This window comes from Acinetobacter sp. Brlt_5, from assembly GCF_051949055.1.
GTDB classification, from domain to species: Bacteria; Pseudomonadota; Gammaproteobacteria; order Pseudomonadales; family Moraxellaceae; genus Acinetobacter; species Acinetobacter indicus.
The window spans coordinates 115343-173013 of the sequence record NZ_JAYJLP010000002.1 but is presented as its reverse complement, the minus strand read 5'-3'; the positions used below and the strand labels follow the sequence as shown (position 1 = coordinate 173013).

The window sequence follows — 57671 nt, the reverse complement described above, 5'->3', positions numbered from 1 at the left end:
TGTCCGCCTTGATAACGTACTACCGCAGCCGCTTGATCTGTGAGCAGGTCGACGATTTTACCTTTACCTTCGTCGCCCCATTGGGTACCAAGTACCACAACATTCTTGCCCATAATAGCCTCATTACATCATGCTGTTAAAATTGAAAACCAGGCGCATGTGACATGAACACATGCGCTGGCGATTAAATTTTTTCGACCGTCCACTCACCGTTACGATTCACCAGCTGGTGAGTTGCATACGGTACAGAGCTTAAATCATCCTGACCCAATAACTGAATTACACTTAAGCCCTGGGTACGGGTGGCCTGAATTGCAGCCAATAAATCTGCCTGATTGCCCTTTGGTGCAACCACCACCGATTTGGCTTCGAAACGACCGGCGCTGAGCGCATATAAGTCGCAAGAGAAACCGGTTGCCGGACGGGCACGACCAAAATGCTGGCCAATACCATCATAACGGCCGCCTTGAGCCAGTGGTGCTGCACGGTTTGGTGCATAAACGGCATACATTAAACCGGTATGGTAGTGATACGAACGCAGTTCTACCACATCAATCCCGATATGCAGATTTGGCCAGCGTGCCTGAATTTCTGCCTGGGTGGTTTTTACCGCATCAAAGGCATGTTTGAATTCCACATTGGCCAGCACATCGGTGCTTAAATGGGCTTCCAGTGCATCCAGATCACTGGCAAAACGGCCGAGCGCATAGAAATCTGAACCAAAGGCTAAATCCTGGGTAAAGTCCGCCAGTTCTGGCAAGGCTTTACGCTGATATAAATCGGACAGTTGACGCTCAGTGGCTTTGTTCAGACCAGCTTTTTGTACCAGACTGCGGAATAGCCCCACATGACCTAAATCCAGATGGATACCATCGGCCAGACCGGCTTCCTGAATCAGGCTGATCATCAGGTCAACCATTTCCACATCAGCATCAATGCTGTCGGAACCGAACAGTTCGGCACCCAGCTGCAAAGGCGCACGGGTGGTATTAAAGCCCTGTGGCTTGGTATGCAAAACCGTACCAGCGTAGCAATAACGCGCCACACCATCTACCGGATGCACATGCGCATCAATACGCGCCACCTGTGGTGTCATATCGGCACGCACGCCAAGCAGACGACCAGACAGCTGGTCAATCACCTTGAACGTGGCCAGGTCTAAATCTTGATTCGATTCTGAAAGAGAAGAGAGAGATTCGATATATTCAATAAATGGCGTGTACACCAACTGATAACCTCGAGATGCGAGGAAATCCAGTGAATTACGGCGCAATGTTTCGATGACTTGCGCTTGTTCTGGTAATACATCAGCTACACCATCAGGTAATAACCATGTCTCTGAAATGGGCATGTTGTAAACCTAAATTCTTGTCTGCGCGGAACAAATCCGCATAAAAAAATCGGGAGCACACCCGATTTCTCCTAGTTTAGCACGATCAAATGGGCTGTGCATCGCAAATTTGATAATTTTCTCTGTCTGATCAATTCCATTACAATCCTGCCCGACTGGAGCTGTCGTTTCGAGAGTAAAAGCTGTTTTTACTGAAGAAGATAAAGGAGCTGGACACATCCCAAACTTATCATCTTTTTTTCAGCGCAGATGGAAATCACCTTCACTCTGCCCTGCGTCCATCTGCTTAAAAAAGTCTTATTTGACTTTATTCGGATCCAGCACCTGAGTAATTAAATTCACCAGCTCAACATTCTGGGTTTCCAGCTGATGAATGCGCTGCGCTGATTTATCCAGTGCTTCCTGCTGCACGTGCATTTTCTTGGCCAGATCCTGCATGATCTCTAAAGTCTTTTTCAGATTTTCTTCCAGACTGATGACTTTGTTTTCGAGCTGATAATTATCGCTTTGGCGATTCAAATGATCATGCTGGTTTTTAAACTGCAGCCAGATCAGAAAAATCACCGCCACGGCCAACAGTAAAATAAATCCCCAAAGTAGAATAAACATCATGTGTAGTGCTCGACTTATTTGTTTTGTTTTATCTTAACGAAAAATATAGCAAAAAGGCGAAAAATCGCCTCCGGCCTGTCAATACCGGGCTGTTATCGCATTTCGCCCGGTTAGACCACCATCGTACAGGCCAAACTTAGGCAAAGATTCGGACAGATAGAAATTAATGCGCCTGATGGGCAAAAGATTCACATAAATCTAGTAACCGGTTGGCATAACCCCATTCATTGTCATACCAGGCAAAAACTTTGGCCTGATGCCCGACCACCATGGTCTGGGTAAGATCGACAATTAAAGAATACGGCGAATGGTTAAAGTCACTCGATACCAGCGGCTCATCGGTGACCTGCATAATTTCGGCATAATCCTGCTGCGCGGCTTTCACCAGCACCTCATTCAGCTTATGTACGGTAATGGGTGACTGGGAAATAAAGCTGACATCAATGGCGGCGACATTAATGGTGGGCACCCGAATCGAATAGCCATCAATGCGATTTTCCATTTTAGGCATCACCTGTTTTAAGGCGCCTAAAGCACTTGAGGTGGTTGGAATAATATTCTGACCGGATGCACGTGCACGGCGTAAATCACGGTGCGCATGATCCAGCACCGACTGATCAGCCGTGACAGCATGAATTTCAGTCATCAGCGCGGTTTCAATACCAAAAGCATCATCCACAATTTTAACCAACGGCACCAAGGCCTGAGTGGTACAGGAAACACTGGAAATAATCTGGTCTGAGGCTTTGACCTCATGATGATTGACCCCGTAAACAATGGCGGCATCAACCGTGTCAAACGGTGCTGCGCCAATAATCACCCGTTTGGCACCGGCATGAATATGCTGGGTTGCGGCTTCACGCGAACGGAACAGGCCGGTACATTCCAGCACCACATCAATATTTAACTGCTGCCATGGCAACTGTGCCGGCTGTGGCTGGCTCAGCACCTGAACTTTTAGCTTGGCCTGCCCCGAGTGTATGCACAGATAAATCTGTTCCTGTTCCAGCTGGATTTCTACCTGCCCCGGAAAACGGCCATGGGTTGAATCGTATTTAAACAGATGTAGTAGCGTGGCAACATCGGCAACGTCATTAATCGCGACAATATCAAAATGAAATTCTTTAGGATTTTCAAACCAGGCACGCAGTACATTTCGCCCAATTCGCCCAAAGCCATTAATCGCCACTCGTTGCATCCGTATTCCTTCAAACTGCACATCAATCTTGTCTGTGCTTATGTTAAAGGATTTCCGCCAGACACGGCGAATAATTCCTGCCAAACTCAGCAATTAATTTAAACCTGTCCAATATTTAAGCAGTTGGCAGCACTATTTTCTGCTTGATAAAAATTAGCAGGATGCACGGTAACTGGCTAAACCGCAGCAATGACAACAGCTTGTGATTTCACAGCAGATTAGATGACTTTGAGGTTTGGGTTTTCGCCGCAGATTTGTCATCAAAACACTTTAAAATCATTGGTGAGTGTGGCTTTTTCCGTTATAATTTGGCGTTTTTAAATTTTAAGCCCGTATAACAGCAGAGAAAATCTTGTCAGACTGTTATGCTTTTAGCCAAATCGAGAATTATGGAGTGACTTGGTTGTGAGTACTCGTTTTATGACATCAGCTGAAATTCGTGAAGCATTTTTGCGTTACTTTGAATCGCAAGGGCATACACGTGTCGCGTCGAGTTCTCTGGTTCCCGCCAACGACCCAACGTTGCTGTTCACCAATGCTGGTATGAACCAGTTTAAAGATTGTTTCTTAGGTCTGGAAAAGCGCGATTATGTCCGTGCCGTATCTTCACAAAAATGTGTACGTGCCGGTGGTAAACACAACGACTTAGATAACGTCGGTTATACCGCGCGTCACCACACCTTCTTTGAAATGTTGGGTAACTTCTCTTTTGGTGATTACTTCAAGCGTGATGCGATCAAGTTTGCTTGGGAATTCCTGACCGGTGATGAATGGTTAGCCCTGCCAAAAGACAAACTGTATGCCACGGTTTACCACACCGATGACGAAGCATTCGACATCTGGAACAAGGAAATCGGTTTAGCACCAGAACGTATTATCCGTATTGGCGACAACAAAGGCGAGAAATACGCATCTGACAACTTCTGGGCTATGGGTGATACCGGTCCATGTGGTCCATGTTCTGAAATTTTCTTTGACCACGGCGATCATATCTGGGGTGGCCTGCCAGGCACGCCTGAAGAAGATGGCGACCGTTTCATTGAAATCTGGAACAACGTTTTCATGCAGTTCAACCGCACAGCGGATGGCGTATTGCACCCGCTTCCTGCTCCTTCAGTAGATACCGGTATGGGCTTGGAGCGTATTTCTGCCGTATTACAGCACGTCAACTCCAACTACGAAACTGACCTGTTCCAGCATCTTTTAAAAGCGGCAGCTGAAATTATTGGTTTAGATACCACTGCACTTGAAGCGGAAGCCAAAGAAAAAGGCACACCGGTACAATATCCAGCTTCACTTAAAGTGGTGGCTGACCATGCCCGTTCTTGCTGCTTCCTGATTGCAGATGGCGTAACCCCCTCTAACGAAGGTCGTGGTTATGTACTGCGTCGTATTATCCGTCGTGCCGTGCGTCATGGCAACAAACTCGGTGCAACCGGTTCATTCTTCCACAAAATGCTGCAACCGCTGATTGAAGTCATGGGTGCGGCGTATCCTGAACTGGAAGCTCAAAAAGCACGTATCGAAGCGCAATTACTGAAAGAAGAAGAACAATTCGCCAAAACACTTGAGCAAGGTCTGAAACTGCTTGAAGGCGAACTGGCGAACCTGAAAGGTTCTGTGATTCCAGGTGAAGTCGTGTTCAAACTGTATGATACTTACGGTTTCCCGACTGACTTAACTGCAGATATTGCCCGTGAACGTGACTTAACCATTGACGAAGCAGGCTTTGAAGTTGAAATGGCAGCACAGCGTCAACGTGCACGTGATGCCGGTAAATTCGCCATCGACTACAACTCTGTTGTGAAAGTTGAAGGTGAAACCCAGTTTGATGGTTACGATGCCACCGCGGGTCAAGGCCAAATCATTGCCATCTATAAAGATGGTGAACAGGTTGACGAAGTCGCTGAAGGTGATGAAGCACTGATCGTACTGAACCAAACGCCATTCTATGCAGAAAGCGGTGGTCAGATCGGTGATACCGGTATTTTCAAAAACGACACCGGTATTTTTGAAGTGCAAGACACCAAAAAATCGGGCGGCGCTTTTGTACACCAGGGTATTGTAACCATGGGTAGCCTGAAAGCAGCACAAAACGTGGAAGCAATTGTCAAAGCGGACATTCGTGCTGCAACTGCACGCAACCACTCGGCGACTCACCTGCTGCACGCTGCGCTGCGTCAAATTCTGGGCTCACACGTACAGCAAAAAGGCTCACTGGTTGCATCAGACGTATTACGTTTTGACTTTGCCAACGACCAGCCGGTTTCATTTGAACAGCTGCAAGAAATTGAGCGTCTGGTGAATGCTGAAGTGATTGCCAACACACCAGTAACAACTGAGTTACTCGATATCGAATCGGCCAAAGCCAAAGGCGCGATGATGCTGTTCGGTGAAAAATACGGTGATGAAGTTCGCGTACTGTCTATGGGTTCAGTAATTGAAGAGAAAAACTTCTCGATTGAACTGTGTGGCGGTATTCACGTGAAACGCACCGGTGACATCGGTCTGTTCAAAATAACCTCTGAAGGTGGTGTGGCTGCAGGCGTGCGTCGTATTGAAGCGGTGACAGGCACCAAAGCGATTGAAGCTGCGCAAAAAGCTGATCGTGACATCAACACCATTAATGCGCTGTTAAAAGCACAGAAAGAGCAAACCATTGAGAAGGTTGAAGCAATTGTTGAAACAGCATCTAGCCTGCAAAAACAGATTGAACAGCTGAATCAGAAACTGGCCAGCCTGCAAGCGGGTGAACTTTTAAGTCAAGTTCAGACCATTGCTGGCCGCGCAACACTTATTACCACTGTTCAGGGTATGGATGCCAAAGCACTGCGCAACCTGCATGACGGTGTGAAATCAAAATTAGACAACGCAGTGATTGTCCTTGCCGGTGTAGAGGGTGACAAAGTGAGCCTGATTGCATCCGTTGCAAAAGACTTTACCGCGTCTATTAAAGCAGGTGACATCATCAAACACTTGGCCTCTGAGCTTGGTGGTAAAGGTGGTGGTAAACCTGACTTAGCACAAGGTGGCGCGCCACTAAACGAGAAGTTTGCCTCAGTCATGGCTGATTTAACTGCCTGGCTGGAAGCAAAATAACTTCACTTTTGTGTAACTGACCCTGGCGGCAATCAGGGTCATGGCTTATATGGAACAACTATGGCATTAATCGTTCAAAAATATGGCGGTACTTCTATGGGTACGCCCGAGCGCATTTTAAATGTTGCTCGTCGCGTAAAGCGCTGGCATGACCATGGCCACAAGGTGGTCGTTGTTGTATCAGCAATGAGTGGCGAAACCAATCGCCTGCTCGCTCTCGCGAAAGCCATTACCGACACCCCTGACCCACGTGAACTTGACCAGATGGTATCTACGGGTGAGCAGGTAACGATTTCCATGTTAGCTATGGCGCTCAATTCTATTGGCGTAGAAGCTAAATCTCTAACCGGTCGCCAAGTCGGAATTAAAACTGACAGCGCGTTCACCAAAGCCCGTATTGAAGCGATTGACACCGATGTCATGACCGGTCATTTAGATGCCGGCCGTGTGATTGTGGTTGCAGGCTTCCAGGGTGTAGACGAGCAAGGCAATACCACAACTTTAGGCCGCGGTGGTTCAGATACAACCGGTGTTGCGTTAGCCGCAGCATTAAAAGCAGATGAATGCCAGATCTACACCGATGTTGATGGTGTATACACCACTGACCCGCGTGTTGCGCCAAAAGCAAAAAAAGTGGATCGTATTTCCTTTGAAGAAATGCTGGAAATGGCATCTTTAGGCTCAAAAGTCCTGCAAATCCGTTCTGTAGAATTTGCTGGCAAATATCAGGTGCCTTTACGCGTACTATCTAGCTTCGATAACGACAACGATGGTGCATTTGACGAAGAGTTTAAAAACAACGTCGGAACTCTTATTACTACTGAATTGGAAGACAACATGGAACAGCCAATTATCTCAGGTATCGCGTTTAACCGTGACGAAGCTAAACTGACTATTCTCGGTGTGCCAGATGAGCCAGGTATTGCCTCTAAAATCTTGGCCCCAATTGGCGCTGCCAACATTGAAGTGGATATGATTATCCAGAACGTTGAAGAAGATGGCACCACTGATTTCACCTTTACCGTAAACCGTGGTGAACTGGCCAAAGCCAAAGCGATTCTTGAAGCGACTGCACAGGAAATTGGTGCGCGCGAAGTTGCAACCCGTGATGACATCGTAAAAGTGTCAATTGTTGGCGTGGGTATGCGTTCACATGCTGGCGTAGCGAGCAAAATGTTCACCGCACTTGCAGATGAAGGCATCAACATTCTGATGATCTCGACCTCTGAAATCAAAATTTCAGTGATTATTGAAGAAAACTATTTAGAGCTTGCAGTTCGTTCACTGCACACGGCGTTCGGTTTAGACCGCGAGTCAGGTGAATCAAGCGCGCGTGCTTAATCTGTAGTCAGCAATTATTGCAATTGTCAGACAATATTGCGAAAAACTACAAAAAATCAGAGCCACTATAGTATTTTTTATAGTGGCTCTGTTATATTGAAATAATGAGAATTAGAAATCTTAACAGAATTGTATCCGACAAGGTTTTGTCAGGGAGAGTTCTGATAAAATTTCGCTTGAAATATTTTGTGCTTTTCAAAACTTTCAAATCAATGCAGGTTTAGCATTTTGCAAGGAGATAAACATGCTGATTCTGACCCGACGTGTCGGAGAAACATTAATGATTGGGGATCAAGTCAGTGTTACTGTACTTGGTGTCAAAGGCAACCAGGTGCGTATTGGTGTGAATGCGCCAAAAGAAGTGTCTGTTCATCGTGAAGAAATTTATCAACGTATTCAACATGAACGTGCCATGCATGAGCATTTGCAACATCTCGATCAGGATTATCAGCCTTCTTATGAAGATGATAATTACCCACAAAATAACTTTAACCGTTAAGACTTAAAGTTATCTTGTTATAAAGCGGCTCTACGGCCGCTTTAAGTTTTTTTAGCGCTTCAAAATTATTGCTGTTCCAGCAAAGCCAGCGCTTTACGTACTGGTCCGAAACTACGGCGATGCTCTGTAGTCACGCCATGCAAAGCTATTGCTTCAAAATGCGCTTTGGTCGGATAGCCCTTATGTTTGGCAAAACCAAACTGTGGAAACTTCTGGTCCAGTTCCAGCATCTGCCGGTCACGGGTGACTTTGGCCAGAATACTGGCTGCGGAAATTTCGGCGTGCAAGGCATCCCCACCCACCACCGCTTCACATGGCATGATTAGTCCTTGTGGAATTTTATTGCCATCGACCAGGACCTGATCGGGCTGGACCTGCAAGGCTTCAACCGCACGGCGCATAGCCAGCAATGAGGCCTGTAAAATATTCAGCTCGTCAATTTCAGCCGGACTGGCTTCAGCAATGGCCCAAGCAAGGGCTTTTTCCTGAATCTCAATGAATAACTTTTCACGTTTCTTTTCACTCAGTTTCTTGGAATCATTCAAGCCCGCAATCGGATTATTCGGATCCAGAATGACCGCCGCAGCCACCACAGTTCCCACCAGAGGCCCGCGCCCTGCTTCATCTACACCAGCAATTTTCATCGACATTATTACCTTCAATAAAATAGGCTGAACCTGTCAGCCTATTTCTTTCATCTTGCGCTTATTGTACTGCTTCTTGCACACAAGCATGAATGGTTTTTGATACAACATTGCTCACAATGGTGGCACGCGCTGCCGGGTCAATCGCTGCTGTCGCCAAGTCTACCGCAGTCACATTTTGTGGTGCTTTTTCGCTGACACAACCACAGATTTCAGTCTGGATATTTTGCTTTTGGGTGCTGGTCATGACTTTGGTGGCCGTTTGCCATGCCGGAATGTTGTTTAGCTCGGTCACACATTTGGCATTAATCGCAATTTTCAGTGCTGCGCCGCCCAATTGCTGGGTCGTTGTTGCCGCTGTAGGCTGAGTGGTGCCTGTAGATGCACATGCGCTTAACAGTAATGCCAGCGGTGCTAAAACATAAGCCAACTTTTTCATGTATTTTCCTTCAGTTTTGCGTCATTTTACCGGCCTATTTTAAGGGCTTTAGCGCGGATTCGGTTTATCTTTTTGACCGCAATGCACAAATAAATGGCAAATTTAAGCATTATCCAGGGCAACTGCCTGCTTCATATCCGCAAATACCGTTGGACAGGCCGATTGCACCCGGTTCCAGCTTGGAATAAAAGACTGCTGGTTCGGATAATTCATAAACTGCTCCCCTGCCTCGACAATACTCTGAGCAAATAATTCCACCACATTTTCTTCGCTGTGCCGGTCATAGTTCAGGCCATTGGTGGTGGCATCATAATAATAGTGATCAATCAGATCCAGCGCATTACGATAATAGGCCGCGCGGATAATCCGAATATTGTCCAGACTGACCTGCACCCCCAGCGCCGCCAGCTTACGGAAAAATGCCAGTGCGATATCCCGGCTCATCCGTTTTAGGCCACCATCCCCATTGGCGGTGGTGACTTCCTGATGTTTATGTTCATAATCATCGGCAATATCGACCTGACAGATGCGCTTGGTGGAATAGTTGCGGTAAATTTCCGAGAGCACGCCAATTTCCAGGCCCCAATCGCCCGACACCTTCAGGTCACGCAGTGCTTCGACATGAATTGCCATCTCTCCAGACAAGGGATAACGAAAGGCTGAAAGATAAAGCAGATAATCCAGCGGTCCGAAGACTTTTTTCAGCGCCTGCAATAAAGGTGACACCAGCAGACGTGATACCCGACCATTCATTTTCCGGTCAGCCACCCTCGCATAATAACCTTTAGAAAACTGGAAACTGAATTGTGGATGTACCATCGGATAAATCAGCCGGGCCAGCATGTCACGTTTATAGGTACGAATATCGCAATCGTGCATGGCCACCACCTGACTCTTGCCTTCGGCCATGGCATAACCGGCACAATACCAGACATTACGACCTTTGCCACGCTGCAAAGGCGCGACATTTAACTGATTTAACTGCTGATGCAGCTGCTGCAAACGCGGTCCATCATTCCATAAAATCACATGGTTTTGCGGCAACACCGAGAAGAATTCCCGCGCATGAGCAAACTGCTCCGCATTGGCCTGATCCAGACCAATAATAATCTGCTGGATATAATCGGCGCCTTTTAATTCCTCGACAATCTGGGTTAAGGCCGGATGCTCAAGCTCGGAATATAAGGAAGGTAAAATTAAGGTGACCGGTTTGGACTTGGTAAATTCGCGAAGTTCCTGTTCGTATTCATGTAGATGGCGCTGTTTTAAATCATGTATTGTTGTAATCATGCCTTCTTGTGCAAAATCGACCATCTTCCTCTCCAGTTTATTGTTGTAAAAAGTGCTGTAATCCTTCTGCCCAACCCGCTGGTGCCTGCTGCCGGGTGAAGTACACAGAATCGTGTTCTAATGCCAATGCTGCTTTATACGGCCGTTTGACCACCACGGCATGCTGACAGGCTTTCAGCATATCGAGATCATTTTCACTGTCCCCCAGCCCAATACACACCATTTGCGCCGGATAAAACTGTTTCAGCCAGTTCACTGCCAGTGATTTATCACAGTCACGGCTTAAAATATGGCTAAAGCGTCCACCATGAACCATATGCAAATTACTGGCCAGATGTTGTGCAAGCAGCGCTTCATCTTCGGCCCGGCTATCCGGTTTCCAGATAATGACTTCGCTATACGGACGTTCTAAAGCCCGGGCTGCATCGTTCAGCGCCAAACCGGTCAATGCTGCAATCTGCGCAGCATCACAGTCACTAAAGCATTGAAAATTTAAGCCATAGTCTGTTTTTAACTGCTGGAGCTGTGCAGCAATGTCGGTATTGGATAAGGGACTTTGATAGTCATGCTGCGCATTAAAATAGATATATGCCCCATTTTCAGCCACAAAAGGCATGCCACTTAAACCGAGCTGTTGCTGCAAATGGCGGATTTCCGCTGCAGTTTTACTGCTACATAAAATAACCGGAGAATCCGGAATTAAACGCTGGATCAGCTCTGTGTTCTGCCCATAGCTGTAATTATCATGATTTAATAAAGTCCCATCTAAATCTGTAAAAATTATAAATTTTGGCATCTGTACTTATATTGGCTTTATCTGTGTAGAATCCTATAAGATTCTCAGCTTAATATTGCTTTAACTTACTTTTTTAAAACAAGAAAGTAACAGGCCTACATGAAGTAGGCCTATTTTTTTCATCATTTTATGAAGCTAGATGCGCTTATAGCGCCTGGATTTTTTCAATCCAGGCCTGTTTCTGCGCTGCTGGCAGGAACGAGGCTTCAAAGGAGTTAATCGCCAGTTGTTTTAGCTCATCTGCACTTAAATCTAACGCTTCGGTAATGGCAATAAAGTTGTCATTCATATAGCCGCCGAAATAAGACGGGTCATCCGAGTTAACCGTCACCTTCACGCCCTGCTGTAACAAACGGCGGATATTGTGCTGCTGCATATCCTGCACAACGCACAGTTTTAAATTACTGAGCGGGCACACCGTAAGCGGCATTTCATCCTGAATCAGACGCTGCATCAGTGCAGGATCTTCTTCAGAACGCACGCCGTGGTCAATACGATTCACTTTCAGTAAGTCCAGTGCTTCCCAGATATATTCTGGTGGACCTTCTTCACCGGCATGCGCCACCACCAAGAAACCGTATTCACGGGCTTTGGCAAAAACGCGGGCAAATTTAGCAGGTGGATGCCCGACTTCGCTAGAATCCAGACCGACTGCAATAATCTGCTCTTTATATGGCAGTGCCTGTTCCAGCGTTGCAAATGCTGCTTCTTCGCTAAGATGACGCAAGAAACACATGATTAAACGGGAACTGATGCCAAGTTTGCTTTGTGCATCATCACAGGCACGTTGTAAACCGTTAATCACCGTTGCAAAGGCAATCCCACGGTCGGTATGGGTTTGTGGATCGAAGAATATTTCGGTATGTACCACCTGATCTTCTGCACACTTTTCAAAATAGGCCCAGGCCAGATCATAAAAGTCCTGCTCATGTACCAGCACATTGGCACCGGCATAATAGATGTCTAAAAACGACTGCAGGTTATGAAAGTTATAGGCTTCTTTTACTTCCTCGACTGACTGATATGGAATGGCAATATTGTTACGCTGCGCGATGGCAAACATCAGTTCTGGCTCAAACGTCCCTTCAATATGGACATGCAACTCTGCCTTGGGTAAGGCGCGAATCAGCTCAAATTGATTCATCTCTCATCCTCATGAAAATAAAAAAGGGTGCAAACCGAGTTTACACCCTCAAAATGGTTGCTGGGGATTAACCGCCAAATAACGCAAATTTTAATGCCCACAATACTGCAATAATCCACACCATATACGGCACAGATGAAGCTTTACCGGTCAACAGCTTAATCAGCGCATAGCTAATAAAGCCCATGGCAATACCGTCTGCAATCGAGTAGGTAAATGGCATAAATACGATGGTCAGGAAGGCTGGAACCGCTTCGGTAATATCTTCCCAGTCAATATGTACAATGCCCTGAATCATCAGCACACCCACAAATAACAAGGCAGGTGCAGTAGCAAAGCCCGGTACCGATTGGGCCAGTGGCGCCAGGAATAAACACAGTACAAACAGCACCGCGACCACTACTGCAGTCAGACCAGTACGACCACCCGCTGCAACACCAGCAGACGATTCAATATACGGTGTGGTTGAAGAGGTACCTAGTGCTGCACCCGCCACAATGGCAGATGAATCGGCAAATAAGGCTTTTTTCAAACGTGGCAATTTACCATCTTTGAGCAGGCCTGCACGGTGTGAAACGCCGACCAGGGTACCGGTTGAGTCAAACAGATCGACCAGGAAGAAAACGAAAATCACTCCAATCAGGCTGGCAGTAAACAGACCTTCAAAGTCCATTTGCATGAATGTTGGCGCGATAGACGGGATTTCACCGACCACACCTTTAAATTCGCTTAAGCCCAAAGCCGTAGAAATAGCCGTTAACACCAGAATACTGATGATAATTGCACCGCGCACCTTGAACTGGTGCATCACCACAATCATCAGGAAGCCAAATAAGGCCAGCAACACTGAAGGCTGTTTCAAGTCGCCCAGACCCACCAAAGTCGCCGGATTATCGACAATAATGCCGGAATTTTTCAATGCGATTAAAGCCAGGAATAAACCAATCCCGCCGCCAATGGCCAGTTTCAGGGACATTGGAATGGCATTGACAATGGCTTCACGAATTTTGAACATGCTGATGGCAATAAACACCAGACCGGATACAAACACCGCGGCCAGCGCAGTTTGCCAAGGCACACCCATGCCCAGACAGACCGAATAGGTGAAATAGGCATTCAGGCCCATACCCGGTGCCAGCGCAATCGGATAGTTGGCAATCAGTCCCATTACCAGACAGCCAATTGCGGCTGCCAGACAGGTTGCAACAAAGACAGCCCCGTGATCCATGCCGGTTTCGGATAAAATCATTGGATTGACAATAATGATGTAACACATAGTTAAGAATGTGGTTACACCAGCAAGAACCTCAGTACGAAAACTGGTCTTGTTTTCGCTTAACTTAAATAAGCGCTCAAGCACATTTTCTGAAGATGGATTAGGAGTCGTCATGACCTCGCCCTTGTAAATAAACTTAAATACCCAACAGTGATGCGAAAGTACGGAGAAAATTCATCCCTACCCCTAGCATTGCCAAGCAACGGATATGCCAAAAGTTACACGCACAGAATAAGTCTATTTAGCCATTATGCTTTGAGCCCTTAACAGCTCAAATCAGATAAATTCTAAACAAAAAAGCCGCATAACTTTATGCAGCTTTACTTACCATAATTAAATCAACTATTTAAAAAATAAATACGCTAATTTAATTGTCTAATGGGTAAATTATATCACACTGATTTTTCATTGTTTCTAAAATTTATCTTTAATTTTCATTCAGAGCATTTCATGCTGAATTAGAATTTTTGGCCTAAACTTCCAGCCCGCTCAATAGAGGGTTCGATCTGTCGCATGTGATCATCCAGCGATGAACGATGTGAAGCCCGATCTTGTTCAATCAGATGCAGAGAGTCGCGTGCCTCCTGCACAATATTCTGCATTTCTTGTTGTCTGCGGTGTTGTTCCTGCTGAAACACCCAGACCATTAACAGGACAACCATGACAATAAAGGTCACGATCAGGATTTGCCTCATGTTCTTTACTATTATTAAACAAATTTAATTTATACTAACAGAAAAATAAACAATATATGAACCATGTCACAACTTTCAGTTTGTGTATTAATCAAATTTTAACAATTCAAGCATTCAATTGGCCTTTAACTCACTCCTACCCTTACCTATTGAAATTTCAATTTCCTGACACCCATAAAAAAAGTCCGCACTGGGCGGACTGTTTAGCCTTAACCGCAGGATGCTTGCACAATTTTATTACTGTTCGGATCAATGGTTACTGTGACTCGGTCAGCGCGATAATCCATGGTGACCGGCTGGCCAGGATGGACGCTGCGAACAATTTTGGCCTGGGTCCGCTGCTTGATTTCGCTCTGTGGCAAACTGCCCGATTGCCCGATCAGCTTTTTGGCTTCTTCTGCCACACACTGGCCTGGCTGCTGACGGAACAGCGCCCATTCTTCAACGATACTGCCATCTGGCAAATGGCAATAGCCCACCTGACCACTGTGTTCGTCTTTAATTTCCAGTCGGCCGCCCTGTTCAATACAATATTGACTGGCCGGATTGGCAAGTCCTACCTGTGCTGGGGGTTGCTGTACGGTGCTACAGGCCATAAGCGAGGCTGCAAGCGCAGCAAAAAGAACAATATTTTTCATGGGCAGTATTCTTGTATAAAAAATATTAGCCTAGCAAATTTTACTGGACCTGCTGTGTCTTTTTGCAAAAGAGGGAGAAAGCTTCTTGTTAGTCTTGATGAGGGACAGCTTTGACTTATATAGAGCTATTACTGATAAATTGGTGGATGGAGAAATTACAGAGATAAAAAAAGGCTTATAAGTGTTTCACTTATAAGCCTTTAAAATTTGGTAGGCATATCCAGACTCGAACTGGAGACCTCTACGATGTCAACGTAGCGCTCTAACCAACTGAGCTATACGCCTATATGTGACGCATCATATTCACTTTTAAATTTTATGACAAGCCTTTTCTATGATTTTTCAATGCAGATGCACAAGAATTCTGCAATGCTTTGAATTTTTTCAAATCTGCCTCAGAAACCTGCTCAGATGCATACTGCATCTGCTCATATAACTGCACGGTCTGCTTAAACACATGATGCTGCTGTGACTCAGCCTGAGCCGCCAAACGAGACATCCACATGTTAAACGTTTCAGCAGGCTTTTTCTGTAATTCAGGCGGTAACGGCTTCGAAAACGTCTGCAACAGCTGGGCAAGTTTTGGCTGCCGGCGAAGATGCTGATAATACAACCAGGCCATATATAGCCCCAGCAGACCTAAAATGGTCAGTATCAGCATCAGGATATTGGCATAGCTGGAATGTAGCCCCAGTTTGGCCAGCCAGCCCCGCTGCGACTCGGCATTATAGCCCACCACCTTGCTTTGCCATTGATAGCTGGCATAGTCGCTCCAGATACGCAGTTTATTCATTAAATGATAATGCCGATAAGTCCAGCCACTGCCGCGCTCGCCCAATACCGCCTGATCTTCCGCAATCAGGTTTTGTATGCCCTGCTCAACCCGCTGCGGGCTAATCATTGCTGTGGGGTCAAAACGCTGCCATTTGCCGTTTAACAGCACTTCGGTCCAGGCATGCGCATCTAACTGGCGTACTTCCCAACTTTTACCATCTGGGGCCAGCTCTCCACCCTGATAACCGGTGACCACCCGCGCCGGAATTCCGACATAACGCATCAGCATCACAAAACTGGAAGCATAATGTTCACAAAAGCCCTGACGTGACTGAAACAGGAACTCATCAACACGATGTTGCCCTAATCGTCCCGGGGTTAAGGTATATACAAAGCCATTTTCCCGATACCAGCGCAGCACCTGCTGCACATAACGCTCAGGATCTTGTCCGCTGTGCAAAAATAAACGCTGGGCCAGTTGCTGTGCCTGCAAGTCCTGCTGTACCGGAAATTGAGTATTGATGCGTAAATTCAAGTGAGCATTACTCACGGTCTGGGTCTGGATATCGCCAATCCAGCGCAACGGAATCGGCTCGATCCGCTGGGTTAAACGCCGCGGTACAATGCCCCAATCCTGCTGGCTATAATAACGGCGCTCCAACGGAACCGATTTCTCTAGCCCCATCACCCAGCGCACACCTGGGTCAGCCGCCAGATATTGATAATCAAAACTACGCGCATGCGCCGGCTGCAATACATCGCTACGCATTAACGGCTGCTGGTTAACAAAGCTGCTACGCCAGCGCTGGCCATCATATTCATCCAGCACCATCGCCCGCCAATACAGCTCATGCCGTGGTGGCAGTTGCTGCACATCGCCAATAATCCGAAAGGCCAGCGCGCTAGATTGTGACAGCTCGGCAATATCGCCCGGCGACATGCTGTCACTAATTCCGGTAATACCTTTATTTTCCGGAATCGGAATATGCCACAGTGGCGGTAGCCGCGGGAAAAACATAAACAGCAAGACAAAAAATGGCAGTGCATACAGCACAAAACGCCCCACATGGCGGGCATCGCGTTTTAAGGCCTGTACAGCCGAAGCCTGATATTCAAATTCGCTGGTTTGCAGGCGATACAGCCCGATCAGACAACTGAGCAGGCTTAAAATGACCATAAAGGCCATCCAGATTGACTGGCTAAACAGGAAGGAACTGGCACTGACAAATAGCGCGAAATTGAACAGGATAATCACATCGCGCCGGGTTCGGGTTTCGAGGGCCTTGGCAAATAAAAAGGTTGATAACACCGCCACGCCGGCCTCTACCCCAATAAAGGCGCGGTACTGTAAATAAATACTCAGCAGCGCCAGCGCAATCAGGCTAAAGGTCCAGTATTTGGCAATCGGCTGACGCCCGGGCTGCAGACTGAAATACAGACTAATCAGGATGATGATAAAAATTATACTAAGCAGCACAGGCAGATAGATCAGCTGTGCCAGTAACAGCAGGCCCAGGCTTGAGAGAATCGAAATACGGATACTGGAATTCATCTTTATGCCTGCGCCAACAGTTGTTTGGCGAGCAGCAATTGCTGCTCGCCACAGGCGGCCGGTAATTCTACCTGCGGCAAATACAGGGCATAGGCACATTGCTGCTGTTCACACTGCTCGACTAGGCCCATCATTAGGCTGAGTTTTTCTTCATGCGATGTGCTGGGCATCTGCGCATAGTCAATTTCAAGCTGCTGCTGATTCTGATATTGCTCAAAGACCTTGACGTATAAGCCCTGGCCACGCGCCACCTGTTTCCAGGACACTGCCTGCAAGGAATCTCCGAGCTGATAACTGCGCAGCTCCCGGAATTCATCTAAATCAGGTTCTTCATTGTGCCGGTTGTGTTTATTTTCAGTGGTGTGCTGCGCCGCTTTCGGTGCAATCCAGGCAAAGTCATTGAAATACAGATAGGTCCAGGCACGTACCAGACCAAAGGGATAAACCGAATATAACTGGATGGCCGGATAATGAAACTTGCCGCGCTGGGCAGTATAAAAAGCTAAGCTATACTGCTGTTTGGCTTCACTCAGCGCCAGTTTATGTAATTGCTGATCAACCTGAATCCACAGATAACGCAGCTGTGGCGTATCCTGCTGAAAAAACAGGTGCAGCTGGACATTTTCCCCGGCCTGCCCGACCTGCTGCGCCACCACCTCAAGCTGCAAGCCATGCAGCTGTTTAAAGGTCAAATAAAAACTGATACATAAAATCGCGCTAATTAAAAAGCAGAAGCCCAGAATCAGGTTATTGGCATAGTTAATACCGGCCACAAAGGTAATCAGGATAAGCACCAGATATAAATAACCCTGCTGATAAATAAATACCAGCACATCTTTTTGCGTGAGGCGTTTTTTCTGCTGAAATTGAAAACGCTTTTCCAGCCAGTGCTGCCAAAAATTCTGCCCGAGCATACTTAGCTGACCTGCACCTGTTGCAGCAGCTGCTGGGTTTCGCCCTCACTTAAACCAATACGATGTGCCACCACCGCCACAAAAACCGCTTGTACATCATCCGGAGTGACAAAACTGCGCTGTTCAATTAACGCATGTGCCTGGGCGGCTTTTTTCAGGGCCAGTACTCCGCGCGTCGATAGTCCATGCCGGTTTTTACGGCTGGCTTCGGCCAGATCCAGAATATAATCCTGTACGGCGTCACTGACATACAGCCGATGCACCTGCTGTTGTAATTCCAGGATTTCATCTTCACTAAACACATGCTGCAAACTGGCAATCAGGCTCTGCCGGGAAGATTGCTGCAGCAATAGTTTTTCTGCATAACGCGATGGATAGCCCAGTGATAAACGCATTAAAAAGCGATCCAGTTGTGATTCAGGCAATGCATAGGTTCCGCTTTGAAACAGCGGATTCTGGGTAGCAATGACCCAAAATGGTTGCGGCAGTTCGTAACGCACGCCATCGACCGTGACGTTGCCCTCTTCCATTGCTTCCAGCAAGGCACTCTGGGTTTTCGGGCTACAGCGGTTAATTTCATCGGCCAATAAAATCTGGGTAAAAATCGGGCCTTGCTTAAACTCAAACTGATGTTCTTTCTGATTAAACATGTTCACCCCAATTACATCACTGGCCAGCATGTCATTGGTAAACTGAATCCGCTGAAATTTCAGTCCGGCCAAATGCGCCAGACTGCTGGATAAGGTAGTTTTGCCCAGACCGGGTAAATCTTCAAACAGCACATGGCCGCCGGCCAGTAAACAGACCAGTGCCAGTTTGGTCTGCTGCTGTTTATCTAAAACAATCTGATTAACCTGTTCAAGGAACTGCTGGATTTTGGGTGCATAGCGCTGCAGCTCGCTCTGGAGCTGCGCCTGATCGTGTACTGGTTCCGACTTCTTATCCTGTTTCATGCCCCAAATCACCTTCATTCCCCAAATAAAAACGGTGTATGCCCTAACATACACCGTTTTGTTTTTTTTCTAAAGAAATCAGATGATTTCTAGATTTTTAACACGGACACTTCTTCAGGTTTCCGGAAGATGGATAACGTGAATCGACACAGTGCCGGTAAAAGGTTTTGGCATCCATCGCTTCCAGATCCGGATGATGCTGCCGCATATGCTCCAGATAAGTCTGATAGTCAGGCACCCCCACCATCAGCCGGAAACTTTGCTGCAGGCGCTGCCACAATGTGGCAATCCGCGACCAGTTTTTAGGATTCAGGATTAAATCCTTCTGCGACATCACGGTCATTTTGATGATTTTATAAATCACCGTTTTACCCGCTCGAGCAAATTTCAGATTCATCTTCTCGCTCCTTAATGGCCTTTGGCCGGCTGAATATCTTCAGGATCGCGGTAAATTGCTTCTGCTTCATGCACGGTTGGTTCCGGATTGGCCAAGGCACGGCGAATCACCCCAATCGCAGCAAACAGCATCACAAACGCCACAATCATAAAGAAGCCACACAATGCCGCATTAATCTGGTTCGACATTGCCACAGTCTGCATTTCCGCAATACTTTTGGCTGGTGCCAGAATTTCATTATTGGCAATGGCGGTATTGAAACGCTCTGCCTGTGCCAGGAAGCCGATCTTCGGATTTTCGTGGAAAATCTTCTGCCAGCCAGCAGTCATCGAGGTAATAAACAGGAACACGGTCGGGATGATGGTCACCCAGACATATTTCTGTTTCTTCATCTTGAACAGGATGACAGTACCAAGGATGAGCGCCATCGCAGCCAGAATCTGGTTACCAATACCAAACAGCGGCCATAAACTGTTAATCCCGCCGAGTGGATCGACCACACCCTGATAGACGAAGAAGCCCCAGCCAGCCACTGCAACTGCCGTGCCCAGCAAGTTACCAAAGAAGTTGTGTGATTTTTTCACCGCAGGAATCACAATACCTACGGTATCCTGAACCATAAAACGGCAGGCACGGGTACCGGCATCCACCGCTGTCAGAATGAATAGCGCTTCAAACAGAATGGCGAAGTGATACCAGAACGCCATCATTTCACGGCTATTGAAAACCTCGGTGATGATATGGGCCATACCAATTGCGAAGGTTGGCGCACCACCGGTACGGGACAGAATCGAGTTTTCACCGACTTCCTGAGCCAGCAAGGTCAAGGCTTCAGGCGTGACCACAAAACCAAGGTTACGCACCGCTTCGGCTGCCGTATCTACCGAGGTACCCAGTAAAGCTGCTGGCGAGTTAATCGCGAAATACACGCCCGGATCAAGCACCGCGGCACAGATCAGCGCCATAATCGCCACGAAAGATTCCATCAACATGCCGCCATAACCAATCATGCGGATATCGCGTTCGTTGTTGACCAGTTTTGGCGTGGTTCCTGAAGACACCAGGGCGTGGAAACCGGAAATCGCACCACAGGCAATGGTAATAAACAGGAATGGGAACAGCGAACCGGCAAATACCGGACCAGTCCCATCCACGAACTTGGTGACTGCTGGCAGTTTCATTTCCGGCATGGCAAATAAAATACCAATCGCCAGACCTGCAATGACACCAATTTTCAAGAAAGTCGACAGATAATCACGCGGTGCCAATAACAGCCACACCGGTAAAACCGACGCAATAAAACCGTAAATGATCAATGCCCAGGTCAGCTCAGTCCCTGACAAGGTAAAGAACGGTCCCCAGTACGGATGCTGCGCAATGTTTTCACCGTAGATGATGCCAAGCATCATCAGCACAAAACCGATAATCGACACTTCTGCAATTTTACCCGGACGGATAAAACGCATGTAAATGCCCATAAAAATGGCAATCGGAATGGTGGCGGCAATACTGAATACACCCCACGGACTGTTGGTCAGGGCTTTCACCACCACCAGCGCCAGTACCGCCAGGATGATAATCATCACCCCAAGTGCACCCAGCATCACGATAATACCGGCAAAGCTGCCCAGTTCCTGCTTGGCCATTTCACCCAGTGAGCGGCCGTCACGACGGGTCGAAATAAACAGCACCAGGAAATCCTGTACCGCACCGGCCAGCACTACCCCGACCAATAGCCAGATGGTGCCCGGTAAATAACCCATTTGCGCTGCCAGAATAGGACCAACCAGCGGTCCGGCACCGGCAATCGCGGCAAAGTGATGGCCGAACAGGACACTTTTATTGGTCGGCACATAATCTAAACCGTCGGCCAGCCGATGCGCGGGAGTTAAACGCCTGGCATTGAGCTCAAAGACTTTATTGGCAATAAATAAACTGTAGAAGCGGTAAGCAATGCTATAGACACAGGCGGCGGCAAGGACCAGCCAGACTGCGTTTACATGCTCACCACGGCTGAGCGCCAGAATCCCGAAAGACACTGCACCCACAATAGCGACGAGCAGCCAGATAATTTTCGAAGTTAGGCTCGACTTCGTTGGTAATGTTTCCATTCAATCCCTCATATTTTCGATGCATTTAAATCAGCTTGATTGTTGTTGTTCGAGGTACTGCTGTTTTCCTTTGCAACTTTACGCCTGTTATTTTTCTATGCCTCTAAGACTTTGGCATAAAAAAAGGGATGATTGATCATCATCCCTTCGATAATAGTATATTTTTACACCATTATGCACGTTCTAAATATTCACCAGTACGGGTATCTACACGAACGCTTTCTTCTTGCTGAACGAATAATGGAACACGTACCACAGCACCTGTTTCAAGTTTCGCTGGCTTACCGCCACCGCCAGAAGTATCACCACGAACACCTGGATCAGTTTCAACAATTTTTAATACCACGAAGTTCGGAGCGCTAACGTTTAAAGGCACGCCGTTGAACAACATAATGGTACATTTTTCATTAGAATCGTCTTTTAACCATTTTGCAGCATCGCCCATAGCTGTTTTATCAGCTGCGATCTGTTCAAATGTTACAGGATCCATGAAGTTCCACAGTTCGCCGTCATTGTACAAGTAGTCCATTTCTACTTCTACAATGTCAGCAGCTTCTAGTGAATCACCAGATTTGAAAGTTTTTTCTAATACTTTACCTGTTTTAAGGTTACGTAATTTCACACGGTTGAAGGCCTGACCTTTACCTGGTTTTACGTATTCGTTTTCCATGATTGAACATGGGTTACCATCAAGCATAACCTTAAGGCCTGACTTGAATTCATTCGTAGAATAATTGGCCATGACTGGCACACTCCAAACTTACTAACTTTAAGCTATCGATGCTACGGGCTGTTGCGATGTCATTTAGCAAGTCTGACACGAACATTAGTTGCCACATGCACATTCATTTTATGTGACGTATTCTAAATGACCAATATACCTTGCCGCAATGAAAAATTATTGTTTAACCGGCCGCTGCTGCCTAAGTTACAAGCAGATATCCATCTACCGGCTTTATTCCCAACTGGCAGATGCTTAAAATCAGCGCAGCTCGTTCTGGACTCCGCCTGGCCCGGATGTCCTGATTTTTCGCACACAAAGCACATTCCCAGCGCCTGCAAACTGTTAAACTAGCACGATTAGGCCTTGCCCTCCCACTTCCATGATTCTTTTCCGGCATGACAAACTATTTGTATCAACAGCAAAACTGGCAATCACAGCTCAGTGATTTAATTACCGATCCTCAAGAGTTACTGAGTCTTCTGCAACTGTCGCCTGAACAGTTACTCTCCGGCGCAATTCTGGCATCTGAACAGTTTAAATTACGTGTGCCGCGTGCATTCGTCGGAAAAATGAAAGTCGCCGATCCCTTTGATCCGCTGCTGTTACAGGTCTTGCCACATCATCTGGAACTGGAAGATCATCCTGAATTTGTCACCGATCCCTTAGGTGAAGAACAGGCCAACCAGCAACCGGGTGTCCTGCACAAATATAAGTCGCGTTTTTTACTGACCCTGACCGGGGCCTGTGCGGTACATTGCCGCTATTGTTTCCGCCGCCATTTCCCCTATCAGGACAACCTGCCTAAAAATGAAGATTGGCTAAACATCAAACAATATATTGAATCTCAGCCCGACATTAACGAAGTGATTTTAAGTGGCGGCGATCCATTAACGTTAACCAATCGACGTTTACAGAGCTGGATCGAACGTCTGGAATCGCTGCCGCAGATTAAATTTTTGAGAATTCATTCACGCGTTCCGATTGTAATCCCCAACCGTGTCGATGAAACGCTGATTTCCATATTAAAAAACAGTAGGCTACGGATTATTCTGGTGGTACACTCAAATCATGCATCAGAATTGGATGACTTCACTTGCCGTACATTAAATACACTGGTGAAACATCAAATTACCGTCCTGAATCAGGCAGTTTTACTTCGTGGGGTGAATGATTCTGCTCAGGTTCTGGTCGATTTAAGTTATCGCCTGTTCGATGCTGGGGTGATGCCGTATTACTTGCATGTATTAGATAAAGTGAAAGGTGCACATCATTTCGATCTGATGCCACAGGACATCGATCTTATTTATAAAGAGGTTTTAGCGAACTTGCCGGGTTATCTGGTTCCTAAACTCGTTAGGGAAATTGCGGGCGAAAAGAATAAAACACCGCTTTTTGGGGTTTCAACTGCTTGAATTTGAGTTAAATAACAACGATGACTATGAATCATTCAGATATTTTTCAGGTTGCCACTGAGCTGAAATTGGAACAGCTCAGTTTTTGCCAGAATTCTGTCAAAAGTATTCAGGAGTGGGCAGCTGACTTATCCATTTTACAGCTTGGGGACTCGTCAAAAGCCTTGTTCAAAGCCTTACTGGAAATTTCTGAACTCAAATGTCAGGAAACCTTGCGCTTTGACCTGATTCAGGCCATTCACCCGACGCTGGAAAATGTCCTGACCAGCCTGGAAAAACACTTTTTTAACCAGGGTCTGATTAGCAGCGACCGCAATGAGCACATTATCGAGCTGGCGCTGTTGTTACGTAGTCATTTTGCCAAAGTCTATATTGAAATCGCGCGCCGCAGTCACCGCCAGCTGGCCCAGCAGAAGTTTTCCATTTTTGCCTTTAACCTGAAAAAGAACCTGCAGACTGCGCGGACTGTGGCCACCTATTATGCGCTGCAACAACTGACCTTATTGATGTATCAGCAACAGATGCTATATAGCTCGCCATTTTCCGGGCAATGGCTCACTGCGCATCAACTGTTTAACTGCGCGCTGCAGCACAATTTTCATCAGAACAATATTAACCATCTGCAAGGCACCCAGCATCAGCTGCAAAATATCAGTCAGGCATATGCGCAATTAATCCTGCTGGATATTTTCAATACCCATCAGATTCGTCCGGCCGAAATTCAGGGGCTGTATCTCTGCAGTTTTGACTGGGTCAAGCTGATTCAGATTTTGCCCAAAGAAACCACCCTGTCACGCTATATTGTCGATACCAACAAAGACTATCCGCCAATTTATAACTCGCATCAATCGGGTGATTTTGAGCCGGGTATTTTTATTTCGACGCAGGCACTGCTGGATCATATTAGTGAAAATCAGGGCCGCAAGGCCGAACATCTCTCCCGCAATGAAAAGCTGTTTTTAACTCCGGCCCTGCATTTTCATATTCATACCCTGCTCACTCATAATCCTGAGCGTCGCCATGAACGTTATGAATATTCGGCCCGGGTCAAAATCTGTTTTGGCTTAAGCGTGGCGCACTTCTATTTGTCTAAAGGCAAGAATTTTCAGGAAACCCTGCAACTGGGTGAAAATTACCAGTTCCAGAGTGAAAGCCAGTTCATCAACCAGATGCACAGTCATGCCACTGCCGACATCAGCAAAATCCAGAGTCTGGACCGTGAAGCCAAACAGATTTACGGCGCGGAAGTGCTGGATATCAGTGTGAATGGTTACCGGATTAAATGGGAAGGTGAAACGCCGAAACATCTTAAAACCGGTGAATTTATTCTGGTGCAGGAAAATCCGCAAAGTCCGTGGCGTGGCGGTGTGATTCGCTGGATTAAACAGTCGACTGACAAAACCCTAGAACTGGGCCTTGAAGTTTTGGCGCAGGACATTATTCCATGTGCCGTCTATGTGAAATCTGACCGGCATAGCGGGCATTATCATCCTGCCCTGCTCATGCAGAGCTCACAGCTAAATGAAGTCAGCACTCATCTTATTTTACCGGGGATTCAATTATTAAGAGACAAGCAGACCGTACAGCTGCGTTTAGGGGATGAAGACATTAAAGTCTTTTTAATTAAACCGTTACTCATTACTCAAAGCTTTATGCGTTTTGACTTTGAACTGTTAAATGACCAGCAGCAAGCCACAGTCGATGCCTTTATTCACAAGCAGATGAATGACGTTAAGAATCAAGATTTATGGGAAGCGTTGAAGTGAGAAATCCTTTACTATCTAAAAAATTTAAACGTACCGAAACACGTTTACTCATTATCGATGATAACCAAATCCGTTTTAATCAGATTTGCGAACAGCTGAATGCACAGGAACATACCGTGCAGGCCACCCTGCTCGATGACCTGCAAAATTTTGAAAAACAGCTGAATTTAACCTGGGATGTGGTGATTTTTGGCCGCGCCTACGACTTGAAAATTGATCAGGCCCTGACCCTGATTCGCGCCTCAAAACAGCCGAATTTACCGCTGGTGTTATTGCAACCTGAAGACTATGATGCCACCCAATATAGCGCCCTCATCCGCAAAGGCATTTATGATCTGGTCAACCTGAACGATAGTGACAGTTTCTATCTAGGTCTGCTTCGTGCCCTCTCTTTCAGCCGTTTGCAGCAAACCCATGCCCAGCTCAAAGAAGAGCTGGAAAATGCCCAGACGCAGGCGCAGTCTCTGGTGGAAGACAGCAACAAGGCGGTGGCGATTATTCAGGAAGGCATTCATGTACAGGCCAATCAGGAATATTTACAGCTGTTTGGCTTTCAGAATGAAGATGAGATTATTGGTCTGCCTTTGCTTGACCTGTTGCAACCGGAAGATCTAGCCGATTTTAAACTGCGCTTTAAAAAAGTATCGCAAGGTCAGTTTGATTTAGGCCGTTTCAGCTACAGCTCTTTAAATAGTCATGTCGCCGCGCAAAATCCGCTACAGCTGGAATTTTTACCGGCCACTGATGAAGATGCCTTGCAGCTGACCATTGATATTCAGCAAGCTGCTACAGCACCAGCCAAGGCCAGCAATGAAAGCACAGCTGGTCAGCAGCCGACCCATCAGCTGATTAACCGCACCCTGAACAATCAGCCATCCAAAATTAATGCGCTGGTGGTATTTGCCCTGGCCTCCTGCCCTGAAAAAGTCTTGCAATCGGACTGGGTTACGCTGAAAAACTATTTCGGTAATATTAAAACCTTCCTGAAAGAACAGACCAATGTGCCTTTATTCAAGGTCAATTCATCGATCTATATTGGCTTGTTCCAGGCAGAATCAACCACCATTTTGCATTCCAAACTGATTGGTCTCAGCTCACTGAGTAAACCGCAGTTATTGAGCGTCAATGGGCAAAGTTATCCGCTGAATTTCCGTATGGGCTATGCGGTACTAGAAGGTGAAATTGCCGACAGCACCCAGTTTGAACAGCTGATGGAACGTGCCTTTGTAACCGCACTGCCTTATCAGCAAAAAGATGAGCAAAGCCTCGGACTGGATTTATCCATGACCGATCTGTCGCTGGAAATTGTCGAGCCAAAGGTTGCACCTGTGGTCGAAACCGCTGCTTCATCGCTATTAGGCGCCTTACGCCACAGCCTGGATCGTAATGAAATTCATCTGAAATATCAACAACTTTACGACAAGCATGATACTAACTTATATACCTACGAAGTAACCAGCGGCTTTATTTTCAATAACGAATGGCAACCACTGACTGGCTTAATTGACTTAGCAGAAGACCCTGAATTAGCCATTAAACTGGATCGCTGGATTCTGGTCGAAGCCTGCAAACAGCTACATAACTTCATTACCCAATATCCGGAAGCCAAGCTGATTGTTAACCTGAACAAGCATGTGCTGTTACAAGACCGCGCTTTCCCGGAATTTGTGTCCAAACTGATTACCATTGTGGGCAGTCAGCAGGCTTATCCGTTAATTCTGCAATTCTCTGAAGAAGATGTGAGCCAGAACCTGATGGATGCCCAAAAGCAGATGCATTTGCTGCATCAGCATGGCGCGGAAATTTCTATCCGTGAATTCGGCCAGTCGATGTATAGCGAATCCATTCTTAAACAGCTGGATGTGCAATATGTGACCCTGCATCCATCGCTGACCAGCAAACTGATGCAAGATAGCGCAACTCAGGAGCTACAGGAACAGATTCAGCAGTTTAGCGAAATCAAGCCGGTGGAAGTGGTGCTGCATGAACTAAACGATATGAACCTATTTGCCAACGCCTGGAATGTGGATGCCCGTTATATTCAGGGTGATTACTTCCAGAAGAAACTGGATCATCTCATTGATGTACAAGACCAATAAGGTCTTGTACTTTTCACCCGAAGCGCAGGCACAAAAAAACGGGCAAATGCCCGTTTTTTTCATTCTGGGTATTAACCACGTTTGATAGAACGTGACATACCAGCAAAACGTTGTTTGAACTTGTCGATACGACCGCCAGTGTCAACGTTCTTTTGCTTACCAGTGTAGAATGGGTGGCAAGCTGAACATACGTCTAGGTAAAGAGTGTCTTTACCAACAGCTGAACGAGTTTCGATCACGTTACCACATGAACAAGTAGCAACTAATTTTTCATATTTTGGGTGAATATCGGCGCGCATCGTCGATTACTCCATAAGATTAAAGAAGGTTTTGCTGTCGTCGCAATTGATCACTCTCAAGACTGAGGAAAAAAGCTGTTTATTAGAGATAAACCGCAGACCAACACCACAACAGACCATTCTTTTGGCCCACCGAGACGGATACCGTCAGAGCTAAGCACAACAAGTTGGGGCATATTATACGTGAATCTATGCCAATATGCGAATTATTCTTTGTCCTCAATTTCAGGCTGCTTCGACCAGTAATTGGCAATAATGCCGCAGACCATCAGCTGGATTTGATGGAAAATCATGATTGGCAGCACAATCATGCCCAAAGGCTGGCCAATAAACAGAATCTGCGCCATCGGTACACCACTGGCCAGGGTTTTTTTAGAGCCGCAGAAGAAAATCGCAATCTGGTCTTCACGTTTAAAGCCCAGCCATTTCGGGATGTACAGCGCCAGCAGCATGATGATGGTCAGTAACACCGAACAGGCCACAGTTAAAATCAGTAACGTTGTGCCACTGACTTCATTCCACAGTCCGGCCACCACGGCGCCACTAAAGGCGCCATAGACCACCATTAAAATGGTGCCCTGATCAAAGCCTTTAACCAGACTTGGGAACTTGACCAAAAATGGATAGACCCACGGCCGCAGCAATTGCCCCAGAATAAAAGGCACCAATAACAATAAGGTAATCTGAATAATGGATGAGGTCGGATCATAATCGTGCTGCGACTGGCCAAAAATAAACAGGCTGACCAGAACCGGGGTAATGAACATGCCGGCAATATTGGAAAAAGACGCACTGCAGACTGCACTAGCGACATTGCCGCGTGCAACCGAGGTAAAGGCTATGGAAGACTGCACTGTAGAAGGCAAGAAGCACATAAACAGAAAGCCCCAGTACAGCTCCTGCCCCAGTAACGGCAGTAATACGGGTTTGGCCATGAGACCCAACACTGGAAATAACAAGAAGGTAAATGCAAACACCAGCGTATGCAGTTGCCAGTGCATGATACCTTGTACCACCGCCTCTCTGGACAGCTTTGCGCCATGTAAAAAAAACAGCACCGCAATGGCCGCCGTGGTAATAACGCCAAAGACTTCAGCGACCTGTCCAGACACCGGCACGATACTGGCCAGTATCACCATCACAATTAACAATATGGTAAAGCGATCCAATGCAAGTAGTTTTAGCATGTCTACATCCTGTGATTTTATTTTTGCATCGACATAAAAAAGCCCAGTCAGCGGGTTTTACCTCACGGTAAAGTTCCATCTTACTGGGCTGGAACAATAAAGCTAGTCTGCTGGCTTAATGTTCACTATTTTGTGGCGCTATACTACTGCGCCAACTTAGTTATTGCGGGCATTGTCATCCTGCTGGATCAGTTCGATTTTATAACCGTCCGGATCTTCCACAAAGGCAATTACGGTCACGCCGCCTTTCATTGGACCCGCTTCACGCACCACATTGCCGCCGCGCGCCTTGATTTCTTCACAGGCTTTGTAAGCATCTTCCACTGCAATGGCAATATGACCATAGCCATTGCCCAGCTCATAGCTGTCTGTATCCCAGTTATGGGTCAGTTCCAGCACGGTATGGTTGTCTTCATCACCATAGCCGACAAATGCCAGGGTAAAGCGGCCTTCTTCGTAGTCACGTTTACGGAGTAAAGTCATGCCAAGTACTTCAGTATAGAACTGCAATGACCGTTCTAAATTGCCTACACGTAACATGGTATGCAGCATGCGCATATTATTCGTCCTTTTGTTGAATTTGAGCGTGTTCATGAGCACGCAATAATTTTGCCACCCACACCACCAGAATCAGAATCGGAATTCCAAGCAGCGTGGTCATGAGGAAGAAACTCGGATAACCGATATTATTGACTATGGTACCTGAATATCCACCTAAAATTTTAGGAGTGAGGGTCATGAGCGAACTAAAGATCGCATATTGTACAGCGGTAAACGACACACTGGTTAAGCTGGACAGGAAGGCAATAAATGCCGCACCGGCCAGACCGGAGGCCAGGTTATCAATAATAATTGCCAGATAGAGCCATAAACTGCTATACGGTTTAATCACCTTACCGCGAACTTCTACCGCTGCATCAGCGTTGACATCTACCGGTGTCAGGGCCTGAATATCAATATCCAGCGCCGGATGTTGCTGTGCCAGCTGATAACCGCGGCTGGCACTGAGCGTACTGCCATCCAGCAATCGGGCCTGCACCTGAATCGTGCTATTTTGCGCTGTCTGTAACTGCTGGCCTTCAATCACGCCACTAAACAGGCCACCTTCTTCCAGCTTGGCCGGATATTCCTTGCCATCCAGAACCAAACTCAGCGGCTGTTCAGGTTGTAGCTGTGCAGCATCAAGACCACTCAACTGCCCGCGAATCACTAGACTTTGCTCGGCTTCCTGTACAGAAATCCGGTCATCCGAGGTAATCGGTAATAACTGGATTTGGGCTGTGCCGGTCTGCTGCAAATACGGCATGCTTAATTGTGCCTGATCGGACTGATTGGCGTATTGTGCCTGTACCTGAATCTGATTGGCCTGAGCCAGCACGTTGCTCGGTACCTGTACGCTCCAGTAACCGGCTTCATCGGCCTGTACCTTATATTGCTGCGCCCCGACATTCATCTGCACATCACTCAGGCTTTGCCCGGATTTGACCAGTCCAATAAAAATCAGGTTGGTCGAGCTGGCCAGCACTGCGCCCAGAAACATCAGTTTCATGATATTCATTTTTTGGGCCAGCAAACCACCCAGGAAGCCACCCACCAACGAGAAAATCACCCCGTAGACTTTGACTGCTTCAGCAATCTGTTCTTTGCTGAAGTTCAGGTCCTGATAAAACACATTGGAAATGACCCCTGCAATAATATCCGAAACCCGATAAAACCCGATCAGCAGCAGTAACACCAAAGCCAGCTTTAAACCATAGCGCTTAAAGAAATCCGCGACCGGATGCACCCAGGTTTCAAAAGCCATCTGTTTATTGACTGCACCCAGTTTGACCAGCACAGTTCCGACCAGTAAAGCCACCGCACCCGAGCCAATAAAGCGAATCGCCTCCAGCGTAAACAGCAGGAAGGAATCCTGAATACTGAGCTGGTTTTTCAGCGCATCCAGCGCCTGACCGGAATAGATATAACTCAGCACAAAACTGATCACGGCAACAAAAAACACCACCACCAGTCGATAATAATCGCTGCGTTTATATTCTTTACGGACACGCTCCACCACCGGCTCACGAATCACCAGCGTGGTACACATCCCGATCAGCATCACCGCCGCCATCACCAGATAGGTGTATTTCCAGGCCTCATAAATATAGTTGCCTTTAGCCGTGCCCAGATACGCCGCCAGAAATAAAGCGCCCGCACCAGCTACAATCATCCCGATACGATAACCGGCGTTATAGGTCGAAGCCAATACAGTTTGCATCTGGGTTTCAGCCAGCTCAATACGATAGGCATCAATCACAATATCTTGCGTGGCCGCAGCAAAACCGAGCAGCACCGCACCCACCGCCATCTGGTAGAGATGCGTCTGCCCTAAGGCCGGATCTGAAAAGGCCATAATACAGATGGCGCATATAATCAGGACCTGGGCAATTAAAAGCCAGGCCCGGCGCCGGCCCAGTTTTTGGGTTAAATATGGCACTGGTAACTCATCAATTAATGGTGCCCAGACAAACTTAAATGAATAACCCAGCGCCGCCCAGCTAAAGAAAGTTACGGCATTACGGCTAATGCCGGCTTCACCTAACCATAACGATAAACTGGAAAAAATAAGAAGAATGGGAATACCGGCCGAGAAGCCAAGAAACAGCATGATCAGCGCACGCCGATCTAAAAATGCGGTAAAGGCAGATTTCCATCCTGTAGATTGTGTTGTCATTACATTATTTTTGTCAAAAAACTGAATGTTGCTATTCAATCGTTTAATGGATTTGGTTTCAACCTGATTTATGCAAACGCCCTGTGATTTTCTGGAGAAATGCAGCGGCCTGGCTTGAAATTTTCTATTAAACCTGTATACCTTAAATCTCTATTGCAATAATTTCGTTTTGGATTTCACAGTGACGCAAAGACACGAGCACATGACCTCTTCTTTATCTGCTTCAATTACCGAACAACAAACATTAGTTTTACAACCAGAACAAACTCTTACCTCAGCCTTCGAACAAGCCGAAATTCAAACGACACTTAATAACACCCGCTTAAGCCCGGAACAGCTGACCCATATTCCGGATCTGGAAAAAATTCCGGCCTCCACCAAACGGATTAAGCCTTTAAATAATTTTCTGGGTCAGGATCGTGCCCGCGCTTCAGTAGAAGCCGGCATTGCATTGCCTTATTCCGGCTATAACATTTTTGCGGTCGGTACGGCAGGACTGGGCAAACGCACCATGATCCGGCGTTTACTGCAGCAACATGCCAAAACCATGGCCACGCCAAATGACTGGGTGTATGTCAATAATTTTAAAAACCCGCGCCAGCCCATTGCCCTGCGACTGCCGGCCGGTCAGGCACCGAAATTCCAGACCCAGCTGCATCAGAGCTGGCAGACCATTTTAAAGCAGCTGGAACGCCGTTTTAGCGCCGAAACCTATCACAACCGCATTGAACAGATTCGCCAGCAAACCGGTGATGAACAGCAACAGGCCCTCATTGAACTGACCAAAGAAGGTGAAACCCTGGATTTAAAACTGGTCTCGCGCAATGACGAGCACTGCTTTATTCCGGTACAGTTTAAAGATGATCAGCTGCAGGAAATGACCCAGGAAGATGTCAATGCCTTAAGCAGCAAAGAGCGCGCCGAAATTGCCGCCAATATGCGCTATATGGATAAAAAACTGGAACGTTTGGGTCTGCATCTGGGTGATCTAGAAGATGATGCACGAGATCGGGTTCAGGTCCTGAATCGTGACATTGCCAAACAGGTGGTGATGCCGCGGATTGATTTATTACTGAATAAATTTTCAGAGGTTCAAGGGCTTGAAGACTATCTGAAATACTATGCCGAAGACATTATCAACAATGTTGAAATGGTGCTGGAACAGGAAGAAGATGACTTCACTCCGGCGGTGTTTAGCCGGGTGCCAGCACGTTATCAGGCCAATATTGTTGTTACGCATAAGCCGAACTCGGGTGCGCCGGTGATCTTTGAAGATTTCCCGACCCACTACAACCTGCTCGGTCATGTGGAACAGATGACCCAGAACGGCACCATCACCACTGACTTCACCTTAATCCGTTCCGGTGCCTTACATCGTGCCAATGGCGGTTTTTTAATTCTGGAAGCCGAACAGTTACTGGAACAGCCTTATGCCTGGCAAGGGCTGAAACGTGCCTTGAAATCGGGCCAGCTAAAACTGTCCTCACTGGAACATATGCTGACTTTAACCGGCAGTATTTCGATTGAACCGGAATCAATTCCCCTGACTTTAAAGGTCATTCTACTGGCCGAGCCGGAAATCTATTATGAAATTCTGGAAGTCGAACCGGAGCTGGGCAGCGTCTTTAAAATCCGTGCCGACTTCACCGATACATTACAACGTAATGACACCAATGAGCAGGCTTATATGCAGCTGATAGCTGATTATGTTCAGGCCGATAAACTACTGCCCTTTGACCGCTCTGCCCTGGCCGCGCTGTTAACCGACTCGAGTCGTCTGGCCGAGGACCAAAGCTCGCTGTCCTTACATGCCCTGACGCTAGGTGATCTGATTCGGGAATCACATCATCATGCGGTACAAGCCGACAAAAAGATGGTGTCAGAAGAACATATCAACATGGCGCTGGATCATCGTAAATATCGCTTAGGCTATTTGCGTGAACTGTACTGGCAGGACCTGTCGCGCGGCACCCAGCTGATTGAAACCAAGGGTCATCGTCTGGGTCAGATCAATGCCCTGTCCGTGATTCATTATGCCGATGTCGAGTTTGGTCTGCCTTCACGCCTGACGGCATCGGTCTATCAGGGCGGCGGCGATATTCTGGATATTGAACGCAGTGTTGAATTGGGTGGCTCGCTGCATGCCAAAGGCGTGCTGTTAATGTCCAGCTTCCTGAAAGCCCATTTTGGCCGCGAACAGATTCTACACTTCTCTGCCGCACTGGCCTTTGAGCAGAGCTATGGTCAGGTCGATGGTGATAGCGCCACCGTTGCGGAACTGTCTGCCCTAATTTCAGCGATCAGCCAGTTACCAATTGATCAGTCCTGGGCCATTACCGGCTCCATGAACCAGCTGGGTCAGGTACAACCTGTTGGCGGCGTCAATGCCAAAATTGAAGGTTTCTATGATGCCTGTAAATTACAGGGCCTGACCGGCAAGCAGGGCGTGATTATTCCACGTCAAAACATGCAGCATCTCATGCTGCGTAAAGATGTGATTGAAGCGGTGCAAAAAGGCGAATTCCATATTCATGCCATTGATGTGATTGATCAGGCGCTGGAAATTCTGATGGCGCGTCCGGTCGGAAAACTGGACAAAAAAGGCCGTTATAGCAAAGGCTCGATTTATGACATGGTGATGGCGCAGCTGGAATACTGGCAAGCCATTGAAGATGGTGCAGAAATTGAAGAGGAAGAGCCAAAGAAAAAGAAAAAAGCCAAGAAAGAAAAAAAGGCCAAGAAAAAAGATCAACCGGCTGAAACAGCAATTGAGGCCATTCCGGTGGAAGATGCCCGTAACCAGACTGGCTCATAATGGCCGGTCTGAAAAAGCAAAAAAGCGCCGAAAGGCGCTTTTTTTATACGACTGAATTAAGCTTCAGGCGCTGGGCTGTACTGTTCAACCAAAGGCTGTAACTCACCTTTTTGGAACATATCCAGCATAATATCGCTACCACCAATTAACTCGCCATTGATCCACAATTGCGGGAAAGTTGGCCAGTTGGCAATTTTCGGCAAAGTTGCACGAATATCCTGGTTTTCAAGAATATTCACATAGGCAAATGGACGACCAATTTGACTGAGCGCTTCTACTGCACGAGCTGAGAAACCACATTGTGGGAATTGCGGTGTGCCTTTCATGTAAAGAAGAACTGCATGTTTAGCAATTTGGTCACGAATTAACGCTTCGGTATCGCGTGCTTGTTCAGTCATTGATAAATCCTCAACTAATCTGTTTTGCATTATACCGAAAACACAGCAAAACAGTATGCTTAAAGCAATATTTCCATTTTTATTTACATTTACACTTTCAATCGGGGGCAGATTTTGCTTATATAAGTTTTTTCCTTTCTTTCTTACAGATAAGAGTTAGTCATGAACAACGTTACCCTTGCCCCTGTGCAAACTGATCAACCGTCTCATTTGATGCCCGTCTTCGGCCGTCAGCCGATCAGCTTTGTCCGCGGCCGAGGCGCTTATCTGTACACTGAAGATGGCACCGAATATCTGGATGCCCTGACCGGTATTGCAGTCTGTGGTTTAGGTCATGCTCATCCGGAAATTGCTGCTGCCATCGCGGATCAGGCCGCGACCCTGATTCATACCAGCAACCTGTTTGAAGTGCCTTGGCAAACTGCCGCTGCACAAAAACTGGCAGAAGTCGCTGGTATGGAAGAAGTCTTCTTCTCTAACAGTGGTGCAGAATCGAATGAAGGTGCCATTAAAATTGCACGTAAATTTGGTTATTTACAAGGCATTGCCAATCCGAAAATTATTGTCGCCGATCAGTCGTTCCACGGCCGTACCCTGGCAACCCTATCTGCCACCGGCAATAAAAAAGTCCAGGAAGGTTTTGCACCGCTGGTAGAAGGTTTTATCCGTGTACCGTTTGGTGATGTTGAAGCCATTGAAGAAGCCGCCATTCAGTATCCGGACATCGTCGCGATTCTGGTTGAGCCAATTCAGGGCGAAGGCGGTGTTAATACCGCGCCTCAAGGCTTTAGCTACCTAGAAGATATCCGCCGCATCTGTAACCAGCACAACTGGCTGATGATGCTGGATGAAGTGCAAACTGGTAACGGCCGTACCGGTAAATATTTTGCCTATCAGCACACCAATATTGTGCCAGATGTCTTAACCACTGCCAAAGGCCTGGGCAATGGCTTCCCGATTGGTGCAGTGATGACCCAAGGTCGCGGTGTGGGTGTACTCACTGCCGGTAACCATGGTTCAACCTACAGTGGTACTGCCCTGGGGTCACGTGTGGTCTACACCGTGATTGATATTATCCAGAAAGAAAATCTGGTCGAGAATGCCGCAAAAATGGGTAGCTATATTGTTGAGCAGCTACGCAACCAGCTGGCTGACCAAAATGTCAGCGTGCGTGGTTTTGGCCTGATGATCGGGATTGAATTACCTAAAGCCTGCGCAGAACTGGTGGATATTGCCCGTGATGAATACAAACTGATTGTCAATGTGACCGCCGGCTCCGTGGTGCGTTTACTGCCAACCTTGAACATTAGCCAGGAACAGGCCGATCAGCTGGTTGAACGTCTGGTGAAAATGATCAAAACGTTCCTGGCTTAAGCCGCGTGTTGATCTCAACAGATCTCTATCTGCATAAAAAAGCCGCATGATGCGGCTTTTTTAATTTCTGAATTGTTATATTTTATGAGGCTTCCTGGTAAATTCTGCCGCCAGGTAACTGACAAAAATACTGTTTTAAAGCATCCAGACAACGATGCACTTTCATTGGCTGCTGCTCACGTTTTGGCGTAATCGCATACAATGTAAAGGTCGGCAATTTCCATTCAGGTAATACTTCGACCAAAGAACCGTTAATTAAATCTTTTTGTACATCTAGATATAAAAGTCTCGCGATTCCGTGCCCTTGTAAACATAATGATTTGGCAATCAGAACATTATTTGTGGTGAGGCGAGAGCTCATGTCCAGTCCGACCACTTCACCCGTACTGGCGTGATGAAATGAAAAACTGGCATAATTTTTCATCAAATTTACTGGAATCAGGTCATGATTTTTTAAATCTTCAGGACGTGACACCGGTGTGGTCTGGTTCAGATAACTTGGTGATGCCACCAGAACCTGCTCAACGCGCGCCAGTGGCACTACATTCAGCTGACTATCTTCAATTTTTGAACTCATGCGCAAAGCAATATCAATCCGACCTTCAATCAGGTCAATAAACTGATTGTCCGCTTCGACATGTATGGCCAAGCCACGATGGGCTGACATCCAGTGCGACAATGCCGGAATGACATGATTCGCACCCAGTTCCGGGGTGGTTGCGATACGCAAATCACCTACCAGGTCATCGCGTAATTCATTAATGCGTATTTTACCACGCTCCGCAGCGGCGAGCATTTCCTGACAGCTGTGGAAAAAAGCTTGTCCAGCTTCAGTCAAACTCAGTTTTCGGGTGGAACGGTGTAACAGCGTTACTTCCATTTCATTTTCCAAAGAACGAATTTGCTGACTTACAGCACTTGTGGTGATACCGAGTTCACGCGCAGCGCCACTAAACGAGCTTTTTTCAACAACACAAGCAAATACACCCATTGCTCGAAGTTGATCTAACATAAATTTCCCTCTGAACTTATGAGATGCTCCTACCTTTGATAAAAGCAACTCATTGTATTATACGGTGAAATTTACGTTTTGCACTTAAAAAAATTAATTTATTGGTAAAACATTAGTCGGGTTGATCGGCTTGCCATCAAGGCGGACCTGGAATTCCAGCATGGTGCGGGTGGTGCCCGATGAGCCCATTTCGGCAATTTTCTGCCCTGCTGCTACATTTTGTCCACTATTCACGTTAAGTTTACTGTTGTGTGCATAAGCGGTGATATAGCCATTAATATGCTTAATTAACACCAGGTTACCGTATTCTTTCAGGCCATCTGCGGCATACACCACCTGCCCGTCTGCAGCTGCAAAGACCGGATCACCCACATTGCCGCCATAACGAATCCCTTTCACATTCGACGCTAAATTGAAGTTTTCAATTACTGCACCATTGGATGGTTTCACCCAGCGTAAAGAACCTACGGTAGAACTCACTGTCGGCGCCGGAGTAGTGGTTCGTGGTGTGGTTGTGGTCGTCGTGGTCACCGGTGCGGTCGGTGCTGGCGTAGTTTTTGGAATAGCAATGGTCTGACGCTGGATTGGTGCTGGCTGCGTTACCGGACGCGTTGTGGTGGTACGCGGTGCACTGCCACTTTTCAGACGAATTGACTGGCCCACATAAATCCGGTACGGCGCGGCAATATCGTTCATTTCCGCAATACTGAGATAACTTAAACCATAACGTGCTGCAATGCCGCTTAAAGTATCACCTGAGCGTACGGTATAGAAATTTGGCGCAGCCGCATAACGTGCAGAATTATGTACTTGAGGTTTAGACGCACAGCCACTGATGATGAGCGTAGAAATAACGGCTGTAGATACAAATAAAGTTTTCAACAATGTTGTCGGTGCTGCAAATAAACGACCGTGTGACACCAAAGGCATTAATCTTCCTCTCTACATCTTAAATGTAATTATTGAACTGCGCTAAGATTAACAAAAAAGCACCGAAAAAGAGTTTCAGACGGTACTTTTTCACAAAGTTATAACATTCTTTACAGGGCTGGACTCAAGCTGTCATGCAGATGCCCCAGAATATCGTAATTGGTCGCATCCATCTGAATTGGGGTGATGCTGACATAGCCATTGGCCACAGCAAAGAAATCCGACTGGATTTCACCCACATCTTTACGCGGGTCTGCAACGGCTTCTCCGGCCAGTCCAATCCAGTACACCTGGCGACCGCGCGGATCGACATGGCTGGTAATCGGTTTAGATTGACTGCGACGGCCCTGATAGGTAATTTTTGCGCCTTTTAATTCCGCCACATCTGGAATATTAATATTCAAAATGTGGCGTGGCGGCAAGGTTGGCAAGCCGTTGGCAATAAAATCATGCACCCACTGCGCGGCAACTGCATAATCGGCCGGATGCTGATAGGCACGGACATTAGGGCCAGCCAGTGATACAGCTATGGCCGGCTGCGTCATTAAACGCCCTTCAAAAGCAGCACCAACGGTACCTGAATACAGCACATCATCCCCCAGATTGGCGCCGCTGTTAATCCCACTCACCACCAGATCAAATTCAAAATCAAACAGGCCATTCATAGATAAATAGACGCAGTCTGCCGGAGTGCCATTCACCGCCCAGATATCTTTGGCAATCGGAATTGGACGTAAAGGACGATCTAAGGTTAAAGCACTGGAAAACCCGCTACGCTCGCTTTCTGGCGCGACAATTACCACACGGCCCAAAGGTTTTAATGCGTGTGCAAGCGCCTGGATCCCTGGCGCAAAAACGCCATCATCATTGGCAATTAAGATATTCACAAATTTACTCTTCAAATTAAATAAATGACCGGTCAGCACATTTCATTGAAATATAATGAGAAGTATATATATTTAGTGTCGAACTTCCATCAATAAAAAGTGTGTATAACATGATTCGTCGCTTATCTGTACGTCGTTTACTGGGGCTTGGTTTTGCGGTAATTCTCTCTCAAGCGGTCAATGCTGAAGGCTTGACGGTAGAAGAAGCCAATACCATTGTGAAAGAAGACATTGCTGCCGCTCAGGTGATGGCTGAGGTTTGTCCGGCCATTATTGGCAAAAACGCCAAACTGGATAGCAATATTCAGGCTTTAATTGAAACTTACCTGGCAGACTTAAAAGGTAAGACTTTAAGCTACAGCGCACTGCAGGCCGATGCAGAATATAAAAACATTCTGATTGAAGCACGTGATGCTGCTAAAGAAACCACGGCAGATGAACAGAAAACTGTTTGTCAGGATGCTGCTACAATCGAACTGTAAGTTTGCGCTGACGCACCATCTTTATATCAAGAGTAATCAGCATAGGTTGATTGCTCTTTTTTATTGCATTTCTGGTTTGGATTTTTAATTTTGAGTGTGTGTCAGCCTGCTCAGATACACTTCTTTTCTTTTCATTCTGTCAAAAATCATTAAGCTTATGGGCATGTGGTATTTTTAAGTTTCAGGTCTATTTTTTTATGTACATTTCCCAATTAAAAACGAAATCTTTGCAACTTCTGGCTGGTATCGCCATTACTTTGGGTTTGGGGCAAACCGCACTGGCACAGAATGAAAATATTGAAGTCACGCCACTTCAAAAAGTCACCCAGCAGGAACTGGCAGCCATTTATGTATTATCTGAAGTGTGCCCAGCGTTAATTCAGGACAAAGACCAGGCCAAATTTAACCAGGGCTATGCCAAACTGGCCAAAGAATATATGCCGGCAGAAAAAGATCCGGTTGCCGCTTTACAAGCCCTAAGCAAGCAAAAAAGTTTTAAACCGATGCTGGTTGAAGCACAGGCCGATGCCAAAAAAGCTGGAAGCCAGAAAAATAAAGCCATTTGCCAGGAATTGACCGCGTACAGCAAATAAAACTATTTGGTTACAATACTTTTTCCGATAAGCCGATTTCTCCCATAGAAGTCGGCTTTGCTTTATCCTAAAATGCTAGCCTCTTTTGTGCATATATCAAGTATTGGAACACCTAGAATGACTCGAAAAAGCGCCCTTGCTGCCTTACTCCTCCTACCAAGCTTTTCTTATGCAGCAACTGTTTTATCCAATCCGCCAGAACTCAACAATAAATCTTATGTTTTAATGGATTATGAAACAGGGCAAATTCTTGCATCGAAAAATGAAAATGAAAAACTTGCCCCGGCCTCAATGACCAAAATGATGACCAGTTTCATCATTGAACAAAAACTATTGAAGGGCGAACTCACGGAAGATGAAAAAGTTCGTATGAACGAATCTGCATGGTGTCGTGGTAGTAGCACAGAATCATGTATGTATGTTCCGCTGAATGGCACTGCAACTGTACTTGAAATGCTGCGTGGAATTATTGTTCAGTCGGGTAATGATGCCTCTAAAGCCATGGCGGAACACATTGCCGGCAATGAAGGCACCTTCGCACACATGATGAACGAAGAAGCCAAAAAAATTGGCATGACCAATACCCAGTTTATTAACTCGACCGGTATGCCAGCAGACGGCCATTATTCAACAGCCAAAGATATGGCAACCTTGGCCCAGCACATCATTAAAGAAAGTTCTAAATATTATCCGATTTATTCAGAAAAAGAATTTACCTTTAATGGCATCCGTCAAGGCAACCGTAATGCCCTGCTCTATACAGACCCAAGTGTTGATGGTTTAAAAACCGGTCATACCAATGAAGCCGGCTACTGTTTAACGACTTCTGCAAAACGTGGCCCAACGCGTCTGATTTCTGTGATTTTTGGTGCGCCAACCATGCAGGAACGTGCGACACAAACACGTGAATTGCTGGCTTGGGGTTATGCCAACTTTGAAACCAAAAATGTACAGCCTGCAAATCAGGTCCTGGCCAAATCTAAAGTCTGGTTTGGTCAGTCGGATGAAGTACAAATTGGTCTGGCTGAAAACTTTAATGTGACCATGCCTAAAGGCAAAGCCAATGAAATTAAAACGCAATTGGTGGTTCAGCCGAAATTGACTGCGCCGCTACAAAAAGGCCAAGTCATTGGTAAATATGTCGCAAGCTTAGATGGTAAAGTAATTGCAGAAAAACCACTGGTGGCTTTAAACGCGGTTGAAGAAGCTGGTTTCTTCTCACGCCTCATTGACCATATCAAGCAGTTCTTTAGCAACCTGTTCTAAGTTTAAGGCACAACTTTAGACTTAAGTGAAGGCACTCATTCAGCGAATGGGTGCTTTTTCTTTTATACTATTGTCTTGATCATTCCACTTTTACGAGCAGATCACCATGAGCCAGAACATTCGTCCTTATTTAGATACCCATCCACAGATTGATGATTCCTGTTATATCGACCCGATGGGCGTGGTCATTGGTGATGTGGTTCTCGGCGAAAATGTCTCGGTTTGGCCGTTTGCCGTAATTCGCGGGGATGTTAATTCTATTCGTATTGGCAACAACTCGAATGTACAGGATCATGCCATGCTGCATGTCAGCCATAAAAATGCCGATAAACCGGATGGCTCACCGCTAATTATTGGTGAAGATGTTACCATTGGCCATCATGTGACCTTGCATGGCTGCACAATTGGTAACCGTGTTCTGGTCGGAATTAACACCATTATTCTGGATGATGTGATTGTTGAAGATGATGTGATGATTGGCGCGGGTTCTTTAGTACCACCACGCAAGCGTTTAGAAAGTGGTTATTTATATGTTGGTAGTCCGGTACAAAAAGTACGCCCGCTGACTGATAAAGAAAAAGCCTTTTTGCCCTATTCAGCGCAGAATTATGTAAAGGTTTCGGGGAATTATAAGTAAAATTGGATTTCGCATAAGAGATTTTATGTTAAATGGAAACAGTTACCTACACAGTAGGGATTCCTTTCACTATTCAACAATAGATTTGGATATTAACTAATATGTTAATATCAATTTATAAGTAACAAACGATCAAATTTAGGAAAATATAATGTCAAATCAAGGTAATACAGCTTGGACATTTTCAATCAAAAACCTTGGTAATCTCGAAGAAGGTAAGATTGAGGTCAAACCACTTACCTTACTCTGCGGACCCAATAACACAGGAAAAACGTGGGTAATGTATACCCTTTACGGTTTTTTAAATAATCGTGACATTAATAATTTGACTGGGGTTGATCAAATCGTTATCTCTCTTAAAGAAAATGGTCTATGGGAATTTGATCTAGAGGAATGGCTTAACGAAAACTTTAAAAACACATTAAAATCAATAGAAAGAACAATTAAACATAAGTTACCTAGCATATTTAGCTCGGAAAATAGTTTATTTGAAAACTCGGTATTCAGTTGGGAAGTTTCCTTAAAAGATATTATTGAGAGAAATAAATCCGAGCACTTTGAGTTCGAGTTTTCTTTAGGTTCAAAGCAAATTCCAGCTTTTAAAGCCCTTAAAGAAAAAGATAGTCATATTATATCAATGACACTCATAAAAGATTTACCTAAAGAAATTTTAAATGATGTTATTAGCTCTTTAATTTATGGCTATTTATTAGGAAAAAATGCACAAGACCAAACAGCATTTCTAATACCTGCGGAAAGAAATGGTTTACACCTTTTTTATAGAGAATTAAGTAGTAGAAGAACCGCTTTATTACATCATGCATCTAGAGATGAACTAGACTTACATCTATTGCTGAAGGATGTTCTTGGCTCTAAATATGCTAAACCTATTGCTGATTATATAGACTGGTTGAATGATTTAACTAATATCAAAAAAGGTGCAGAAAAAACCAAATATCACGATTTAGCTGAAGAAGTTAAAAAGCTAATTGGTGGTAAATACAATATTGATGCTGAAGGTAATATTACTTTTGTGCCTAAAAAGAAGAGAGGTGGTCCAACTGCTCCAAAAATGGATTTACATTTATCTTCTTCAACGGCTAAAAGTCTATTTGGTCTTTGGTTTTATTTGGAATATCAAGCCAAAGAACATAGTATTTTGATGATAGATGAGCCAGAACTAAATTTACACCCGAGCAATCAACGATTAGTTGCTCGCCTAATTGCAAAAATGGTCAACAAGGGATTAAAAATAGTAATAAGCACACATAGTGATTATTTTGTTAGAGAATTAAATTCATTGATCATGCTAGGTGAAAATGATGGCAGTCAAGTAGTTAAAAATCAATTGCTTAAAAAATATTCTATAGATGGTGAATCTTTGTTAACTAAAGACCAAATTGGGGCGTATGTTTTCGAGTGTGGTCTTCTTAAATCCATGGAAGTTAACCAAGAAGGGATAATAGCTACAACTTTTGATGAGCAAATCAATTTGTTGAATGATAGTAGTGACGATATTTATTATTCATATGTGCTAGGTGAAGGTTCTGAATAATGCCAGTAACATTAACTCAAGCATTTGAACAAATTATTGAACCAACTTATAAGCTTAAAAGATCTGGTAATATGTTTGAAGTTGAAGAAAAATCTTCAAGTTCAACAAATAAATTTTTAAAAATCGGTGGTTGTCAGGGTTTTGGATTTTCTTTAGATCAGGATGGTCGCCATCCTTGGGGATTTATTGTTGATGGACCTTTAGAAGGCATTGTTAGTGTCTGTGATGGAATAATTCTCCTTAATTATCAGAATGAGAATTACATTATAGTTTTAGATCTAAAATCTAAAAAAGCAGGTACAAAAGCATATAAACAAGTTAACTCTGGGATTTATCTATGTGAATGGCTATGTAATTTATTAAAGCTAAATAAGCATCTGATAGAGGAATACAAATTTATAGGAATTGTATGTAAAACAAGAGGTAGTGTATCTAAGAAGACCTCGAGGAAAGGTTTAAATGCGGAGGTAAACAGAGATTATGAAATACCACTAGTAGTTATTTCTAATCCCGGAACAATTCATATTAAAGAACTTCTACCTCTTATTTAGTTTTTCAGACTTAATCAGATTAGAATTATTTTATAGTATTTCTAAAATTAACATAATACAGGTTATACGAAATTATTTTTACTTCTCTTTTTAAATCAGCATATTAGCTCATACTAAGAAGTCAAAATCACCTGATTTGGACTTCTTTATGGATTTCTCATGTTCCACGCTCATTATTAAGTCCTTGTTTCACACAATTTTTTACTCAAACTCAAAAATCATCTTCTCCAAAGAAATCCCCTTCCCTCATAGCCACATCCCCCTAAATTTTGTAGAATATGCGTTTTACCCCATGGTGCTTTTTTATGACCGCTTGGACTGCGCATGTGACTGTTGCCACCGTTGTTGAAAAAGACGGTAAATTTCTGTTCGTAGAAGAACAGACTGAAGGCGTTACACATACTGTCTTTAACCAGCCTGCAGGTCATGTAGAAGCCGGTGAAACCATTATTGAAGCAGCGGTTCGCGAAACCCTGGAAGAAACCGGATACGATGTACGTATTCAGGCTTTACTGGGCATTTATACCTATACCCCGCCCATGTTTCCAGATCGTACCTATTACCGTTTCTGCTTTCTGGCCGAAGCCATTCACCATCATGCAGATGCACAGCTAGACACTGGTATTGTCCGTGCCGTCTGGATGAGCCCGGATGAACTGCTTGAATCGGCCCGCGCCCGCAGTCCTTTGGTGATTAAAGCCGTACAGGATGCTCAGACCGGACAAAAATATCCTTTATCGCTCATTTACGAGCACCAAAATTCTCCCTTAATTCATAGTGTGGATGCCTAATCCTATGCAACAACGTGTCATCGTCGGTATGTCAGGTGGTGTAGATTCTTCTGTTTCTGCAGCACTCCTCCTTCAACAAGGTTATCAGGTTGAAGGATTGTTCATGAAAAACTGGGAAGAAGATGATGGCACGGAATACTGTACAGCCATGGAAGATCTGGCCGATGCCCAGGCCGTATGCGATAAAATTGGCATCAAACTGCACACCGCCAACTTTGCCATGGAATACTGGGATCGGGTTTTCGAGCACTTCTTGGCAGAATACGCCGCTGGCCGTACCCCTAACCCGGACATTCTGTGCAATAAAGAAATCAAATTCCGTGCGTTTTTAGATCATGCCATTAACCTGGGTGCTGACTTTATTGCCACAGGTCACTACTGCCGTCGTGGTGAAACCATGACCAACTCTAAAGGTGATCAATATGCACCTTTATTGCGTGGTGTCGACAACAACAAAGATCAGACTTACTTCCTGCATGCAGTACATGGACGTGAAATTAACAAGACCCTGTTCCCTGTCGGTGAAATTGAAAAGCCACAAGTACGTAAAATTGCAGAAGAATTGGGCTTGGCGACTGCAAAGAAAAAAGACTCCACTGGTATCTGTTTTATTGGTGAACGCCGCTTTAATGACTTCTTAAAACAATATTTACCCGCACAACCCGGAAAAATCGTGCTGGAAGATGGCAAAGAGGTTGGTGAACATCACGGCTTAATGTACTATACGCTCGGTCAACGCGGTGGTATTGGTATTGGCGGCATGAAAGGTGCAGCTGAAGGTGCCTGGTTTGTACTGCATAAAGATGTAGCCGGCAATCGTCTGGTGGTTGGTCAAGGTCATGATCATCCACTGATGCAAAGCACGATTCTGTGGAGCGAATCCATTGACTGGGTCGCAGGTGAACAGGATATTCCTGACACCGGTTTCCGCTGCACGGCAAAAACCCGCTATCGCCAACCTGACCAAGACTGCGTATTATTTAAAGATCCAGAAACACCAAATGGTGTACGTGTTGAATTTGATCAGCCACAACGTGCAGTAACACCAGGTCAAAGCGTGGTGTTCTACGCAGGTGAAGTGTGCTTAGGGGGTGGCGTGATCCATCATACCAATGCCCCTCACCCGGATTTTGTTTAAAGGATTGTTTCGGCATGACAGAGTTACCGTTTCAACAGCCTCGAACTCTGAATGTTCGCCAGAATCGTGCTTTGGCCCTCGCTGCTGTGTTTCAGGCCACACAGCTGACCCATATGACCGCACTGACTGGCCGACAAAGTATTGGCGATAGCGGTAACTTTTATCTGGAGCGCCTGATTCAGGCCAGCCTGAATATCCGTCCAAGTAATAATCAGAGTGGCCAAACCTTAGACTTTTTTAGTCAGCTGGCCGATATCTCCCTTGGTTTAAAAACCCTCGAAAATAGCATTACCCATCCGTTTACCACCTCACCCAAATCCAGATTACCGAAAATGTCCAATGCCAAGTTGCCGATGTCCTATGCCATGGCGCTGCTGCAACTGGAAAAGAAAGTCTATAGTAATCCGCAATTTGTTGAAATTATTGAGCAATCCCAGCAAAAAATCTTAAAACAGCTGTCCTTTTTTGATAATAACTATTTACATCCAAGTATTCTCGCCAATCTTGCCCAAACCTATGTTGATACTGCTGGACAGATTAATCCGCGGATTATGGTGCGTGGCAATGCCGAGGCCTTTAAAGATTCTGCCCATACCAACCGTATTCGTGCCTCGCTATTTACCGGCCTGCAAATGGCACATTTGTGGCGTCAACTCGGTGGCAGCTCATGGGCGATGATTTTTAGCAAACGCAAACTGCTTCAAGATATTCAGGATCTTGCCCGTTTACAGTATCAGGTGGTCTGATCTGTACGGACATTTGTTTTAGGTTTAGTTCCAAAGTTTAAGGAATCGTTATGAACGCTTTAACTGCACTTTCTCCATTAGATGGACGTTATGCGAGCAAATGTGATGCTCTTCGTCCTTTCCTTTCTGAGTTTGGTTTAATCCATGCTCGTGTGACTGTTGAAGTGCGTTGGTTACAAGCGCTTGCGAACCGTCCGGAAATTACTGAAGTCCCAGCTTTTTCTGCAGAAACCAATGCGGCCTTAGATGCGATTGTGGCAAATTTCTCTGAAGAAGATGCGAACCGCATTAAAGAGATTGAACGTACCACTAACCACGACGTTAAAGCGGTTGAATATTTCCTGAAAGAAAAAATCGCCAACATCGACGAGCTGAAAAATGCCGGTGAATTCATTCACTTTGCTTGTACTTCTGAAGACATCAACAACCTGTCACACGCGTTAATGCTGAAAAACGGCCGTGATGTACTGGTTGCATCTATGCAGCAAATCATTGACTCAATTGTGGCGCTGGCTGAAAAACATGCTGATCAACCCATGCTGTCTCGTACACACGGTCAAACAGCTAGCCCAACCACTTTGGGTAAAGAAATGGCCAACGTGGCGTACCGTTTAGCGCGTCAAATCAAGCAATTCAACAATGTTGAACTGCTGGGTAAAATCAACGGTGCAGTGGGTAACTACAACGCTCACCTGTCTGCCTATCCAGACATCAACTGGCCTGCACATTCACAAGCATTTGTTGAATCTTTAGGTTTAACTTTCAACCCGTACACCACGCAAATTGAACCGCATGACTATATGGCGGAACTGTTTGATGCGCTGCGTCGTTTCAACACCATCTTAATCGACTTTAACCGTGACGTTTGGGGTTATATCTCGCTGGGCTTCTTCAAACAAAAACTGAAAGAAGGCGAAGTCGGTTCTTCAACCATGCCGCACAAAGTCAACCCGATTGACTTCGAAAACTCTGAAGGTAACCTGGGTATTGCCAATGCTGTTCTTGCGCACCTGGGCGAAAAACTTCCAATTTCTCGCTGGCAGCGTGACTTAACCGACTCAACTGTACTTCGTAACATGGGTGTTGGTTTTGCACAGAGCTTGATCGCATTTGAAGCCTGCTTAAAAGGTATTGGTAAACTAGAACTGAATGCTGACCGTATTCTGGAAGACCTGGACAATGCACAAGAAGTATTGGCTGAACCGATTCAAACGGTTATGCGTCGTTACAACGTTGAAAAACCATACGAAAAATTAAAAGCGCTGACTCGTGGTCAAGCGATGACTCGCGACATGATGGTGAGCTTCGTCAACGGTAACGAACTCGAAGCTGTTCCGGCTGCGGATCGTGCACGTTTAGCTGAAATGACCCCTGCGTCTTACACCGGTAATGCCGCTGAACAGGCAAAACAAATTAAAGATTTGATTGCTAAAATCTAATGAAATGATTTGAGTTTTTCACAACATCTTCTTTCTTCCTCTGGAAGCAACATAAAGAGGGTGTAATTTTGAAAAACTCAGCATCAAAAAGCGAAGCTCCGGTTTCGCTTTTTTATTATGATAATTACAAATCCCAATCCTATAACCAGAATGATCGACTACCAATTACAAGCCAAACATTGGCTGATGCTGGTCCTGTTAGGCCTGACCATGCTGCTTGCCAGTATCAACCCGATGGAATTTTCAGCCTATGTGCTACATCAGGTTGGAACGGTTATCATGCTAATTGTGCTGCTATTGCTCTTCAAAAAAGTCGGTTTAAGCTTTTCGAGTTTTGTTTTCTATCTTATCTTTCTGTTGATTCATATTTTAGGCGCGCATTATCTCTATTCTTATGTGCCCTATAACGACTGGCTGCTGCAATACTTCGGCTTTGATTTAAACCAGTGGCTGGGCTGGGAACGCAATATGTATGATCGCTGTGTGCATTTTGCCTATGGCGTGCTGCTCTACCCGCTGTTTTTCCGCTTACATCGGCTCTGCTTTCCAAAAGCCAAAGACTTGGTGATTTTTCTGCTGGTCGTGCAATGGGTCATGAGCAGCAGTTTGATTTACGAATGGCTGGAATGGTTACTCGCGGTAACCCTCTCCCCGGAAGCGGCTGAAAATTATAATGGTCAGCAAGGTGATGTCTGGGATGCACATAAAGATATGCTCCTGGCTACGCTCGGCGCGATTCTGGCAGGAAGCTGGAACTTATACAAAGACAGAAAAAAAGCACTCGATTGAGTGCTTTTTCATGTTTCATGAGCAAAATTGGATTAGAGCTTAGGATCGCGCATTTGCACCAGGTTGGCACTGGCTTTGCTTAAAGTATCCATGACTTTATTCATGACCGCAGGTACCAGAGAATCTGCCACCTGTGCAGCTTGTAGGCCGAGTTTTTCACCCAAGGTTGGCTTGCGACGGGTTTCAATGACATAAACATCATGCTGTGGCAATAACCCTAACAGGTATTCATCTGAGGTTTGCATTTTATCGACCAGGTTCAGATCGGAAGCATCCTGACCATACCAGTGTTCACCTGTAGCGACTTTTTCAACATTGAGCTGCGGACGGTACTTTTCAACAAAGTGCTTGAACAGGCTGTGAGTTTGTTGCAACTCTTCTTCAAACTTGGCCTTGCCTTCTTCGGTATTTTCACCAAACATGGTCACGGTGCGTTTGTATTGACCAGCCGTATACAGTTCAAAATCTATATTATGCTGTTTTAGCAGACGGTTAAAGTTTGGCACCTGTGCCACCACGCCAATTGAACCGACAATGGCAAACGGTGCAGAGATAATTTCATTGGCGATACAAGCCATCATATAGCCACCGCTGGCTGCGACCTTATCAACACAGATGGTCAGATGAAAACCAGCATCACGCAGACGTACCAGTTGTGCAGCGGCTAAACCATAACCATGTACCATCCCGCCCGGACTTTCCAAACGTACCACCACGCGGTCACGTCCAGCTTTGGCTGTGGCCAGAATTAAGGTAATTTCTTCACGCAGATTTTCTACCGCAGAGGCGGCCATATCCCCTTTAAAATCGAGTACATAAATTTTCTGGTTATTCTTTTTACGCAGGCGTGCCTCTTTGGACAATTGCTGGCTAAATTGCAACAGCTCCAGTTTGGAGGCCGTAGTCTGCGCTATTTTTTTTCGTTGTTCGTTAATACGCGCATTTAAATGACGGATACGAATTTCGGCAGGTAGTTTTGGGGAATGAAATAACATATAAAAATCTGTTCTCAATTTTATTTTGGCTAAGCTTTAGATGAGGGCGGATATTGAGAATTCAATATTAGCGCATTTATTTGCTTAATTTAATCTACTTCAGTGTTAACCGTAGTGTCATTTTTGCAACAACTAAAAAATACAGCCCTGTTGAACAGGACGGGATTTTTAAAAGCTGGGAAAGCTCAACATTAAAACCACCAACTGGATAGCAGATGGAATTATCTGCTCCGGATTCAGCCCTTCAAACTGAAATCTATTTTGAGCTTTGTTTTAAGCGTGTTGATAGATGGATAATCCACCAGATCCGCTATGACCCTCCCCCTACCCCTCAACCAGAGCCATAAAAAAACCGCAAATATTGATTTGCGGTTTTTTGATATACAGCGGTTGGCAATTAACCAAAACGACCTGTAATGTACGCTTCCGTTAATTGATGGTCTGGTTGAGTAAAGACTTTTTCAGTCGAGTTCACTTCAATCAGATCACCCAGGTGGAAGTATGCGGTACGGTCTGATACACGCGCTGCCTGTTGCATCGAGTGCGTAACAATCGCAATAGTGTACTGGGTAGACAGTTCAGAAATCAGTTCTTCAACTTTTGCAGTTGCAATCGGGTCCAGTGCTGAACATGGTTCATCCATCAGAATGACTTCTGGTGAAACCGCAATGGTACGCGCAATACAAAGACGTTGTTGCTGACCACCAGAAAGACCTGTGCCTGGTTGATTCAAACGATCTTTCACTTCATCCCACAAACCTGCTTTACGCAAGCTGTTTTCTACAATTTCTTCTAAATCGTACTTATCACGTGCTAAACCATGCAGTTTAGGGCCATAGGCTACGTTTTCAAAAATTGATTTTGGGAATGGGTTTGGTTTCTGGAACACCATGCCCACTTGTGCACGCAATAACACCACGTCTAAGTTCGGATCGTAAATATCTTGGTTATCCAACATTACTTTACCCGTCACACGACAGCTATCAATCGTGTCGTTCATACGGTTTAAAGTACGCAAGAAAGTCGATTTACCACAACCCGATGGACCAATAAATGCAATCACTTCATTTTCATAAATGTTCAGGTCAATGCCTTTAATTGCTTCAGATTCACCATAGTACACATGAACATCGGAGGTGCTGAGTTTGACATTGTTCGATTTGGCTTCTTTTTTGCTCGCCGCCTGGGTATCAAACTGAGACACAAACGAAGTTGCAGGCTGTTTGTGTTCTTCGCCTTCGGTTGACGTAAATTGTGTTTGCTCTGGATTCACTGCTTTATCCTGTTCTAAGGAATTCGGTTTGTCTGTGCTTAATACAGTAGTCATATTTTGCCCTCAATTACCAACGTACTTCAAATTTCTTACGTAACCAGATCGCCAGACTGTTCAGGCCGATCATGAGTGCAAGAAGTACGATAATGGCGGCAGCGGTACGTCCTTCAAAGAAGTTACGCAATTCATTGCCCTGCCATAGGAAAATTTGTACCGGTAATGCGGTAGATTGATCAAATGGAGATGCCGGTACGCTCGCAACGAAGGCACTCATACCAATTAATAGAAGTGGTGCGGTTTCACCCAATGCTTGTGCAACACCAATAATCGCACCGGTTAAAATCCCTGGTAATGCCAGTGGCAATACATGATGGAATACGGTTTGTAGACGTGATGCACCCAAGCCCAATGCAGCCTGACGAATAGATGGCGGTACTGCTTTCAGTGAAGCACGTGTGGTAATAATTACGGTCGGTAAAGTCATTAAACTTAGAACCAGACCACCCACCAATGGCGCAGATAACGGTAAATGCATCCAGCCAATGAAGATGGCAGCACCCAACAGACCAAATACAATCGATGGAACTGCGGCCAGGTTGTTAATGTTCACTTCAATAATATCAGTAATGACATTTTTTGGTGCAAATTCTTCCAGATAAATTGCAGATGCCACACCAATTGGAATCGAGATAAAGATCACGATCAGCATCATGAACAATGAACCCATGAAGGCACCAGCCAAACCAGAAGTTGCAGGCGAACTACGCGAGTCCGGGCTGACAAAGATGTTGGTATTGAAAGTATTTTCTATAATACCTTGGGCTTTCAGATCATCTGCCAGCTGACGGATTTCCGGGCTTAGCTGCTGCTGTTCTGCCGGCAGGTCACGGTCAATATTGCCCGCAAGCCATACATCTACATTGGCATCGGCCAGAATTTTCACTTCTTTGGTTTGACCAATCAGCGATGGATCTGCCAGCACCATATCACGTAAGCGATAGGCTTCAGAACTGGTGTACATGTAGCCTAAATCATCACGCTTGGCTTCAAGCGCCGCATCTTTAGCGACGATACCGTTAACGATAAGTGCATCCCAATCGACCATCCCCATTTCAGTCTGCCAGGCAATCATACGGTCATTAAATTGTGCCGGAGATTCACCTGCCTGCTGTTTTGGCTGGGCGCCCACATTAATAATGCTTGGGTCAAAGTAGACTGGCACTGCCATACTGCTTTGCCAGAATGCCGGTAAACCTTTGGCCAGAATACTGCCGAACAGTAACACGACAAAGAATAAACCTGCCAGTACCGAGGCCAGACCAAACATGCGGAAAGTGCTTTCTTTACGATGGCGTTTTGCTAACGAGCTTTCAATTTTCTGTTTACGTTGTGCGCGTAATTCAGCGGCCGCCCGTGGATCAAGCGGTTGTTGATCCATTGAAGTAGTATTTGAAGTACTCATTAGTCGTATTGCTCACGATATTTACGCACGATGTAAAGTGCCACAATGTTCAAACACAGGGTAATAACAAACAGGGTTAAACCTAATGCGAACGCCACCAATGCCTGCGGACTTGCGAAGTCGGTATCACCGGTTAACTGGTTAACAATCGTCATGGTCACGGTTGCAACCGCTTCTAGCGGGTTGGCATGTAACAACGGACTGTTACCTGCGGCCAGAACCACAATCATGGTTTCACCAATTGCACGAGATGCAGCCAGCAAGAAGGCACCGATAATCCCTGGCAAGGCAGCCGGCATCACCACTTTACGAATGGTTTCCGACTTAGTCGCACCCAGACCCAACGAACCATCACGTAGAGCACGTGGTACCTGGGTAATGATGTCATCAGATAAAGACGATACAAATGGAATGATCATAATGCCCATTACCAGACCGGCAGTTAAAGCACTGGTAGCATTGATATCAATACCCAGCAGTGCACCGGCACTTTTCAGGAATGGACCAATAATCATTAAGGCAAATACACCATATACAATGGTCGGAATACCGGCCAACACTTCAATGGTCGGTTTTGCCCATGAACGGAATTTCGAAGATGCATACTCTGCCAGGTAAATGGCAATCATCAGACCAATAGGTACTGCAACCAGTAATGCAATCGCACTGACCAGCAAGGTTCCCCATAACAGCGGTAAAAGGCCATATTCACCATCGGCACTACCGGTGGTACTAAAACCTGGGTTCCACTGGGTACCAAAGAAGAAGTCCATTGGGCTGACGAAGCTAAAGAAGCGCATGGCTTCCCCGAACATCGACATCACAATACCAACGGTGGTCAGAATGGCCACACCAGAACAGAGGGCTAAAGAAATGTTAATGATCTTTTCAACCTGGTTACGGGCACGGTACTGTTGAGAGACACATTTTTTCGCCCATAGCAAACCAATTAACGCTGCACAAATCACAACGGCCAGTTTGATATAAGAACCAATGGTTTCAAATTTTGCTAATTGTTCAGCAGCTGCCAGTTCATAGGCGGCTGGTGTATCGGTTACACCAAAGCCAGAAGCCAGTGCTTGCACACGGTCTACCAGAACGCTGGTGCTGGCTGCATTCAGGTTGGCAGCAACATCTGCCGGTACATGACTCAGTACTACCTGTTCCAAAATGGTTGGTTCAACCAGATTCCAAACAATCAAAATTAAAAAAGCAGGGATCGCACACCACAACGCCACCAACGCACCATAATAACCAGGGCGTGAGTGCAACATTGCAGAATTATTTCCCTTACCTGCTAGGTTACGGCTTTTGCTTAACCCGATTTGATAGGCTATGGCAATAATTGCCAGTAACACACCTATGAGTAGCAGATTCATGTATTCTCCACCGTTTTTTCAATTTTCATTATTTGAAAAAACATTTCTCTTCGCAAAAAGCTGATGGCAGGAAACCCTGCCATCAGCTGTTTTAACCACAATTATTTAACAGCTTTACCTGCTTTGAAGTTCGCCAGGATTTGCGCACGTTCTTTGTCAGATAAAGAGATCAGACCTGCTTTGTCTAACTTAGAACCTTTACCAGATACTTTCTTGCTTAAGAAGAATTCTGTGTACTGTTGTAAGCCTTTGATTGATTTCAGGTGCTCACCTTTCACGTAGAAGAACAATGGACGTGAAACAGGGTAAGAACCGTTCAGGATTGTTTGCTCAGATGGCGCAACGTTGTTTACAGTTGCAACACGTAGCTTGTCACGGTTTTGGTCATAGAAACCTAGACCGAATACACCCACTGCACTTGGAGAAGTTCTTAAACGTGCCAGTGTTTCAGTGTAGTCACCAGCGATTTCAATCACACGGCCATCTTTACGGAAAGTTGTACATGCTTTTTTCTTCGCATCTTTGTCTAATGCTTTGATTGCTGCATAAGCTTCACAACCTGCATCAACCATTTTCTCCTGGAACACTTCACGTGTACCGTGGTTAGATGCTGGAATTACCAGAGTAATTGGTTCATTTGGAAGTGATTTGTCAATCTGGTTCCAACGTGTATATGGGTTAGCAACCATTTTACCTTTCGATGGAAGCTCAGCAGCCAAAGCAGCAAATACATGGTAAGGTTTTAATTTATAAGCAGCTTTGTTTGAGTTTGACGCGAATACGATACCGTCATAACCAATTTTAACTTCTAAGATCTGGTTCACGCCTGCTTTTTTACATGCAGCGATTTCTGAATCTTTAATTTGACGAGATGAGTTTGCGATATCAATTGTGTTATCGCCCACACCGTTACAGAACTGTTTCAAACCACCTGAAGAACCGCCAGAACCAACAACAGGCGCTTTGAATTGTGGGAATGTGTTACCGAACTCTTCTGCTACAATACTTGCGTATGGCAATACTGTAGAAGAACCAGCGATTTGGATGGTGTCACGAGCTGCGTTCGCAGTTGTTGCTACAGCTGCCCCAGATAGTGCTAATGCAAGTGCGATATTGGTAAAGCGCATTCTGTTCTCTCTCAATTTATGCAAATTCGGAGTACGCCACTTTTTATTAAGTTTTGTACTTATTTCGTTATGTGCATTGTGAGTTTAAAATATGACAATAAAGTTACACCTTTATGACACTTTAATGATGTTTTATTTTGCAGCTTGTTTTTATAGTTTCTAGAAGCCTGCTTTATACCAAAATATTAACTTAAGACAATGATTTTAATAACATTTAACCACCTTATTAAAATTTCGAAAGATGTCTAAAAAAATATGAAAGCGCTGTAAAAATATGACAAAATGCCAATCCAGCACCGGTTCACTTTCTTACAATTGTCATAATTCTCTCTGGTTGATGACAATCACCCGATATTCTATAAAAAGCGAAATTGATTGTTTTTCTTAAACTTAATATATTCATCTGTTGCCTGAAACACACGCTCTCAGCCAATTGATCACTTCACTGTACTCAGCCACTTTATTCACTTCTATCCCCTTCTTTTGGCCCGTTTGGCTTGTTAACAGATGCCTGAGCACTCATCTTCACTTTTTCAATTCAATGACCCGAGATAAAAAAAAGAGGCCCTATTAGGCCTCTCTTTCTTTGCAGCATGTGATTAAGCAATTGGTGGTGTGTAAGTACCATCTGCAATTGAAGCTTTAATACGCTCTGCTTCCGCCAGCACAAGTGCCAGCAGGTTTTTCACGTTGTCTAGTGTTGCAACCGGGCTTAACGTGGTCATTTTCAATGATTGCACCTGACCCACTTTGGTTACACCAATATTGGCTTCACCACGCGCAAACAGCTCATCTGCGACGTTCTGGTTTAAGGCATCGACAAATTCAGCCGGATAGCCTTCAGGCACCACACGGAACAATACCGATGCAAATTGCGGCTCTACCAGCAGCTCAAGACCATCTGTTGCTTTAATATAAGCAGCAACATCACGGGTTAAATCCACACCATGATCGATCATTGAACCATAAAGCTCTTCGCCCAGGGCTTCAACTGTCATCCACAATTTCAAGGCATCAAAACGACGCGTGGTTTGCAGTGACTTCGATACCAGGTTTGGTACGCCGTGCTCTTCATCATAAGCAGAGTTCAAGTACTCAGCTTCATAATGCATGAAACGGTAGTTGGCTTCGTCTTTTAACAAGAACGCACCACATGAAATGGTCTGGAAATAATGCTTGTGGAAATCAAGCGTCACAGAATCCGACAATTCGATGCCATCGAGCATAGAACGATAGTCATTCGACAAAATCAGTGCACCACCCCACGCCGCGTCAATGTGCATCCACGCGCCATATTTGTTGGTGATTTCACGAATTTCTTTTAATGGATCAATCGCGCCCGCATCGGTTGTACCTGCAGTTGCCACCACACATGCCACAATTTTGCCTTCAGACTGAAGGTGTGCCATGGTTTTCTCAAGTGCAACCACATCCATCTGTGCATTGTCATTCACAGGAACGGTCACCACAGACTGGAAGCCCATGCCCATCATCGCCATGTTCTTTTGCACAGAGAAGTGTGCATTCTCAGAACAGATGACTTTGACATTACGCATTGCCTCTGCCGGTACACCATCACGCTGTACTGACCACGGCTTGCCGTTTTCGTCTTTCCAGTTTTTCGCGATGCAGGCATCACGCGCCAGCAGTACGCCCATCAGGTTAGACTGCGTACCACCTGAAGTGAATACACCGGCCTGACCTGAACCGTAACCGACTTTTTGGCGTAACCAGTCGATTAACTGCACTTCCATTAATGAACCGGCCGGGCTTTGATCCCATGAGTCCATGGACTGGTTAGTGGCGTTAATTAACACTTCTGCGATCTGGCTGGCCACCATGGTTGGACAGTGCAAATGCGCCAGTGAATGCGGATGGTGAACTTTCAAGCTCTTGTTCAGGAACAGCTCGACCATGCGCTCTAAAGATTTCTGTACACCCAGACCTTCTTTCGATGGATTGAATGAAATGGCACTGCGTAGCTCTTTAATGCTACCACCGGTGTACATTTTATCGTTTTGCAACCATGCTGCGACAGCTTTTGTCGCTTGGTCCATTGCTGACTCATAGTCAGCAATAGATTGAGCATCATTGCAGAGTAAGGCT

51 protein-coding genes and 1 tRNA gene (2 of these 52 running past the window's edge) are annotated in these 57671 nt (G+C 45.6%); 19 read left to right on the top strand and 33 right to left on the bottom strand.

Features of this window, described 5'->3' with window-relative positions; genetic code table 11:
* The 4 genes from VF685_RS02755 to VF685_RS02740 form a co-directional block, all read right to left on the bottom strand.
* Nucleotides 1-113, bottom strand: partial view of an adenylosuccinate synthase gene (locus VF685_RS02755; protein ID WP_005177019.1) — the start only. 1207 nt of this gene lie to the left of the window's left edge; only the first 113 of its 1320 coding nucleotides appear in the window; the start codon lies at nucleotides 111-113; its stop codon lies beyond the left edge, outside the window.
* A gap of 71 nt (nucleotides 114-184) precedes the next feature.
* Nucleotides 185-1351: an ATP phosphoribosyltransferase regulatory subunit gene (locus VF685_RS02750; protein WP_104498237.1), complete on the bottom strand. Its 1167-nt coding sequence runs from the start codon at nucleotides 1349-1351 to the stop codon at nucleotides 185-187.
* A 297-nt stretch (nucleotides 1352-1648) separates the two neighbouring features.
* A complete protein-coding gene (locus VF685_RS02745) occupies nucleotides 1649-1963 on the bottom strand; it encodes a hypothetical protein (RefSeq protein WP_104471870.1) in 315 nt (104 codons plus the stop codon).
* Nucleotides 1964-2126: 163 nt separating this feature from the next.
* Complete coding sequence (locus VF685_RS02740; protein ID WP_016658386.1) at nucleotides 2127-3161, bottom strand: type I glyceraldehyde-3-phosphate dehydrogenase; 1035 nt, start codon at nucleotides 3159-3161, stop codon at nucleotides 2127-2129.
* Between the two features lie 405 nt (nucleotides 3162-3566).
* On the opposite strand from VF685_RS02740, the gene alaS reads away from it, so the two are divergent.
* From alaS to csrA, 3 genes are all read left to right on the top strand, one after another.
* Nucleotides 3567-6260, top strand: a complete 2694-nt coding sequence (gene alaS, locus VF685_RS02735; protein WP_286384700.1) for an alanine--tRNA ligase — start codon at nucleotides 3567-3569, stop codon at nucleotides 6258-6260.
* A gap of 60 nt (nucleotides 6261-6320) precedes the next feature.
* Nucleotides 6321-7601, top strand: a complete 1281-nt coding sequence (locus tag VF685_RS02730; protein WP_005177009.1) for an aspartate kinase — start codon at nucleotides 6321-6323, stop codon at nucleotides 7599-7601.
* A 244-nt stretch (nucleotides 7602-7845) separates the two neighbouring features.
* Complete coding sequence (gene csrA, locus VF685_RS02725; RefSeq protein ID WP_016658388.1) at nucleotides 7846-8100, top strand: carbon storage regulator CsrA; 255 nt, start codon at nucleotides 7846-7848, stop codon at nucleotides 8098-8100.
* A gap of 65 nt (nucleotides 8101-8165) precedes the next feature.
* Here csrA and rnhB read toward each other — a convergent pair whose 3' ends face one another.
* From rnhB to efp, 15 genes are all read right to left on the bottom strand, one after another.
* The gene (rnhB, locus tag VF685_RS02720; RefSeq protein WP_127799279.1) at nucleotides 8166-8744 is read right to left on the bottom strand and encodes a ribonuclease HII; all 579 of its coding nucleotides are present in this window, start codon (nucleotides 8742-8744) and stop codon (nucleotides 8166-8168) included.
* 61 nt (nucleotides 8745-8805) lie between these two features.
* The gene (locus VF685_RS02715; RefSeq protein ID WP_005177001.1) at nucleotides 8806-9183 is read right to left on the bottom strand and encodes a hypothetical protein; all 378 of its coding nucleotides are present in this window, start codon (nucleotides 9181-9183) and stop codon (nucleotides 8806-8808) included.
* A gap of 102 nt (nucleotides 9184-9285) precedes the next feature.
* The gene (locus VF685_RS02710) at nucleotides 9286-10497 is read right to left on the bottom strand and encodes a hypothetical protein (RefSeq protein ID WP_005176998.1); all 1212 of its coding nucleotides are present in this window, start codon (nucleotides 10495-10497) and stop codon (nucleotides 9286-9288) included.
* Between the two features lie 13 nt (nucleotides 10498-10510).
* Nucleotides 10511-11269 carry an HAD-IIB family hydrolase gene (locus tag VF685_RS02705; protein WP_127799245.1) on the bottom strand — a complete coding sequence of 253 codons (759 nt, stop codon included), beginning with the start codon at nucleotides 11267-11269 and terminating at the stop codon, nucleotides 10511-10513.
* A gap of 145 nt (nucleotides 11270-11414) precedes the next feature.
* Nucleotides 11415-12413, bottom strand: a complete 999-nt coding sequence (locus tag VF685_RS02700; RefSeq protein WP_127799247.1) for an adenosine deaminase — start codon at nucleotides 12411-12413, stop codon at nucleotides 11415-11417.
* A 67-nt stretch (nucleotides 12414-12480) separates the two neighbouring features.
* Nucleotides 12481-13803 carry an NCS2 family permease gene (locus VF685_RS02695; RefSeq protein ID WP_127799249.1) on the bottom strand — a complete coding sequence of 441 codons (1323 nt, stop codon included), beginning with the start codon at nucleotides 13801-13803 and terminating at the stop codon, nucleotides 12481-12483.
* A gap of 344 nt (nucleotides 13804-14147) precedes the next feature.
* Nucleotides 14148-14384: a hypothetical protein gene (locus VF685_RS02690; protein ID WP_075166657.1), complete on the bottom strand. Its 237-nt coding sequence runs from the start codon at nucleotides 14382-14384 to the stop codon at nucleotides 14148-14150.
* Between the two features lie 209 nt (nucleotides 14385-14593).
* Nucleotides 14594-15022 (bottom strand): I78 family peptidase inhibitor, encoded by a 429-nt coding sequence (locus tag VF685_RS02685; RefSeq protein WP_005176977.1) that lies wholly within the window; start codon nucleotides 15020-15022, stop codon nucleotides 14594-14596.
* Between the two features lie 208 nt (nucleotides 15023-15230).
* A tRNA-Val gene (locus tag VF685_RS02680) sits at nucleotides 15231-15307 on the bottom strand.
* A gap of 31 nt (nucleotides 15308-15338) precedes the next feature.
* Nucleotides 15339-17348 (bottom strand): transglutaminase family protein, encoded by a 2010-nt coding sequence (locus tag VF685_RS02675; protein WP_286384701.1) that lies wholly within the window; start codon nucleotides 17346-17348, stop codon nucleotides 15339-15341.
* Between the two features lie 2 nt (nucleotides 17349-17350).
* Nucleotides 17351-18262 carry a DUF58 domain-containing protein gene (locus tag VF685_RS02670; RefSeq protein ID WP_005176842.1) on the bottom strand — a complete coding sequence of 304 codons (912 nt, stop codon included), beginning with the start codon at nucleotides 18260-18262 and terminating at the stop codon, nucleotides 17351-17353.
* Nucleotides 18263-18264: 2 nt separating this feature from the next.
* A complete protein-coding gene (locus tag VF685_RS02665) occupies nucleotides 18265-19215 on the bottom strand; it encodes an AAA family ATPase (protein ID WP_005176839.1) in 951 nt (316 codons plus the stop codon).
* 97 nt (nucleotides 19216-19312) lie between these two features.
* Nucleotides 19313-19612 carry a YbdD/YjiX family protein gene (locus VF685_RS02660; RefSeq protein ID WP_005176838.1) on the bottom strand — a complete coding sequence of 100 codons (300 nt, stop codon included), beginning with the start codon at nucleotides 19610-19612 and terminating at the stop codon, nucleotides 19313-19315.
* A gap of 11 nt (nucleotides 19613-19623) precedes the next feature.
* A complete protein-coding gene (locus tag VF685_RS02655) occupies nucleotides 19624-21723 on the bottom strand; it encodes a carbon starvation CstA family protein (RefSeq protein WP_168381850.1) in 2100 nt (699 codons plus the stop codon).
* Nucleotides 21724-21895: 172 nt separating this feature from the next.
* Nucleotides 21896-22465: an elongation factor P gene (gene efp, locus VF685_RS02650; protein WP_005176835.1), complete on the bottom strand. Its 570-nt coding sequence runs from the start codon at nucleotides 22463-22465 to the stop codon at nucleotides 21896-21898.
* Between the two features lie 377 nt (nucleotides 22466-22842).
* On the opposite strand from efp, the gene epmB reads away from it, so the two are divergent.
* The 3 genes from epmB to VF685_RS02635 are packed head-to-tail and all read left to right on the top strand — an operon-like array spanning nucleotide 22843 to nucleotide 27724.
* The gene (gene epmB, locus VF685_RS02645) at nucleotides 22843-23859 is read left to right on the top strand and encodes an EF-P beta-lysylation protein EpmB (protein ID WP_127799261.1); all 1017 of its coding nucleotides are present in this window, start codon (nucleotides 22843-22845) and stop codon (nucleotides 23857-23859) included.
* A 20-nt stretch (nucleotides 23860-23879) separates the two neighbouring features.
* On the top strand, nucleotides 23880-25625 hold the full coding sequence (locus tag VF685_RS02640; RefSeq protein ID WP_286384703.1) for a GTPase: 1746 nt from the start codon (nucleotides 23880-23882) through the stop codon (nucleotides 25623-25625).
* The gene (locus tag VF685_RS02635; protein ID WP_163145936.1) at nucleotides 25607-27724 is read left to right on the top strand and encodes an EAL domain-containing protein; all 2118 of its coding nucleotides are present in this window, start codon (nucleotides 25607-25609) and stop codon (nucleotides 27722-27724) included. Before VF685_RS02640 ends, VF685_RS02635 begins: the two co-directional genes overlap by 19 nt.
* 71 nt (nucleotides 27725-27795) lie before the next feature.
* On the opposite strand, the gene rpmE is transcribed toward VF685_RS02635, so the two are convergent.
* From rpmE to VF685_RS02615, 4 genes are all read right to left on the bottom strand, one after another.
* Entirely contained in the window at nucleotides 27796-28023 is a 228-nt protein-coding gene (rpmE, locus tag VF685_RS02630) for a 50S ribosomal protein L31 (protein ID WP_005176824.1), read from the bottom strand.
* A gap of 206 nt (nucleotides 28024-28229) precedes the next feature.
* Nucleotides 28230-29210 carry a bile acid:sodium symporter family protein gene (locus tag VF685_RS02625; RefSeq protein WP_104488747.1) on the bottom strand — a complete coding sequence of 327 codons (981 nt, stop codon included), beginning with the start codon at nucleotides 29208-29210 and terminating at the stop codon, nucleotides 28230-28232.
* A gap of 156 nt (nucleotides 29211-29366) precedes the next feature.
* Nucleotides 29367-29768, bottom strand: coding sequence for a lactoylglutathione lyase (gloA, locus tag VF685_RS02620; RefSeq protein ID WP_005176820.1), 402 nt, complete (start codon nucleotides 29766-29768; stop codon nucleotides 29367-29369).
* A gap of 1 nt (nucleotide 29769) precedes the next feature.
* Complete coding sequence (locus VF685_RS02615; RefSeq protein ID WP_180191994.1) at nucleotides 29770-31926, bottom strand: AmpG family muropeptide MFS transporter; 2157 nt, start codon at nucleotides 31924-31926, stop codon at nucleotides 29770-29772.
* 202 nt (nucleotides 31927-32128) lie between these two features.
* Between VF685_RS02615 and VF685_RS02610 the strand changes: the two genes are divergently transcribed.
* A complete protein-coding gene (locus VF685_RS02610) occupies nucleotides 32129-34741 on the top strand; it encodes a Lon protease family protein (protein ID WP_218953989.1) in 2613 nt (870 codons plus the stop codon).
* 56 nt (nucleotides 34742-34797) lie between these two features.
* On the opposite strand, the gene grxD is transcribed toward VF685_RS02610, so the two are convergent.
* Nucleotides 34798-35139, bottom strand: a complete 342-nt coding sequence (gene grxD, locus VF685_RS02605; RefSeq protein WP_005176812.1) for a Grx4 family monothiol glutaredoxin — start codon at nucleotides 35137-35139, stop codon at nucleotides 34798-34800.
* Between the two features lie 162 nt (nucleotides 35140-35301).
* Between grxD and VF685_RS02600 the strand changes: the two genes are divergently transcribed.
* Nucleotides 35302-36513 carry an aspartate aminotransferase family protein gene (locus tag VF685_RS02600; RefSeq protein ID WP_005176809.1) on the top strand — a complete coding sequence of 404 codons (1212 nt, stop codon included), beginning with the start codon at nucleotides 35302-35304 and terminating at the stop codon, nucleotides 36511-36513.
* 82 nt (nucleotides 36514-36595) lie between these two features.
* Here the strand turns inward: VF685_RS02600 and VF685_RS02595 are convergent, their stop codons facing one another.
* The 3 genes from VF685_RS02595 to surE all read right to left on the bottom strand — a co-directional run bounded on the left by VF685_RS02595 (nucleotide 36596) and on the right by surE (nucleotide 39342).
* On the bottom strand, nucleotides 36596-37525 hold the full coding sequence (locus tag VF685_RS02595; protein WP_005176807.1) for a LysR family transcriptional regulator: 930 nt from the start codon (nucleotides 37523-37525) through the stop codon (nucleotides 36596-36598).
* Between the two features lie 93 nt (nucleotides 37526-37618).
* Nucleotides 37619-38455 carry a peptidoglycan DD-metalloendopeptidase family protein gene (locus tag VF685_RS02590; protein WP_016658404.1) on the bottom strand — a complete coding sequence of 279 codons (837 nt, stop codon included), beginning with the start codon at nucleotides 38453-38455 and terminating at the stop codon, nucleotides 37619-37621.
* 110 nt (nucleotides 38456-38565) lie between these two features.
* Complete coding sequence (surE, locus tag VF685_RS02585) at nucleotides 38566-39342, bottom strand: 5'/3'-nucleotidase SurE (protein WP_160243396.1); 777 nt, start codon at nucleotides 39340-39342, stop codon at nucleotides 38566-38568.
* A 110-nt stretch (nucleotides 39343-39452) separates the two neighbouring features.
* On the opposite strand from surE, the gene VF685_RS02580 reads away from it, so the two are divergent.
* The 11 genes from VF685_RS02580 to VF685_RS02530 all read left to right on the top strand — a co-directional run bounded on the left by VF685_RS02580 (nucleotide 39453) and on the right by VF685_RS02530 (nucleotide 49329).
* Nucleotides 39453-39824, top strand: coding sequence for an MCR_0457 family protein (locus VF685_RS02580; protein WP_286384704.1), 372 nt, complete (start codon nucleotides 39453-39455; stop codon nucleotides 39822-39824).
* 197 nt (nucleotides 39825-40021) lie between these two features.
* A complete protein-coding gene (locus tag VF685_RS02575) occupies nucleotides 40022-40417 on the top strand; it encodes an MCR_0457 family protein (RefSeq protein WP_163145941.1) in 396 nt (131 codons plus the stop codon).
* Between the two features lie 117 nt (nucleotides 40418-40534).
* Nucleotides 40535-41683: a D-alanyl-D-alanine carboxypeptidase PBP5/6 gene (dacC, locus tag VF685_RS02570; protein WP_286384705.1), complete on the top strand. Its 1149-nt coding sequence runs from the start codon at nucleotides 40535-40537 to the stop codon at nucleotides 41681-41683.
* Between the two features lie 106 nt (nucleotides 41684-41789).
* The gene (locus VF685_RS02565; RefSeq protein WP_016658409.1) at nucleotides 41790-42320 is read left to right on the top strand and encodes a gamma carbonic anhydrase family protein; all 531 of its coding nucleotides are present in this window, start codon (nucleotides 41790-41792) and stop codon (nucleotides 42318-42320) included.
* Nucleotides 42321-42471: 151 nt separating this feature from the next.
* Nucleotides 42472-43875, top strand: a complete 1404-nt coding sequence (locus VF685_RS02560) for an AAA family ATPase (protein ID WP_286384706.1) — start codon at nucleotides 42472-42474, stop codon at nucleotides 43873-43875.
* Nucleotides 43875-44426: a hypothetical protein gene (locus VF685_RS02555; protein ID WP_286384707.1), complete on the top strand. Its 552-nt coding sequence runs from the start codon at nucleotides 43875-43877 to the stop codon at nucleotides 44424-44426. The genes VF685_RS02560 and VF685_RS02555 overlap by 1 nt, the downstream gene beginning before the upstream one ends.
* Nucleotides 44427-44731: 305 nt before the next feature.
* Nucleotides 44732-45217 carry an NUDIX hydrolase gene (locus VF685_RS02550; protein ID WP_005176771.1) on the top strand — a complete coding sequence of 162 codons (486 nt, stop codon included), beginning with the start codon at nucleotides 44732-44734 and terminating at the stop codon, nucleotides 45215-45217.
* A 4-nt stretch (nucleotides 45218-45221) separates the two neighbouring features.
* Nucleotides 45222-46355 carry a tRNA 2-thiouridine(34) synthase MnmA gene (gene mnmA, locus VF685_RS02545; RefSeq protein ID WP_075166642.1) on the top strand — a complete coding sequence of 378 codons (1134 nt, stop codon included), beginning with the start codon at nucleotides 45222-45224 and terminating at the stop codon, nucleotides 46353-46355.
* Between the two features lie 14 nt (nucleotides 46356-46369).
* Nucleotides 46370-47101 carry a high frequency lysogenization protein HflD gene (gene hflD / locus VF685_RS02540; protein WP_005176767.1) on the top strand — a complete coding sequence of 244 codons (732 nt, stop codon included), beginning with the start codon at nucleotides 46370-46372 and terminating at the stop codon, nucleotides 47099-47101.
* Between the two features lie 50 nt (nucleotides 47102-47151).
* Nucleotides 47152-48540, top strand: coding sequence for an adenylosuccinate lyase (gene purB, locus VF685_RS02535; protein WP_005176761.1), 1389 nt, complete (start codon nucleotides 47152-47154; stop codon nucleotides 48538-48540).
* 150 nt (nucleotides 48541-48690) lie between these two features.
* Complete coding sequence (locus VF685_RS02530; protein WP_286384708.1) at nucleotides 48691-49329, top strand: DUF2238 domain-containing protein; 639 nt, start codon at nucleotides 48691-48693, stop codon at nucleotides 49327-49329.
* Nucleotides 49330-49361: 32 nt separating this feature from the next.
* Here VF685_RS02530 and sohB read toward each other — a convergent pair whose 3' ends face one another.
* The 6 genes from sohB to VF685_RS02500 all read right to left on the bottom strand — a co-directional run.
* Nucleotides 49362-50324, bottom strand: coding sequence for a protease SohB (gene sohB, locus VF685_RS02525; protein WP_286384709.1), 963 nt, complete (start codon nucleotides 50322-50324; stop codon nucleotides 49362-49364).
* 397 nt (nucleotides 50325-50721) lie between these two features.
* Complete coding sequence (pstB, locus tag VF685_RS02520) at nucleotides 50722-51651, bottom strand: phosphate ABC transporter ATP-binding protein PstB (RefSeq protein WP_218944958.1); 930 nt, start codon at nucleotides 51649-51651, stop codon at nucleotides 50722-50724.
* A 13-nt stretch (nucleotides 51652-51664) separates the two neighbouring features.
* A complete protein-coding gene (pstA, locus tag VF685_RS02515) occupies nucleotides 51665-53059 on the bottom strand; it encodes a phosphate ABC transporter permease PstA (protein ID WP_005176750.1) in 1395 nt (464 codons plus the stop codon).
* Nucleotides 53059-54438 carry a phosphate ABC transporter permease subunit PstC gene (gene pstC / locus VF685_RS02510; RefSeq protein WP_286384710.1) on the bottom strand — a complete coding sequence of 460 codons (1380 nt, stop codon included), beginning with the start codon at nucleotides 54436-54438 and terminating at the stop codon, nucleotides 53059-53061. Before pstC ends, pstA begins: the two co-directional genes overlap by 1 nt.
* A gap of 101 nt (nucleotides 54439-54539) precedes the next feature.
* Nucleotides 54540-55565: a substrate-binding domain-containing protein gene (locus VF685_RS02505; RefSeq protein ID WP_005176746.1), complete on the bottom strand. Its 1026-nt coding sequence runs from the start codon at nucleotides 55563-55565 to the stop codon at nucleotides 54540-54542.
* Nucleotides 55566-56164: 599 nt separating this feature from the next.
* Nucleotides 56165-57671, bottom strand: partial view of a pyridoxal phosphate-dependent decarboxylase family protein gene (locus VF685_RS02500; protein WP_104471299.1) — the 3' portion only. Its footprint extends 26 nt past the window's final position; the window shows 1507 of its 1533 coding nt (coding positions 27-1533); the start codon falls outside the window, past its right edge; it ends in the stop codon at nucleotides 56165-56167.

What these genes read in the sequence shown, in the direction of transcription:
- VF685_RS02750 (WP_104498237.1), bottom strand. Translation starts at nt 1,351, where the DNA reads ATGCCCATTTCAGAGACATGGTTATTACCTGATGGTGTAGCTGATGTA.
- VF685_RS02745 (WP_104471870.1), bottom strand. Translation starts at nt 1,963, where the DNA reads ATGATGTTTATTCTACTTTGGGGATTTATTTTACTGTTGGCCGTGGCG.
- VF685_RS02740 (WP_016658386.1), bottom strand. Translation starts at nt 3,161, where the DNA reads ATGCAACGAGTGGCGATTAATGGCTTTGGGCGAATTGGGCGAAATGTA.
- VF685_RS02730 (WP_005177009.1), top strand. Translation starts at nt 6,321, where the DNA reads ATGGCATTAATCGTTCAAAAATATGGCGGTACTTCTATGGGTACGCCC.
- csrA (WP_016658388.1), top strand. Translation starts at nt 7,846, where the DNA reads ATGCTGATTCTGACCCGACGTGTCGGAGAAACATTAATGATTGGGGAT.
- rnhB (WP_127799279.1), bottom strand. Translation starts at nt 8,744, where the DNA reads ATGAAAATTGCTGGTGTAGATGAAGCAGGGCGCGGGCCTCTGGTGGGA.
- VF685_RS02715 (WP_005177001.1), bottom strand. Translation starts at nt 9,183, where the DNA reads ATGAAAAAGTTGGCTTATGTTTTAGCACCGCTGGCATTACTGTTAAGC.
- VF685_RS02710 (WP_005176998.1), bottom strand. Translation starts at nt 10,497, where the DNA reads ATGGTCGATTTTGCACAAGAAGGCATGATTACAACAATACATGATTTA.
- VF685_RS02705 (WP_127799245.1), bottom strand. Translation starts at nt 11,269, where the DNA reads ATGCCAAAATTTATAATTTTTACAGATTTAGATGGGACTTTATTAAAT.
- VF685_RS02700 (WP_127799247.1), bottom strand. Translation starts at nt 12,413, where the DNA reads ATGAATCAATTTGAGCTGATTCGCGCCTTACCCAAGGCAGAGTTGCAT.
- VF685_RS02695 (WP_127799249.1), bottom strand. Translation starts at nt 13,803, where the DNA reads ATGACGACTCCTAATCCATCTTCAGAAAATGTGCTTGAGCGCTTATTT.
- VF685_RS02690 (WP_075166657.1), bottom strand. Translation starts at nt 14,384, where the DNA reads ATGAGGCAAATCCTGATCGTGACCTTTATTGTCATGGTTGTCCTGTTA.
- VF685_RS02685 (WP_005176977.1), bottom strand. Translation starts at nt 15,022, where the DNA reads ATGAAAAATATTGTTCTTTTTGCTGCGCTTGCAGCCTCGCTTATGGCC.
- VF685_RS02675 (WP_286384701.1), bottom strand. Translation starts at nt 17,348, where the DNA reads ATGAATTCCAGTATCCGTATTTCGATTCTCTCAAGCCTGGGCCTGCTG.
- VF685_RS02670 (WP_005176842.1), bottom strand. Translation starts at nt 18,262, where the DNA reads ATGCTCGGGCAGAATTTTTGGCAGCACTGGCTGGAAAAGCGTTTTCAA.
- VF685_RS02665 (WP_005176839.1), bottom strand. Translation starts at nt 19,215, where the DNA reads ATGAAACAGGATAAGAAGTCGGAACCAGTACACGATCAGGCGCAGCTC.
- VF685_RS02660 (WP_005176838.1), bottom strand. Translation starts at nt 19,612, where the DNA reads ATGAATCTGAAATTTGCTCGAGCGGGTAAAACGGTGATTTATAAAATC.
- VF685_RS02655 (WP_168381850.1), bottom strand. Translation starts at nt 21,723, where the DNA reads ATGGAAACATTACCAACGAAGTCGAGCCTAACTTCGAAAATTATCTGG.
- efp (WP_005176835.1), bottom strand. Translation starts at nt 22,465, where the DNA reads ATGGCCAATTATTCTACGAATGAATTCAAGTCAGGCCTTAAGGTTATG.
- epmB (WP_127799261.1), top strand. Translation starts at nt 22,843, where the DNA reads ATGACAAACTATTTGTATCAACAGCAAAACTGGCAATCACAGCTCAGT.
- VF685_RS02640 (WP_286384703.1), top strand. Translation starts at nt 23,880, where the DNA reads ATGACTATGAATCATTCAGATATTTTTCAGGTTGCCACTGAGCTGAAA.
- VF685_RS02635 (WP_163145936.1), top strand. Translation starts at nt 25,607, where the DNA reads ATGGGAAGCGTTGAAGTGAGAAATCCTTTACTATCTAAAAAATTTAAA.
- rpmE (WP_005176824.1), bottom strand. Translation starts at nt 28,023, where the DNA reads ATGCGCGCCGATATTCACCCAAAATATGAAAAATTAGTTGCTACTTGT.
- VF685_RS02625 (WP_104488747.1), bottom strand. Translation starts at nt 29,210, where the DNA reads ATGCTAAAACTACTTGCATTGGATCGCTTTACCATATTGTTAATTGTG.
- gloA (WP_005176820.1), bottom strand. Translation starts at nt 29,768, where the DNA reads ATGCGCATGCTGCATACCATGTTACGTGTAGGCAATTTAGAACGGTCA.
- VF685_RS02615 (WP_180191994.1), bottom strand. Translation starts at nt 31,926, where the DNA reads ATGACAACACAATCTACAGGATGGAAATCTGCCTTTACCGCATTTTTA.
- VF685_RS02610 (WP_218953989.1), top strand. Translation starts at nt 32,129, where the DNA reads ATGACCTCTTCTTTATCTGCTTCAATTACCGAACAACAAACATTAGTT.
- grxD (WP_005176812.1), bottom strand. Translation starts at nt 35,139, where the DNA reads ATGACTGAACAAGCACGCGATACCGAAGCGTTAATTCGTGACCAAATT.
- VF685_RS02600 (WP_005176809.1), top strand. Translation starts at nt 35,302, where the DNA reads ATGAACAACGTTACCCTTGCCCCTGTGCAAACTGATCAACCGTCTCAT.
- VF685_RS02595 (WP_005176807.1), bottom strand. Translation starts at nt 37,525, where the DNA reads ATGTTAGATCAACTTCGAGCAATGGGTGTATTTGCTTGTGTTGTTGAA.
- VF685_RS02590 (WP_016658404.1), bottom strand. Translation starts at nt 38,455, where the DNA reads ATGCCTTTGGTGTCACACGGTCGTTTATTTGCAGCACCGACAACATTG.
- VF685_RS02580 (WP_286384704.1), top strand. Translation starts at nt 39,453, where the DNA reads ATGATTCGTCGCTTATCTGTACGTCGTTTACTGGGGCTTGGTTTTGCG.
- VF685_RS02575 (WP_163145941.1), top strand. Translation starts at nt 40,022, where the DNA reads ATGTACATTTCCCAATTAAAAACGAAATCTTTGCAACTTCTGGCTGGT.
- dacC (WP_286384705.1), top strand. Translation starts at nt 40,535, where the DNA reads ATGACTCGAAAAAGCGCCCTTGCTGCCTTACTCCTCCTACCAAGCTTT.
- VF685_RS02565 (WP_016658409.1), top strand. Translation starts at nt 41,790, where the DNA reads ATGAGCCAGAACATTCGTCCTTATTTAGATACCCATCCACAGATTGAT.
- VF685_RS02560 (WP_286384706.1), top strand. Translation starts at nt 42,472, where the DNA reads ATGTCAAATCAAGGTAATACAGCTTGGACATTTTCAATCAAAAACCTT.
- VF685_RS02555 (WP_286384707.1), top strand. Translation starts at nt 43,875, where the DNA reads ATGCCAGTAACATTAACTCAAGCATTTGAACAAATTATTGAACCAACT.
- VF685_RS02550 (WP_005176771.1), top strand. Translation starts at nt 44,732, where the DNA reads ATGACCGCTTGGACTGCGCATGTGACTGTTGCCACCGTTGTTGAAAAA.
- mnmA (WP_075166642.1), top strand. Translation starts at nt 45,222, where the DNA reads ATGCAACAACGTGTCATCGTCGGTATGTCAGGTGGTGTAGATTCTTCT.
- hflD (WP_005176767.1), top strand. Translation starts at nt 46,370, where the DNA reads ATGACAGAGTTACCGTTTCAACAGCCTCGAACTCTGAATGTTCGCCAG.
- purB (WP_005176761.1), top strand. Translation starts at nt 47,152, where the DNA reads ATGAACGCTTTAACTGCACTTTCTCCATTAGATGGACGTTATGCGAGC.
- VF685_RS02530 (WP_286384708.1), top strand. Translation starts at nt 48,691, where the DNA reads ATGATCGACTACCAATTACAAGCCAAACATTGGCTGATGCTGGTCCTG.
- sohB (WP_286384709.1), bottom strand. Translation starts at nt 50,324, where the DNA reads ATGTTATTTCATTCCCCAAAACTACCTGCCGAAATTCGTATCCGTCAT.
- pstB (WP_218944958.1), bottom strand. Translation starts at nt 51,651, where the DNA reads ATGACTACTGTATTAAGCACAGACAAACCGAATTCCTTAGAACAGGAT.
- pstA (WP_005176750.1), bottom strand. Translation starts at nt 53,059, where the DNA reads ATGAGTACTTCAAATACTACTTCAATGGATCAACAACCGCTTGATCCA.
- pstC (WP_286384710.1), bottom strand. Translation starts at nt 54,438, where the DNA reads ATGAATCTGCTACTCATAGGTGTGTTACTGGCAATTATTGCCATAGCC.
- VF685_RS02505 (WP_005176746.1), bottom strand. Translation starts at nt 55,565, where the DNA reads ATGCGCTTTACCAATATCGCACTTGCATTAGCACTATCTGGGGCAGCT.